The organism is Bradyrhizobium sp. S3.3.6 (assembly GCF_040546905.1).
GTDB lineage: Bacteria > Pseudomonadota > Alphaproteobacteria > Rhizobiales > Xanthobacteraceae > Bradyrhizobium > Bradyrhizobium cytisi.
Genome location: NZ_JBEPOT010000009.1, coordinates 170,718 through 228,100, shown reverse-complemented (window position 1 = coordinate 228,100; position 57,383 = coordinate 170,718). Strand labels below are relative to the sequence as shown.

Here is a 57,383-nt window from a genome sequence, read left to right as displayed (position 1 = left end):
CAGGGCCTCTATAACGGCTTCCTCACCGCCGGCCTGATCTGGGGTCTCGCCCACGGTAACCCGGCCTTCGCGTTCCAGATCAAGGTGTTCTTTCTGCTCTGCGTGATCGTAGCGGGCGCCTATGGTGCGGCGACCGTCAGCACGCGCATTCTGATCGTGCAGGCGCTGCCGGCGGCGATCGCACTGGCTGCATTGTTCTTAGCCTGAATTCCTGGCCTAGATCTTAGCCCGAGGCGCTACGGCGCAGCGCCGCGATCCTTGCGCGGCGCCTGCCCTTCCTCCACACTCTCCGGCAGCGATGGCGACCGTTGCAATCAACGGGAAAAGACCGTCGGCCGGAAAATTCCGTCAGGAGGAACAACCCAAAATGAGCAATCGCAGAGCCTTTATAGCTGCCACGGCGGCGCTCGCCTTCGCGTTCTCCGCCAGCCAAGCCTTCGTGAGCCAAGCCCTCGCCCAGAAGAAATACGACACCGGCGCGAGCGACACCGAGATCAAGATCGGCCAGACCGTGCCGTTCTCCGGCGCCTATTCCGTCTACGCCAATATCGGCAAGACGCAGGCCGCCTACTTCAAGATGATCAACGATCAGGGCGGCATCAACGGCCGCAAGATCAATCTGATCCAGTATGACGACGCCTATTCGCCGCCGAAGACGGTCGAGCAGGTGCGCAAGCTCGTCGAAGGAGACGAGGTGCTGTTCACCTTCCAGATTATAGGTACGGCCGCCAACGCCGCCGTGCAGAAGTATCTCAACGGCAAGAAGATCCCGCAGCTCCTCGCCTCGACTGGCGCAGCGCGGTTCAACGATCCGCAGAACTATCCCTGGACCATCGCCTACAATCCCAACTATCTGTCCGAGGGACGCATCTACGCAAAATACATTCTCAAGGAGCATCCGAACGCCAAGATCGGCGTGCTCTACCAGAACGACGATATGGGCCGCGACTATCTCGCCGGCCTGAAGAGCGGCCTCGGCGACAAGGCCGCCAGTATGATCGTCGGCGAGGTCTCCTACGAGGTCACCGATCCGACAGTGGACTCGCAGGTGGTGAAGCTGAAGTCGATGGGCGTCGACCTGTTCTACGATGCCTCGACGCCGAAATTCGCCGCACAGGCAATCAAGAAGCTGGCCGACCTCGGCTGGACGCCGGTGCATATCCTCGACATCAATGCCAGCCCGATTTCGGCGACGCTGAAGCCGGCCGGCCTCGACATCTCCAAGGGCATCATCTCGACCCAATACGGCAAGGAGCCGGGCGATCCGCAGTGGAAGGACGATCCGGGCGTGAAGGCCTTCTTCGCCTTCATGGATAAATATTTCCCCGAAGGCGACAGGCTCAACACCGTCAACACCTACGCCTATTCGGTGGCCGAGCTGCTGGTCCAGGTGCTGAAGCAATGCGGCGATGACCTGACGCGCGAGAACGTCATGAAGCAGGTCGCCAACGTCAAGGACTTCACCCCGAGCTTCGCGCTGCCCGGCATCAAGATCAACACCGGGCCGAATGATTATCGCGTCAACAAGCAGATGCAGATGATGAAGTTCAACGGCGAGCGCTGGGAGCTGTTCGGCCCGATCATCGAGGACTCGGGCCCGGCGGGTTAGTTCGGGTCGTCTCTTTCCCCCGCGTCGGCGGAAGTGGTGGGTTACGCTTCGCTAACTTACCCTACGAACGCCCACCTTGCGCGGCAACAGCGGCTCCTCCACACTCCCGCGCAGCGATGGCGCCGGACGCGCAGTGCGTCCGGCAGACCATCTGCAATAACAGACTGAGGAAATTGCGAATGAGGGATGGAATTTTGCATCTGGTCACGGCAACGGCCCTGACCATGGCGCTGTCGGTCTCTGCGGCCAATGCCCAGAAGAAATATGATCCGGGCGCCAGCGACACCGAAATCAAGGTCGGACAGACCATGCCGTTTTCGGGACCGGCGTCGGCCTATTCGTCGATCGGCAAGACCCAGGCCGCCTACTTCAAGATGATCAACGATCAGGGCGGCATCAACGGCCGCAAGATCAATTTGATCCAGTATGACGACGCCTATTCGCCACCGAAAGCTGTGGAGCAGATCCGCAAGCTGGTCGAAAGCGACGAGGTGCTGCTGACCTTCCAGATCATCGGCACGCCCGTGAACGCGGCCGTCCAGAAATATCTCAATTCGAAGAAAGTGCCGCAGCTGTTCGCGGCCACCGGCGCCTCGCGGTTCACCGACCCGAAGAACTTCCCGTGGACCATGGGATACAATCCAAATTACTTCGTCGAGGGCCGCATCTACGGCCAGTACATTTTGAAAGAGCATCCGAACGCGAAGATCGGCGTGCTCTATCAGAACGACGACCTCGGCAAGGACTATCTGAACGGCATCAAGGCCGGCCTCGGCGACAAGGCCGCCAAGATGATCGTGACGGAAGCGTCCTACGAGGTGTCCGATCCCACGGTCGATTCGCAGATCCTCAAGATCAAGGATGCCGGCGCAGACCTGTTCTTCAGCGCCACTACGCCGAAGCAGGCCGCGCAGGCGATCAAGAAAATCGCCGAAATGGGCTGGCATCCGGTCCAGATCGTCGACATCAACGCCACCTCGGTCGGGGCGGTGCTGAAGCCCGCTGGCCTCGATGCCGCCAAGGGCCTGATCAGCGTCAACTACGGCAAGGAGCCGCTGGATCCGACCTGGAAGGACGACGCCGGTCTGAAGAAGTATTTCGACTTCATGGCCAAGTACTATCCGGATGGCGACAAGGATTCGAACTTCAACACCTATGGTTACGGCACCGCGCAGCTGCTGGTCCATGTCCTGAAGCAGTGCGGCGACGACCTGACGCGCGAGAACGTCATGAAGCAGGCGGCTTCTTTGAAGGACGTCACCAGCGACGTCGCGCTGCCCGGCATCAAGGCCAACACCTCGCCAACCGACTACCGCGTCAACAAGCAGCTTCAGATGATGAAGTTCAACGGCGAACGCTGGGAGCTGTTCGGCCCGATCCTGGAGGATGCGGGCGCAGCGGGTTAGGCGTTTCCGCTCGTCATTCCGGGATGGCGCGCGAGCGCCAGACCCGGAATCTCGAGATTCTCCGGTGCGGGAGCCCGCACCATAGTTCGATGCTTCGCATCGCCCCGGAATGACAGTAGCTATTTCGGTATCTCGCCAAAGTTCTTCCCCGGCGGCAGCACCGCGTGCCGGATCAGGCGCGAATCCTCCACCGCCGCCTGGCGGTGCTTGACCGCCTCGCGATAGACGGGGTCGCGGATCATCTCGACGAAGGCGGCGACGCTTGGGTATTCGGCAATGAAGCAGTGATCCCAGCGCTCGTCCTGCGGACCGATCAGCATCAGCTCGAACCTGCCCTGCCAGACGATGCGGCCGCCGAGGCGTTCGAACACCGGGCCGCTTTCGCGACCATAGGCCGCATAGGCTTCCGCGCCGCTGGCCTTGCGGCCATCGGGATACGCCGCCTCTCTGCGAAGGCGCACGAGGTTGAGCATGTGAATGGGGCCGGGGCGGTCGTTGTCCCGGAATTGCGCAAAGACGTCCTTGGTCGGATCGATGTGGCCCATGCGAGTTCCCTCTTCGTTATGGCCGCGATCCTAGCTCTGCCGTGGGATGAGCGGAACTGCGGCTTGGGAATGCCGCAGCTCCTAATCAGGCGTTAAGGCCGGGGTAACGGGGCCTTAAACCCCGACCGCTAGCGTGCGGCGGGGCGGGATGACCGGGCGTTTGCGTATGGGGTCGGGAAAGAAAAAGGGTGGGCGGAAGGAGCCGTTGTTCGGCTTGCCCGCGGCGCTCGCCGATCTGCGCCTGACGGCGGCCGATCGCATTCCAGGCGGCGGCAGCGACAAGCCGAAAAAATCCTCCAGCAAGCGCAACAGCGACAAGTCCGACGACGAGCCGCCGCGCGAGCGGAAGGCACAACCGAGCCGCAGCGGCGCCAGGCGCCGGCCGAAATCATCGATCAGCGCGGGCCTCGGCCGCCTCGTCTATTGGGGCGCGGTGCTGAGCCTGTGGGGCGTGATCGCCGTGATCGGCGTTGTGATCTGGGTCGGCGCCCACCTGCCGCCGATCCAATCGCTGGAGATTCCCAAACGTCCGCCGACGATCCAGATCGTCGGCATGGACGGCAGCCTGCTGGCGCAGCGCGGCGAGATGGCCGGCGCCAATGTGTCGCTGAAGGACCTGCCGCCCTATTTGCCCAAGGCCTTCATCGCCATCGAGGACCGCCGCTTCTATTCGCATTTCGGCATCGATCCGATCGGCATCCTGCGCGCGCTCGTCACCAACGTGCTCCATCGCGGCGTGTCGCAGGGCGGCTCGACGCTGACGCAGCAGCTCGCCAAGAACCTGTTCCTGACCCAGGAACGCACCATGGCGCGCAAGCTGCAGGAGGCGGAGCTCGCGATCTGGCTGGAGCGCAAGCATTCCAAGAACGAGATCCTGGAGCTCTATCTCAACCGCGTCTATTTCGGCTCCGGCGCCTACGGCGTCGAAGCCGCCGCGCAAAAATATTTCGGCAAGCCGGCCCGGAGCGTAACGATCGCGGAGGCCGCGATGCTGGCCGGCCTGGTCAAATCGCCCTCGCGCCTCGCGCCGAACCGCAATCCCGAAGGCGCGGAAGCGCGCGCGCAGATCGTGCTGGCGGCGATGGCGGATGCCAAGTTCATCACCGAAGCGCAGGCCCAGGCTTCGATCGGCCACCCCTCCTACAATGTGAAGCCGGTCGGCGCCGGCACCGTGAACTACGTCGCCGATTGGATCGGCGAGGTGCTGGACGACCTCGTCGGCCAGATCGACGACAGCATCAAGGTCGAGACCACGATTGACCCGAAGCTCCAGGCCGCGGCGGAAGCCGCCGTCATCGACGAGCTCGCGGCCAAGAGCGTGAAGTTCAATGTCAGCCAGGGCGCGCTGGTGGCGATGACGCCCGACGGCGCGGTCCGCGCCATGGTCGGTGGCCGGAACTATTCCGACAGCCAGTACAACCGCGCAGTCACCGCAAAACGCCAGCCGGGCTCCTCGTTCAAGCCGTTCGTCTATCTGACCGCGATGGAGCAGGGCCTGACGCCCGATACGGTCCGCCAGGACGCGCCGATCGAGGTCAAGGGCTGGAAGCCCGAGAACTACACCCACGAATATTTCGGCGCGGTGACGCTGACGCAGGCGCTGGCGATGTCGCTCAATACGGTCGCCATCCGCCTCGGCCTCGAGGTCGGGCCGAAGAACGTGGTGCGCACGGCGCACCGGCTCGGAATCTCCTCGAAGCTCGAGCCCAACGCCTCGATCGCGCTCGGCACCTCGGAAGTCTCTGTCGTCGAGCTGGTCGGTGCCTATGCGGCGTTCGCCAATGGCGGCTTCGCAGCCGCGCCGCATGTGGTGACGCGGATCAGGACGCTGGACGGCAAGCTGCTCTACATGCGGCAGCCCGACGAGCACAACCAGGTGATCGAGCCGCGCTATGTCGGCATGATGAACACGATGATGCGGGAGACGCTGATCTCCGGCACGGCCAAGAAGGCCGAGATTCCTGGCTGGCAGGCGGCCGGCAAGACCGGCACCAGCCAGGATTACCGCGACGCCTGGTTCATTGGCTACACGTCGAACCTCGTCACCGGCGTCTGGCTCGGCAATGACGACAATTCGCCGACCAGGAAGGCGACGGGCGGCGGCCTGCCGGTAGAAGTCTGGACCCGCTTCATGCGCACCGCGCACGAGGGCGTGCAGGTGGCGGCCCTGCCGAACCTGCAAAACAATTGGGGGCCGGCGAACCTCGTGCAGATCTCATCGCAGGTGTCACCGCCCACGCAAGCAGTGACCGGCCCCGCATCGACGCCGGTCAACAATGGCGGTTATCGCTCACCACCGCCGGCGCGCGCCAACGCGCGACCGGAGGCAGCGGCCGGGCTCGATGGCTGGCTGATGGACCGGCTGTTCGGCGGCAACAGATAGAGGTCCTTGTTACCTCAAAACAAAAATCGCGAAAACAACCCCATGCACAGTAGGCGGCGCATTCCGGCGTGACGCGCGGTGGATTGGTTGAAGGCGTTGATGTGGTGGGGTGAATCGAGCGTGCCGCGCAATCGTCGCAGCGAGTGGGATCAGTCGAGCGGAACGTGCAGAATGCCGCCTCATTTTCAGCTGTCATTCCCCGCGAAGGCGGGGAATCCAGTACGCCGCGGCCTCTCGGTTTAGCAACAACGGCCTCGGATTACTGGATCGCCCGCCTTCGCGGGCGATGACAGCGGTTGCTGGGCTACCAGCCCGCTCTAATCCTCGACCCCATATCGGTGCAGATCGTTGCCGTACGTGTCGAGCCACTTCTTGGCGCGCTCCATCGACGGGCAGATCTTGCCGCAGACGCGCCAGAAGCGGGCGGAGTGGTTCATCTCGACGAGATGGGCCACTTCATGCGCGGCGAGGTAGTCGAGCACGTAGGGCGGCGCGAGGATCAGGCGCCAGGAGAACGACAGCGAGCCGGCCGAGGTACAGGAGCCCCAGCGGCTGGACTGATCGCGGATCGAGAGCCGCTTCACCTTGACGCCGAGATCGGCGGCATGGGTCTGCGACGAACGCTGCAGATCGCGGCGCGCCTCGCGCTTGAGAAAGTCATGGACGCGACGGTCGGCATGCTCGACGCCGCCGGCGACGCAGACAATGCGTTCACCGCTGTCGCGAATTTCGGTCCACACCGTCCCGCGCGTGCCGGCGCGATGCACGATGCGATGGGGAACGCCGCGAAGCGGTATCACTGTGCCAGGCTGGAACGGTGCAGCTTTCGGCAAACGACCAAGACGCGCGGCGATCCACGCACCGTGACGCTGCGCAAAATCCTTGGCTTCGGCGAGCGTGCCGCGCGGCGGGATCGTGAGGATCGCTTCGCGGTCACTGGGATGAATTCTCAGCGTGTAACGGCGCGCTCGGCGGTGCCTGCGGAGCCGAATCGCAAAGAATTGCGATCCATGAGTGATGACGAGGGTCTTCGGTTCGTGGGGCCGCCGATAAAGGAGCGCGCGAGTGGCCATGTCTGTCAGTCCAGGGAGCAAGAGTTCGCCCGGATTCTGCCATAACCGCCGCCACGGAAAGCGCTCGGCGCAAAAACAAATCATTTGCCCAATATACAGGGGTCTGGCGTCCAGGAGACCCTACAGACTGGGGTTGGAACCCCAATTTTTCGCCCCCGCCGGACGCATGTGGCTCCCCCAAGGGATGAGGGAGGACTCACTCCTATGAAACTACCTAAATACCTCGAATCTGGCAGGAACCAGGCCCTGCCGGCGCCCCCGGCAAGCCCTCAATTTTCGGCGGGAAAGCCGAAATGCGCGCTTATTCGGCTGCAAGCGCCCGCAACGAGCTCGGATTCGCAGCCGAGACCATGAAATCATGAATGCGCGGCACGATTTCCGCCTTGAAGCGCGAGCCGTTGAACACGCCGTAATGTCCGACGCCCTTCTGAACGTAATGAACGCGGCGATGATCCGGAATCGAGCTGCACAAGCCGTGCGTCGCTTCGGTCTGACCGAGACCCGAGATGTCGTCGTTCTCGCCTTCGACCGTCATCAACGCAACGCGCGTCACCTTGGAAGGATCGACGCGAGTTCCACGATGCATCATCTCGCCCTTCGGCAGCGAATGCTTCACGAACACGGTATCGACGGTCTGCAGATAATACTCGGCCGACAGGTCCATGACCGCGAGATATTCATCGTAGAAGTCGCGATGCTTGTCGACGAGGTCGCCGTCGCCCTTCACCAGGTTGGCGAACAGACGCTTGTGAGCGTCCATGTGGCGGTCGAGGTTCATGCTGATGAACCCGTTCAGCTGCAGGAAACCCGGATAGACGTCGCGCATCATGCCCGGATGCGGGAACGGCACCTTGGTGATGACGTGGTTGCGGAACCAGTCGATGCCGCGCTCCTGCGCGAGATCGTTCACCCCGGTCGGGTTGCGGCGAGTGTCGATCGGGCCGCCCATCAGCGTCATCGAGGTCGGCACGAAAGGATCGCGACGCGCTTCCATGATCGAGACGGCAGCGACGACGGGCACGGAGGGCTGGCACACCGCCAGCACATGGGTGTTGCCGCCCAGGACGTGCAGCATCTCGACGACGTAATCGATGTAATCGTCGAGATCGAAGCGGCCGTCGCTCAAGGGCACCATGCGGGCGTCGGCCCAGTCGGTGATGTAGACCTCATGCGCCGGCAGAAAGGCCTCGACCGTGCCACGGAGCAGCGTCGCGTAATGGCCGGACATCGGCGCCACGATCAGCACGCGCGGCTGCGGGCTGCGCAGCGGACGAGCGAACTTGCGATCGAAGTAAAGCAGCTTGCAGAACGGCTTTTCCCAGACCGATCGGACCTCGACGGGGACGCGGATGCCGTTGACCTCGGTGTCGTCGAGGCCCCATTCCGGCTTGCCGTAGCGGCGCGTGGTGCGCTCGAACAATTCGCAGGCCGCAGCCACCGACTTGCCGACCTCGGTGCGCGCCCAGGGATTCAGCGGATTCTGAAACAGCAGCCTGGTCGCGTCGGTGACGGCGCGTGCCGGATTGAGAGAGGCCTGCGCCATCTCGTACATCCAGTACATCGGCGTCGTCAGGACCGGACTGCCTTCGCTCGCCAGAGGCGGTGCGCCGCCAAACTCACCAATAGGCATGGTCAAATCCTTCTTCGCATCGCAACATACTGCCGAATGCGTAATATTGCGTCAATGCATGGTTCCGTACATCTACGTGGCGCAGACGATTAATTCAGCCTGAATCCACGGGAAAGTGAGTTATTCGCCGCCCGCGAGCAGCGAGCCGTGCTTCCTGGCGCTGCGCAAAAGGGCAAGGAATGCCCCAAAAGAAGCCATCAGAAGCATTGCATTGATGGCTAACGCATCCAGCATCAAATCGGCCCGGAACGTTTGCTCGATCAGCAACGCGCGCATCCCCTCGAACACGTAGGTCGGCGGCAGCGACCAGGCGATGGTTTGCAGCCAGGCGGGCAGCACGCTGACCGGATAATAGATGCAGGCGAGCGGCATGATCGCGAACATCAAGGTCCAGACGATGCTCTCGGCGCCAAGGCCGTTCCGCAGCACCAGACCCGAGACAAAGATGCCGACCGACCAGCTCGTGAAGATCAGATTGCAGAAGAAGGCGATCAGCGGCAGGCCGAGGCTGTAGACATTGAAGTGAAAGAACGCAATCGCGAGCAGCGTCATCGGGATGACGCCGATCGCCAGCCGGATCAGGCTCATCACCATCAGCGAGAGCAGAAACTCGATCGGCTTCAACGGGCTCATCATGAGGTTGCCGAGGTTGCGCGCCCACATTTCCTCCAGGAAGGAGATGGAGAAGCCGAGCTGGCCGCGGAACAGGATGTCCCAGAGGATGACGGCGCCGATCAGCGTGCCGCCGGCGCGCGCGAAGAAATTGGCGTTCTGCGCGATATAGAGCTGAAGAAAGCCCCAGGTGATGATCTGCAGCGCCGGCCAGTACAGCAGCTCGAGCAACCGCGGCCAGGACGACATCAACAGATACCAGTAGCGCAGGATCATCGCGCCGATGCGCTGGACGGAAATGCCGCGGTGCAGGGAAAGCTCGCTCATCTTGCCTCCTCCTTCGCCCCATTGGTCCGCCCGCGCGCGACATCCAGGAACACCTCCTCCAGCGTGGTGCGATTGTAGCGGGCCATGATGGCGTCGGGCGTGTCGTCGTCCTCGACGCGGCCACGCTTCATGATGATGACGCGGTCGCAGAGCCGCTCGACCTCGAGCATGTTGTGTGACGCCAGCAGGATGGTGGCGTTGTTTTCGTTGCGATAGCGCTCCAGATGCGCCCGCACCCAGTCGGCCGTGTCAGGGTCGAGCGAGGCGGTCGGCTCGTCCAGCAGCAACAGCTCGGGCTGGTTGATCAGCGCCTTCGCCAGCGCGACGCGGGTCTTCTGCCCGGCCGAGAGCTTGCCGTTGGCGCGGTCGATGAAGTCGTTGAGATCGAGCTCGTCGGCCAGCCTCGCGATTCGGTCGGCGAGGTTTTCGACCGCATAGAGCTTGCCGAAAATAGTGAGGTTCTGCCGCACCGTGAGCCGCATCGGCATGTCGACATAGGGGCTTTCGAAGTTCATCCGCCCAAGCACCTCGGCGCTTTGCTCCGGCATCCGGTGCCCGAGCACGCGGACACGGCCGGAGGTCGGCAGCACCAGCCCCATGATCATCGCGATGGTGGTGGTCTTGCCGGCGCCGTTGCCGCCCAGAAGCCCGGTGATGCTGCCGCGGGGAAGTGTAAAGGAGATGCCGTCCACCGCGCGAGTCTGCTTGTAGAGCTTGACGAGGCGATCGACCTCGATGGCCGCGGACAAAGTGCCATCCGCGACAGTCGGCCGACTTGAAGCCTTCGAGTTCTCAGTCATGCTAAAGGCGTTCTTCCGCCATTGCGCGGTGGAGTGCAAGGCCTGTAACTCCGAAGGCTTGTAGCTCCGAAGGCTTGTAACTCGTTGGAATCAGTGGGCCAGCGTGTTTGTGATCGGACACGCGCACCGCTAGATTGGCCTGTCATGACCGAGACCGCCGCTTCCGACTTCCGCCCTTCGCAACGACACATCCGCCTGGACACCATCCTGCGGCTGCGCTGGCTCGCCGTGCTGGGCCAGCTCGCTGCAATCTTCGTCGTGGCGCAGGGGCTGGAGTTCGATGTCGCCATTGTGCCCTGCGTCAGCATCATCGCCCTGTCGGCTGCGCTCAATCTGGCTCTGCAAACCGTGGCCAACCCGATGCAGCGGCTGAAGCCGCTTCACGCGGCCGGGCTATTGGCATTGAACATCGTGGAACTGGCAGGATTGCTGTTCTTCACCGGCGGATTGCAGAACCCGTTCTCGTTCCTGTTTCTCGCACCGGTCCTGATTTCTGCCACCGCGCTGCCAGCCCGGCTCACTTTCGCTCTCGGCCTGCTGGCCGTGGCGTGTGCCTCGATCCTGTTCTTCTTTCATTTCCCGCTGCCATGGGACTCCGAGGATCCCGTGGTGCTGCCGCCGATCTATCTGTTCGGCGTCTGGCTTTCGATCGTGCTCGCGATCGGCGTCACCAGCCTCTACTCGTTTCAGGTCACCGAGGAGGCGCGCAAGCTCGCCGACGCCCTCGCCGCGACCGAGCTGGTGCTGACGCACGAGCAGCATCTGACCCAGCTCGACGGATTGGCCGCGGCCGCCGCGCACGAGCTCGGCACGCCGCTTGCGACCATCTTCCTGATCTCGCGCGAACTGGAAAAGACCGTGACGGACCCGGTCTTTGCCGCCGATCTGAAAACACTGCGCGAGCAGACGCAACGCTGCCGCGACATTCTGAGCAAAATCACCCAACTCTCGTCCACCGGCGCACCGTTCGACCGCATGAAGCTGTCGGAACTGATCGAAGAGGTGGTGGCACCGCACCGCGATTTCGGCATCGACATCAAGGTGCGGATCGCAGTGGCGGCTGCAGCCGAGCCGGTCGGATCGCGCAATCCGGCGGTGCTCTATGGCGTCGGCAACATCATCGAGAACGCGGTCGATTTCGCCAACTCCACCGTGGAGGTGAACGCGTGGTGGAACAATGAGACCATCGAGATCGTGATCTCCGACGACGGCCCCGGCATTCCGCCCGATCTCATGAACCGGATCGGCGAGCCTTATTTGTCGCGGCGGCGCACCCAGGATGCCGGCGGCGGGCTGGGGCTCGGCGTGTTCATCGCCCGCACGCTGCTTGAGCGCACCGGTGCCAAGGTCTCGTTTACCAATCGGATCTTCCCGGACCACGGTGCAGTGGTGCAGATCGCGTGGCCGCGGGAACGTTTTGAGACTATCGAGAGCTTCGAGGAAACAATAGGATAGGGCGCGACCTTGCGTCGCACGTAAGGGCCGATCGACTATTGGCGGCCTCGTATTGTGGGCCTTGGCACCGCCCGATTGCGAGGCCATATGTAGGTGCGCAGGAGAGAGGACAAAACCTTGAACGCCATCGCCGAACTGAACGAACAGGCCGACCGCTCGCTTCTCATCGTGGAGGACGACAAGCCGTTCCTGGAGCGCCTGTCGCGCGCCATGGAGACACGCGGCTTTGCGGTGACGTCATGCGACACGGTCTCCGATGGTCTCGCGCAGATCGGCAAGTCCGCACCGGCCTTCGCCGTCGTCGATCTTCGCCTCGGTGACGGCAACGGTCTCGACGTCGTCTCCGCGCTGAAGAAGAAGCGCCCCGAAGCCCGCGCCATCGTGCTAACCGGCTATGGCAACATCGCCACCGCCGTCACCGCGGTGAAGATGGGCGCGATCGATTATCTCTCGAAGCCCGCGGATGCCGACGACGTCGCCGCCGCATTGCTCTCGACCAGCACGGACAAATCCGAGTTGCCGGCGAACCCGATGTCGGCCGACCGCGTGCGCTGGGAGCACATCCAGCGCATCTACGAAATGTGCAACCGCAACGTCTCGGAGACGGCGCGGAGGCTCAACATGCACCGGCGGACGCTGCAGCGGATTCTGGCCAAGCGCGCCCCGCGCTGACGTCTCGTAGGGTGGGCAAAGGCGCAAAGCGCCGTGCTCACCATCTCTACTTCAATCTTGATTGGCTTGAATGGTGGGCACGCTTCGCTTTGCCCACCCTACGGCAGTCGTGCCCCGGACGCTGCGCAGCACGAAGTGGTGCGCTGCAGAGCCGGGGCCCATACCTCAGCTTGAACCACATATGGGTCCCGGATCTGCGCCGCAACGCCAAGCGGCGTTGCAGCTTGTCCGGGACACGAGACCATTCTACTCCCAGAAATCCGCATGCCCCTGCGGATCGACCAGGCGGTTGATCCGCAAGCCGGCCGCCATGCCAAACCGCACCGTCATCTGCTTGCGCGTGGCGGCTGCGATCTTGTGCTCGGGCGCTTCGCAATGCATGTGCGCGCCATAGGCGTCGGCGATGATCAGGCCGGTGCCTTCGGGGAAAATCTCGCACGGCAGGTCCTGCGTGAAGGCGAAGAACAGCCGGTCGCAATGGGCGCGGTATTCGTGCCATTTCTGATCGGCACGCAGATCTTCCACCGACGATTTGATCTCGACGATCCAGATCTCGCCGCACTCGTTCAGCGCCACGAGATCAGCGCGCCGGCCCGACGGCAGCGGTAACTCGCTGATGCAAGTGAACCCAAGCGAGCGTAACAGCCGCGCCGTGCCGCGCGCGATCGCGAGCGCCGTCTCGGATTGACGGCGGTCCGGCGGCGGCACGAGGGCGATGTTGCGGGCGTTGTCCATGGGGGGAGTGTAGCCGATTCCATTCTCGGTGTCGTCCCGGCGAAGGCCGGCCTTCGCCGGCACGACACCGAGGCGCGGAACCTCCCCTCCCCCTCGCACTTATCACGCAGCCGCCGACGGTCGCGGGCGGACCGAAGAGGGCTGGCCCGATATGATCGACGATCTCTGGTACAAGAACGCCATCATCTATTGCCTGTCCGTCGGCACCTATATGGATGCCGACGGCGACGGTGTCGGCGATTTCAAGGGGCTGTTACGGCGGCTCGATTATCTGCACGGGCTCGGCATCACCACGATCTGGCTGATGCCGTTCCAGACTTCGCCGGGCCGCGATGACGGTTACGACATCGCCGACTATTACAGCGTCGATTCCCGCTACGGCACGCTCGGCGATTTCGTCGAGTTTGCCCATGGCTGCAAGCAGCGCGGCATCCGAATCATCATCGATCTCGTCGTCAACCACACCTCCGACCAGCATCACTGGTTCAAGGAGGCGCGGCGCGACAAGAGTTCGCCCTATCGCGACTGGTATGTCTGGTCCGACAAGAAGCCGGCCAATGCCAACAAGGGCATGGTGTTTCCCGGCGTTCAGAAATCGACCTGGACGCGCGACAAGGACGCCGGCGCCTGGTTCTTCCACCGCTTCTACGAATTTCAGCCCGATCTCAACACCTCGAACCCGCACGTGCAGGCGGAGATCCTGAAGATCATGGGCTTCTGGATCCAGCTCGGCGTCTCCGGCTTTCGCATGGACGCCGTGCCTTTCGTGATCGCCACCAAGGGCGCGAAGGTGACCAAGCCGGTCGAGCAATATGACATGCTGCGCGCTTACCGCGAATTCCTGCAATGGCGGGAAGGCGACGCCATCATCCTGGCCGAAGCCAATGTGCTGCCGGAAACGGACATGGAGTATTTCGGCAAGGATGCCGACCGCATGCACATGATGTTCAATTTTCACGTCAACCAGCATCTGTTCTATGCGCTAGCTTCCGGCGACTCGCGACCGCTGGCCGAGGCGCTGAAAGCGACGAAGTCGCGGCCGGCTTCGGCGCAATGGGGCCTGTTCCTGCGCAATCACGACGAGCTGGACCTGGGACGGCTGACCAAGGCGCAGCGCGACACCGTGTTCAAATCGTTCGGCCCCGACAAGGACATGCAGCTTTACGATCGCGGCATTCGGCGACGGCTTGCGCCGATGCTGGGCGGCGACCGCAGGCGGCTCGAGCTTGCCTACAGCCTGATGTGTACGATGCCGGGAACTCCCGTGATCCGCTATGGCGACGAGATCGCGATGGGCGACAATCTGGCGCTGCCCGAGCGCAAATGCGCGCGCACGCCGATGCAATGGTCGACCGAGCCGCAGGGCGGCTTCACCAAGAGCGACAAGCCGGCGAACCCCGTCATCGACAAGGGTCCTTACGGCTACGAGCACGTCAACGTCGCCAAACAGCGGCGCGATCCGAATTCGATGCTGAACTGGACCGAGCGCATCGTCCGCATGCGCAAGGAGGTGCCGGAGATCGGTTGGGGCGACTTTGCGATCATCGCGACGCGCGATCCCGCCGTCTTCATCATGCGCTATGACTGGCGCAACAATTCGGTGCTGTTCGTGCATAACCTCGACGAGAAGCCGCGTGAGACGGCGTTTTCGGTAGGGCTGCCTGATGATGCCGGCGAGCACCTGATCAATCTGCTCGCGGAGGACCACAGCCACGCCGACAAGCGCGGCCAGCATCGCGTCGTGCTCGAGCCCTATGGCTATCGCTGGTACCGGGTCGGCGGGCTGGATTATCTGCTGAAGCGGAGTGATATCGACGGGACTACGACACGGGGGAAGAAGCGTGGACGTTAGCCGCCACCACCACGCCCTCATTCCCTCGCAGATCCAGCACGCCTTCCAGCCGCTCCCCCTCGCGATCCAGAAATGTCGAGAGCAATATCTCGCTGCCGAATCGGATCGCGCTGGTGGTGACCGCGATCGGTTCAGGCCCGAGATTCAGCACGACGATGACCGCCCTGCCCTCGGCCCCACGGCGATAGATCAGGAGATCGCCTTGCGCGGCGATCGGATGATAATCGCCTGACACCAGCGGCGGACATGCCTTCCGCAACGCGATCAGGCGCTTGTACAGGCTGAGGATCGAGCGCGTGTCGGCGTCGAGATTGACGACGTTCTCGTGGATATGATCCTCCGGCAGCGGCAGCCACGGCTTGACGTCCGAGAAGCCGCCGAAGCCTGAAGAGTCCCACTGCATCGGCGTGCGGCAGCCGTCGCGGCCCACCCCGATGCCGGGGACGTTCTTCTCGAAGGGATCGCGGACATCCGCAGGCGCGATCGCGAGCTGATGCATGCCGATCTCGTCACCGTAATAGAGCGTCGGCGTGCCGCGCAAGGTCAGGAGCAGCATGGCCGCGACGCGGGCCTGCTCCGGCCCGACCCGGCTGGCGACGCGCGGGCGATCGTGATTGCCGAGCACCCAGTTCGGCCACGCGCCCGTCGGCAGCGCCTTCTCGTAGTCGTCGATGATCTTCTCGATCGAGCGCGCGCTCCAGAAGGTCGAGAGCAGCGCGAAATTGAACGGCATCTGCGCGCCGGTGAGGTCGTTGCCGTAATAGGCCATGAGGCGATGCAGCGGCAGATAGACCTCGCCGATCAGCACGCGGGCCGGATAGGCATCGATGACGCGCCGCATCTCGGCGATGACGTCGAACACCTCCGGCTGGTCGGTGGAATATTGGGTGAGGATACTCTCGTTCGGCGGCCGGCCCTCGACATAATGCGGGTTCGGCGGATTGTCGCGAAACTCGGAATCCTTGATCAGGTGCCAGATCACGTCGACGCGAAAGCCGTCGACGCCCTTCTCCAGCCAGAACCGCATCACGTCGTAGATCGCGGCGCGGACCTCCGGATTGCGCCAGTTGAGGTCCGGCTGCTGGGCGAGGAAGGCATGGTAGTAATATTGACCGGTCGCGGCATCGATTTGCCATGCGCTGCCGCCGAACTCGGACAGCCAGTTGTTCGGCACGCTGCCATCGGGGGCCGGATCACGCCAGATGTACCAGTCTCGCTTCGGGTTGTCGCGCGAGGAGCGGCTTTCGATGAACCAGGGATGCTGGTCGGAGGTGTGGTTCGGCACGAGATCGAGGATCAGCTTCAGGTCATTGTCATGCGCGGCCGCGAGCAGCGCATCGAAATCCGCCATCGTGCCGAACAGCGGATCGATGCCGGTATAGTCGGAGATGTCATAGCCGAAATCGGCCATTGGCGAGGGGAAGATCGGCGACAGCCAGATCGCGTCGACGCCGAGCGATTTCACATAAGGCAGCCGCCGAAAAATGCCGGCGAGATCCCCGACGCCGTCGCTGTCACCGTCCTGAAACGAGCGCGGATAGATCTGATAGAAGATGCCGTCGCGCCACCAGTTCTCGCCGCCCTGCGCCATGTCGGAAAACCCACCCGGAAATCTGTGCCTCGCGCGAGAGAACGCGGAAGCAACGCCCCGGTTCAAACAGCCACGCAAATTGGGACGGCCGTGTGATGGCGGGCGTACCTGTTCCCCGGCGCCGCTCGCGACTATTTTTGCTTGGCGGCGCAGCAAAAATCGGCATTGTGAGCCCCATGACCGAGCAAAATGACACCCAACAATCCAAGGCCGGCGCGATCATCGTCCCGGTGACACTGTTCGAGCAGAACTGCACCATCATCTGGGACGAGCCCGGCAAGAAGGCCGTGGTGATCGACCCCGGCGGCGACGTGCCGAAGATCCTTGAGGCGATCAAGCAGACCGGCGTCACCGTCGAGAAAATCTGGCTGACCCATGGCCATATCGACCATGTCGGCGGCGCGGCCGAGTTACGCGATGCGCTGAAGGTGCCGATCGAGGGCCCGCATGCCGCGGACAAATTTCTGCTCGACAACGTGGTCGAGAGCGGAGCGCGCTTCGGCATGACGGGGGTGCGCAATTTCGAGCCGGACCGCTGGCTCGACGAAGGCGACAACGTATCGATCGGCGGATTGACGTTCGACATTTTCCATTGCCCGGGCCATTCACCCGGCAGCGTGGTGTTCTTCAACGGGAATCTGCGCTTTGCCCATGTCGGCGACGTCCTGTTCGCCGGCTCGGTCGGGCGCACCGACCTGCCCGGCGGCAGTCACGCCACGCTGATCAACTCGATCATGACAAAACTGCTGCCGCTCGGCGACGACGTCGGCTTCATCTGCGGTCACGGCGCCGGCTCGAGCATCGGCCAGGAGCGAATGACCAATCCGTTCATCACCGGCGAGATGTAGGCCTTATTGCTTGCGCATGATCTGATCGGAAAACCGCTTCACACCTGACGTGACGGCAACGCCGATCGAGATGGTCGATCACACGGGGTAGATTGGTCGAGATCGACGCGAGGGCGTCGCCACAAACCCAGCTGTCGTCCCGGACAAGCGTAAGCCCAGATCCGGGACCCATAACCACAGGAAGCCGTGGTTACGGGGACTCGGAGTTGCGACTTCGCGCCCAACTTTGTCCTGTGGTTATGGGTCCCGGATCGGCGCGCGCTTCAGGCGCGCCTGTCCGGGACGACAGTTGGGGTCGGGCCTACTTCATCAGGCCCGCAGCGGTCAGCGCGCGCGTGATGATCTGGCCGAGATCGAAGCCGCGGGATTCCTCGCGCTTCGGCTCGGCCTGTTCGTCGGCGACCGCGGCGCGGATCGAGCGGGCGAGATGCGGAGCGGGTGAGCGCGCGGGCGCTGGCTTTACCTCCGCCGTCTTCCTGGCCGCATCCGGAATCCATCCGGTCAGACCAAAGAACTTCGCGATGTGATAGGACGATGAAATGCCGGCCTCGATCAGGAACGCGCCTTCGACGCCGTAGCGCTGGTCGTTATCGGCGAGCCCCAGCGGGGTGCCGTGGGCCATGCCGGTGATGGCATAGGATTCGACCAGCGTCTCGCCGTCCTTATTCCACCAGGCCTGGCGCGGGTAGCCGTCGACATTGGTCTCGGCCATCGGCGTCATCGGCAGATCGTGCAAATCGAGCCACTGCTTGACGATCTCGTTGGCATTGCCGGGATTGACGGTGCGGTCGGCGCTGCCGTGCCACACCGAAATCTTCGGCCAGGGCCCGCGATGATTGGAAGCCCGCCGCACGAAATCGCCGAGCTCACGCTCGGGCCGCGCCGGGGAATGAAACATGCCGTCCAGCGCCTCGCGCAGATTCGACGCGATGCCGTAGGGAAGGCCTGCGATGATCGCGCCGGCAGAGAACACCTCCGGATAAGTCGCGAGCATCACCGAGGCCATGCCGCCGCCGGCGGACAGGCCGGTGATGAAGACGCGCCTGGGATCGATGCGGTGGGCCTGAACCATATGCGCGATCATCTCGCGGATCGATCGCGCCTCGCCGCTGTCCCGCGCGGTATCTTCGGGATTGAACCAGTTGAAGCAGGTGTTGCCGTTGTTGCTGCGCTGTTGCTCGGGCATCATCAGCGCAAAGCCATAGTGACGTGCGAGCGTCGACCAGCCGGCGCCGAGGTCGTAGCTCGCTGCCGTCTGGCCGCAGCCGTGCAGCACGACGACGAGCGCGCGCGGCTTCTGCAATTGCGCCGGCACGAACGCGAACATGCGAAGACTGCCGGGATTGTCGCCGAAGCCGGTGACTTCCTCCAACGGACTGGAGGCATCGGCGCTCGCGCCAAAGTCGGGCAAGCGCAGACCATCCATCCTTGGCAGATGTCTCAAGAGGTCGACATTACGGGCTAACGACACGGCAAATTCCTGGTGGGCGTCTTTCAACGTTTACCCAGACCAGATAGTTGCTGCAGTGCAAAATGAAAAGACCGTGTGCTGTCGACATCAGGGAAACCACGCGGAATCCCGCAAAAATCCGCAGGAATCCGCACGTATTAACCGCAGTGCCTCAACTTCGTGCAGATGCGCGGCGCATCCACGTCAGGAATGCGGCGCAGATCATGATTAACGCCGCGAACAGCGCGAGTGAGGCGAGAAAACCTGCGCGCGGTGATTGCAACGCCTCGACCGCGAAGAACACTGCGCCGATTGCGGCCACTCCGGCCGCATTTCCGATCTGCGCAATGGTGCCGTACATGCCCGACGCCGCGCCGGCCGCGACGGGTTTGACTGTCGAGAGCACCGCGCCCGAGAGCGGCGCCATCACCAGCCCCTGGCCGTAGCCGAAGACGATCATGATGAGCGCGAGCGCGATCGGTGCCGGCGCGTCGATCAAGCCAGCGAGAGCCGCGAGCGCGGCGAAACCCGCGATCTGCAGTGCGCAGCCTTCGATCAGCACTTTGGTGCCGCGATGCCTTGCGCGCGCGCCGCTGTGGCGCGAGGCCACCACGAAAGCGAGCGCGAGCGGAACGAAGGCAAGGCCGGCGGCGAGCGGCGGAATCTTCAGGCCGCGCTGCATGAACAGCGTCATCACCAGATAGAACGAGAGATTGGCGACGAAGAAAAAGAGGGCCGCACCAAGCCCGCGCAGGAAGGCGGTGTCCGCCAGCAGCGTCAGATCAATCAGCGGCATGCCCGCGCGCGCAACAACGTGCTCGAGCTTGAGGAATCCTGCGAGGATCGCACCGCCGCCCAGCATCACCGCCCACAGCCACGGCGCCCAGCCGACATCGTGACCAAACAGCAGCGGGCCGATCAGGCACAGCAGCCCTGCAAACAGCACCACGCTGCCCTTGATGTCGAGCCTGGTGCCGGCCCGACGCGGCGCCGACGGCATGATGCGCCATGCGGCCGCGGCGATGACGAGGCCGCAGGGCACGTTGACGAAGAACACCGAGCGCCAGCCGGTATGCGCAGGGTCGATCGTGACCAGGAGGCCACCGAGCAAAAAGCCCGCAGCGCCGGCAAGCCCGAGCACGATGCCGTAGATGCCGAAGGCGCGGCTGCGCTGTTCGTCGGTGAAGAGCAGATGCAGCGTCGCCAGTACCTGCGGCACCATCAGTGCGGCGGTCGCGCCTTGCGCCAGCCGGGCGACGATCAGTTCCGTGCCGGAAAGCGCCAGCCCGCACCACAGCGAGGTCGCGGTGAATCCGAGCACGCCGGCCAGGAAGACGTTCTTCGTGCCATGGATGTCGCCGAGGCGGCCGCCGGTGACGACCAGGGTGGCATAGGCGATCAGATAGATCGCGATGACGGATTCGATCTGTGCCGGCGTCGCATGCAGGTCGACCGCAATGGTGGGAATCGCGACGTTCACGATGAAGGCGTCGACGCCGAACATGAACTGCGCGGCGACGACGATCGCCAGCACCCACCAGCGGCGGGTCGAATCGACAGGCTTCGTGACGGCTTGATGCATTTTCGCGCGAGCTTTCGGAGATTTATCTGCGCCCGATGCTCGCAGATCGGCGTCATCCCCGCGATTACCTCAGAGGTAGGACTTCGAGGTGCTCGAACACAGTCGCGGTAGCGACTCAACGCATGCCTGCATTCCGCTGCACGGGACATGGCGCGATTGCGTTCGCGGCATCGCCCACGTAGCCTCACGCCTACCTAACAAACAGAAAATGACAGCCGGAGAGAACGCCATGGCGCGCCTGAAATTCGGAGCCTTTCTTGCCCCGCATCACCCGATCGGCGAGCATCCGATGCTTCAGTTCCGGCGCGATCTCGACCTGGTCGAGCAGTTGGATAGCCTCGGCTATGACGAGTTCTGGTGCGGCGAGCATCACTCCTCCGGCTGGGAGATGATCGCCTCGCCCGAGATGTTTCTGGCCGCCGCCGGCGAACGTACCAAGCGGATCAAGCTCGGCACCGGCGTGGTGTCGCTGCCCTATCACCATCCCTTCAACGTGGCCCAGCGCATGGTGCAGCTCGACCACATGACCGGCGGCCGCGCCATCTTCGGCTCCGGCCCCGGCGCGCTGGCGTCGGACGCGCACACGCTCGGCATCGACCCGATGACGCAGCGCGACCGCCAGGACGAGGCGATCGCCGTGATCCGCCGGCTGTTCAACGGCGAGCGCGTCACCGCCAAGAGCGACTGGTTCACCATGAACGACGCCGCGCTGCAGATCCTGCCGCTGCAGGAGGAGATGCCGTTCGTGGTGGCCTCTCAGATCTCGCCGTCGGGCATGACGCTCGCCGGCAAATACGGCATCGGCATCATCTCGCTGGGCTCGATGACGACGCAGGGCCTGATGTCGCTGCAGCAGCAGTGGCAGTTCGCCGAGGACGCCGCCAGGAAGCACGGCACCACGGTCAACCGCGCCGACTGGCGCGTGCTCCTCACCTTCCACATCGCCGAAAGCCGCGAGCAGGCGCGCAGGGAAGCGGGCGCCGGCCTGATGCGCTGGCACAACGAGTACAATGTCGGCACGCTGCAGCGGCCGGGCCTCACCGCGTTCGCCTCGCCCGACGAGGCCGTGGACAAGACCGCCTTCGTCGAAGGCGCGGCGTCCACCATCGGCACCCCCGACGATCTCGTCAAAACCATCAAGAACGTGATGGAAGTGTCCGGCGGCGTCGGCGCCATCATCGGCTTCGTGCACGACTGGGCCAATCCGGAAGCGACGCGCCGGAGCTGGGATATGGTGGCGCGCTATGTCGTGCCGGAGATCAACGGCTACATCGACGGCCTGCGCAGGTCGCAAAAATTCGTGATCGAGAACCGCGCGATCTTCGAGCGCGCCGGTCAGGCCGTGATGGCCAAGATCATGCAGAACGAGAAAGCCGCCGAGGCGCTGAAGGTGACCGGTCCCGGTCGCGTCGCCATTCCCGCCGTCAACGCGCCGGATCTGCAGAAGGAAGCGGCCAAACGGTAGCTTTCGCCGTTACGCTCGCAACGACGTTCACGAGCAAGACATCCCGGCCTGTGCTATGCTGACCTGGTCGGCTCGGCGCGGGCCGTATGATTGCCGCGGGTCGCGCGATTCCTGTCGGTCAGCCAACCGGAGCATTCGTCATGTCGATGCAGAATGTGGCCTCGCCTGCACTTGGGTACACCGCACCCAGGCGCAACGAGCTGACGCATATCCCCGGCGACGAAGGCTGGCCGATCGTCGGCATGACCTTCAAGGTGCTCGCCGACCCCAAGGGACATATCGAGCGGAACGGCGCCAAATACGGGCTCGTCTATCGCACCCACATTTTCGGCGAAACCAACATCGTGCTGCTCGGCCCGGAAGCGAACGAGCTGGTGCTATTCGACCAGCAGAAGCTGTTTTCGTCGACCCATGGCTGGAGCAAGGTGCTCGGCCTGTTGTTTCCGCGCGGATTGATGCTGCTGGATTTCGACGAGCACCGGCTGCATCGCAAGGCGCTCTCGGTCGCATTCAAGTCCGGGCCGATGAAGTCCTATCTCAGCGATCTCGACCGCGGCATTTCGGCACGGGTGGCGCAGTGGAAGGCAAATCCGGGCGAGATCCGGCTTTATCCGGCGATGAAGCAGCTCACGCTGGATCTGGCCGCGACGTCCTTTCTCGGCGCCGACATCGGGCCCGAGGTCGACGAGATCAACCGCGCCTTCGTCGATATGGTCGCCGCTGCGGTCGCCCCGATCCGCCGTCCCCTGCCCGGCACGCAGATGGCGGCCGGCGTGAGGGGGCGCAAACGTATCATCGCCTATTTCCGCGAGCAGATCCCGCTGCGCCGCGGCAATCACGGCGGCGACGATCTGTTCTCGCAGCTCTGCCGCGCCACCCATGAGGACGGCGCGCTCTTGTCCGACCAGGACGTCATCGACCACATGAGCTTCCTGATGATGGCGGCGCACGACACGCTGACATCCTCGCTAACGTCCTTTATCGGCGAGCTCGCTGCCAATCCGGACTGGCAGAGCAGGCTGCGCGCGGAAGTTCTCGCGCTCGGGCTCTCTCCGGGGGCGCCGAGCAGCTTCGATGATCTCGAAAAGATGCCGTTGACGGAGATGGCCTTCAAGGAAGCGCTGCGGATCAAGCCGCCGGTGCCCTCGATGCCGCGCCGCGCGATGCGCGATTTCACCTTCAAGGGCTACACCATCCCCGCCGGCACCGCGGTCGGCGTCAATCCGCTCTTTACGCACCATATGAAGGACATCTGGCCGGAGCCGGATCGCTTCGATCCCTTGCGCTTCACCGAGGAAGCCCAGCGCAACCGTCACCGCTTCGCCTGGGTGCCGTTCGGCGGCGGCGCACATATGTGCCTCGGCCTGCACTTCGCCTACATGCAGGCGAAATGCTTTGCCCGGCACTTCCTGCAGAACATCGAGGTGTCGCTGGAGCCCGGCTACAAGCCGGACTGGCAGATGTGGCCGATCCCGAAGCCAAAGGATGGGTTAAGGGTACGGGTGAAGGCGGTTTAGCCACGCCCGTCATTGCGAGCGAAGCGAAGCAATCCAAGATCTTTCCGCAGAGGGATTCTGGATTGCTTCGTCGCATCAGCGCAAAATTGCTACGCAATTTTGTCGCGAGCTCCTCGCAATGACGGAAACCCGGTCTCGTAGGGTGGGCAAAGCGTAAGCGTGCCCGCCATACCTCCCCACATTTGAACATCGATGGTGGGCACGGCGCGCGAAGAGAGCGCCTTTGCCCACCCTGCGAAGCGCCTGCATCTGCACTTCGACGGTCACATCCGTCTGGCACAAACGCAGGAAGCGCCGAGCTGCTTCGCCAGCGCCTCGCCTTCCGGTATACGGCGGCCCACGATCACAATTTTGGCACCTTCGGCAACGAAGACTTCCGCGGTACGCAATCCGATCCCGCTCGTCGCACCCGTGATCACCGCAACCTTGCCGTCGAGCCTGCCCATGGAATGTCCCTGTTTTCGAATGATTTGAAGCCAAATGGCGGACACCGATCGATGACGTCACGACGACAATCGGCGCCGCAACAATCACTATTCCTGCCGGCTCCCGACAAGCCAAGCTTTGCTTGCGCATGCGAGATGCGTAACATCATGCCCCGTCTCTCGATTTTCGGACTTCTATCGCAACCGGGCTGCGCATGGGGAAGCTGATCGCCGAATTCCGCAAGGGCTGGCAAGGCGTGGCACCGCCGTCGCTCGGCCTGAGCATTGCGTTCGCGGTGGCCTGCCTGCTGGTTGCGACCTTGGCACGCTGGGGCCTCGCGCATGTCCGACCCGACGTCTACTTCACCCCGTACTTTCCGGCCGTGTTCTTTGCCGCCGCCTTCGGAGGCATTCGGATCGGCGTGGTGACGGCGCTGGTCGGCGGCGTGCTCGGCGTCGTCGTGAATTTCGGCGATGCGTTTGCCGATCGCGCGCGGTTCGCCCTGCTGACACTCTATTGGGGCGTCTCCGCGCTGACCATCTGGGGCGTCGAGCACTATCGCACGATGCTGGCGGAGCAGCGCCGGATCTCCAGGCGCCTGATCGAGGAGGAGGACTATCGCAAGATCCTGGTCGACGAGCTCCAGCACCGGCTGAAGAACAAGCTGTCGACGGTGCACGCCGTGCTGCACCAGGTGCTGCACGACCAGCCGCAGGTCTGGGCCCGGATCGACCCGCGGCTGCGGTCGCTAGCCGCGACCGACGACCTGATCTCGCGGATCGACAAGGCCGGCTGCGACATCCGCGACCTCCTGATTTCCGAGCTCGGCCCTTACGGCCACGTCCGCTTCACGCTCAACGGCGACCGGCTGTTCCTGGCGCCGAAGCTTGCGGTGACGCTGTCACTGATGTTTCACGAACTCGCCACCAACGCCGGAAAATACGGCGCGTTCTCCTCACCACGCGGATTGCTGCAGGTGTCATGGACCGTCAGTGACGATCGCCTGACCGTCACGTGGGACGAAACCGGGGGTCCAAGCATCGACAAAATCTCGGAGCCCGGCTTCGGCACCAACCTCTTGAAGTCAGCGCTCTCCGCCTTCGACGGCAAGACCGAGGTCTCGTACTTGAAGACCGGGCTGCATTGCATCATGCAATGTCGCATTCCCAAGAACGAGTGATGAGGATCACCTCTCCCTACGGCAGAGGTGTCGACGACGGCTTGCATCTGTCCAAACGAAAGAGAACAGCGCGCGACCCTCGCGCTTTCGCAAGCGCCATTGACCTTCTGTTAATGACGATCGGCGGCGCACCTCGCAACGCCACAGGTTTCTCCCAAAACACCCCAGTATTTCTGCGGACCCCTTAACCAAACCTAAGAGGGAACTGCGCATGATCGCGTCCATTGCAAACGCGCGCTGAAACAACAAGATTCATGACTTCTATGAACGACAATGCATATAACGGCGCGAGTGAAGCCGAACTCGGATTTCTCAAGGAAATCGTTAGAATGCTGCCTGCCGGCCTGACCGTGCAGGACGCGCAAGGCAAGCTTCTCCTGGTTAACGATGTCGCGGCCGCCCAGCTCGGCATGGACGGCAGTCGTCCGTCGCCTGATCTCGCACAGCGCCGCGCGGCCTGCGAGCGCGCACTGAGGGCCGGGCAGCCGGTCACCTCCGAAGAAGCGCTCCAGGACGGCGCCGCGCGCCAGGTGCTGCTGACCACCCATCGGCCGGTCCAGCTCGCCGGCCGCGAGCTCTTGATCTCGTCCTCCGCCGACATCACCGAGCAGAAGAATTTCGAGGACCAGCTGTTTCGCTCGGCCTATTTCGACGAGCTGACCGGCCTGCCCTCGCGCCGCGTGATCGAGCATCGTGCCAACAGCCTGCTCGCGCAGGATCGCGCCGGTGAGCGCTTCGCCCTGGCCTTCCTCGACGTCGACAATTTCAAGCACATCAACGACTATTACGGTCACGCCGTTGGCGACGCGCTGCTGGTCGAGCTGTCGAAGCGGCTCGGCCGCGACTTGCGCGAATCCGACGTGCTGTCGCGCATCTCGGGCGACGAATTCCTGCTGCTGCTCTCGCCGATCCAGAGCCAGGACGAAGTCGCCGAATTCCTGAACGCGACATTGGAGCGGCTGACCGCGCCGTTCTTTATCGACAATTCGGAAGTGTTCGTCTCCACCTCCGTCGGCGTCAGCCTCCATCCCGATCATGGCCGCAGCTTCGAAACCCTGCGCCAGAACGCGGACATCGCGATGTACCGCATCAAGAACAACGGCAAGGGATCCGCCGCCTTCTTCGATGCCGGCATGGAGCGCGAGGCCCTGGCGCGGATGAAGATCGAGCAGTCGCTGCGGCTCGCCATTCTCGAAAAGCGCTTCTGCTGCGCGTTCCAGTCCAAGGTCGACATCCGCACGCAAGCGGTGATGGGTATCGAGGCCCTGGTGCGCCTGCGCGACGACGAGGGCGTGATCCAGGCGCCGGGCTCATTCATTAATCTGGCGACCGAGCTCGGGCTGATCGACGAGCTGACTCATCTCGTGCTGGCCGAGATCGTCAAGTCGATCGACCTGATCAACGACATGTTTGGCGCGGAAGCGACCATCAGCATCAACGTCGCCGCCAAGCAGGCCGGTAATCCCGAGTTCATGCGCACCTTCGCGCAGGCGCTGGACGACACCGGTTTTCCCCAACGCTTCATGATCGAGGTGACCGAAGACGCCTTCGTCGCCAAGAGTCATTTCCAGTCCGAAATCCTGCCGATGTTCCGCAAGCTTGGGGTCGGCATCTCCATCGACGATTTCGGCACCGGCTATTCATCGCTGTCGGCGCTGGCCGACATCACCGCCGACGAGATCAAGATCGACCGCTCCTTCATCACCGACATCCATAAGCGCCCGCGCAGCCAGGGCATTCTGCGCGCGATCGAGTCCTTAAGCGAAGCGCTCGGCATGACGGTGATCGCCGAAGGCCTCGAATCCTACGAGGAGCTCGCCTATCTCCAGGCCGCGACCAAGATCCGCTATGCGCAGGGCTATTATTTCGCCCGCCCGATCTTCCTGGAGGAGCTGAAGCTCGCCACGCCCGTCTCGAGCGAATCCCGCGCCAGCATCTCCGCCCGCCCGATGCAGCAGAACCGCCAGGGCTATTCGCGGGCGGGCGGGTACCGGCGGTAAGCCTCGCGCCTTGTGCCACACGAGCCCACCGCAGGCTCCGCCGGAAGGTGGAATTGCAATGTTTGCACATGTGTGCAAATCGCTGTGATCAAGGCAGTTCATTCAGGGAGGACCACCGTGCGTCGATCGCTCATTCTTACAGCAGCCATCATGGGCTTGGCCGCGGCCACCTCCGCACGCGCGGACGACCTCAAAGTCGCGCTGATCTACGGCAAGACCGGCCCACTGGAAGCCTATGCCAAGCAGACCGAGACCGGCCTGCAAATGGGCTTCGAATACGCCACCAAGGGCACCATGATGATCGACGGCCGCAAGATCGTCATCATCACCAAGGACGACCAGGGCAAGCCCGACCTTTCCAAGGCCGCGCTCGCGGAAGCCTATCAGGACGACAAGGCAGACATCGCGATCGGCACGACCTCGTCGGCGGCCGCGCTCGCCATTCTCCCCGTCGCCGAAGAGAACAAGAAGATCTTGATCGTCGAGCCGGCGGTCGCGGACCAGATTACCGGCGAGAAGTGGAATCGCTATATCTTCCGCACGGGGCGCAATTCGTCGCAGGACGCGATCTCGAACGCGGTCGCGATCGGCAAGCAGGGCGTCACCGTTGCCACGCTGGCGCAGGACAACGCCTTCGGCCGCGACGGCGTCGCCGCCTTCAGGGCAGCGCTGGCCAAGACCGGCGCGACACTCGCGACCGAGGAATATGCACCGGCCAACACAACCGACTTCACCGCCATCGCGCAGCGTCTGTTCGACGCGCTGAAGGACAAGCCGGGCCGCAAGATCATCTGGATCATCTGGGCAGGCGCCGGCAATCCGCCCTCCAAACTCCAGGACATGGATCCGAAGCGTTACGGCATCGAGCTCTCGACCGGTGGCAACATCCTGCCGGCGCTTGCGGCCTACAAGGGCATGCCGGGCATGGAAGGCGCGACCTATTACTACTACGACATCCCGAAGAACCCGGTGAACGACTGGCTCGTCGCCGAGCACCAGAAGCGTTTCAACGCGCCGCCGGACTTCTTCACCGCGGGCGGCTTTGCCGCCGCGATGTCCGTCGTCGCCGCCGTCACCAAGGCGAAGTCGACCGACACCGAGAAGCTGATCACCGCGATGGAAGGCCTGGAGTTCGACACGCCGAAAGGCAAGATGGTGTTCCGCAAGGAAGACCATCAGGCGCTACAAAGCATGTATCACTTCAAGGTCAAGGTCGATCCGAACCTCGCCTGGGCCGTGCTCGAGCCGGTGCGCGAGCTGAAGATCGAGGACATGGACGTTCCCGTTAAGAACAAGCGGTAGGTGCTTCTTCACCTCTCCGGCTTGCGGGAGAGGCCGGGAGAGGGCTCTCTCCTCTTGGGGGTTCTCTTGGGGGTTCTCGTCTGCGGAAACACCCTCTCCCCAACCCTCCCCCGCAAGCGGGGGAGGGGGCGCAGCGTGATCGCGGATATATTTTCATTTCATCATTCGCCGGGCTCCCATGACGCTCACCCTCGAGACCCGCGACCTCACCATCCGCTTCGGCGGCCATGTCGCAGTCAACGACGTCACCTGCACGTTCCGCCCGGGCGAGCTCACCGCCATCGTGGGGCCGAACGGCGCCGGCAAGACCACTTATTTCAACCTGATCTCGGGCCAGCTGCGTGCGTCCAGCGGCAGCATCTTGTTCGACGGCTCCGACATCACAGAGCATTCCGCGCCGCTGCGGACCCGTGCGGGTCTCGGACGCGCATTCCAGCTCACCAATCTATTCCCGAACTTGTCAGTGGAAGAAAACGTCCGCCTCGCGGTGCAGGCGGCCAGCGGCACCCATTACGACATGCTGCGACCCTGGATGGTCCGCCGCGATTTGATCGCGCGCGCCGATGCCATCCTCGACCAGGTCGCGCTCGGCAATCGCCGCGGCGTCACCGCAACCGCGCTGTCGCATGGCGACCAGCGCAAGCTCGAGGTGGCGCTGATGATCGCGCTCGAACCAAAAGTCTTCATGTTCGACGAGCCAACCGCCGGCATGAGCATTGACGAGGTGCCGGTCGTGCTGAACCTGATCGCGCAGCTCAAGCGGGACAAGAGCAAGATCATCCTGCTGGTCGAGCACAAGATGGACGTGGTGCGCTCGCTCGCCGACCGCATCATCGTGCTGCATAACGGCCAGCTCGTCGCCGACGGCCCGCCAGCCGAGGTGATCGCCTCGCCGATCGTGCAGGAGGCCTATCTCGGCGTCGCACCCGGGAAAGCTAGTGAGGGTGCGGCATGACCGATCTCTTGAAGCTCTCCGGCGTTCACACCCATATCGGCCGCTATCACATTCTCCAGGGCATCGACCTCGCCGTGCCGCAGGGAGAGGTCACAATGTTGCTCGGCCGCAACGGCGCCGGCAAGACCACCACGCTGCGCACCATCATGGGTCTGTGGCAGGCCTCCAGCGGCGAGATCAGCCTCGCCGGCGAGCGTATCGAAAGCCGCGCCACGCCTGACATCGCCCGGCTCGGCGTCGGCTATGTGCCCGAGAGCATGGCGGTGTTCTCTGACCTCACCGTGAGAGAAAATCTCGTCCTCGCCGCCCGCGACGGGCCGATGGACGACACCCAGCTCGAGTGGATATTTGGCTTCTTCCCGGCGCTGCGAAGGTTCTGGCTGTCGCGCGCGGGCAGCCTCTCGGGCGGGCAGAAGCAGATGCTGTCGATCGCGCGTGCGATCATCGAGCCGCGCCAGCTCCTGCTGGTCGACGAGCCGACCAAGGGGCTGGCGCCCGCCATCGTCATGGCGCTGATCGAGTGCCTGAAGGAGATCAAGCGCAAGGGCGCGACCATTCTCCTCGTCGAGCAGAACTTCTTTGCCGCCCGCGAACTCGGCGACAACGTGCTGGTGATGGACAACGGCACCATTGTCCACCGCGGCGAGATGGCTACGTTGGCCTCTGACGTGCCGCTGCAGGAGCGGCTGCTCGGCCTGAGCCTGGAGACACATCAGTGACCGAACTCGCTGCAACCGATCCGCTGCCGAAGCCGAAGCGCGATATCGCGCCGATCCTGCTGCCCGTCGCGCTCGCGCTGGTCACGATCCCCCTGATCGGCTCGCCCTCAACCTGGCTGACGCTGACCGCGGCGAGCCTCGCCATGGGCATGATGATCTTCATCATGGCCTCGGGGTTGACGCTGGTGTTCGGCCTGATGGACGTGCTGAATTTCGGCCACGGCGCCTTCATCGCTGTCGGCGCCTACATTGCAACGTTGGTGTTCGCGCCGTTCGCAGCCTCCGTGCAGGCGGACTCGCTCTGGGTCAACCTTGCAGTGCTGGCGCCGGCAGCGCTGCTGTCGATGGCGGTATCAGGCGCGCTCGGCCTGGTCGTCGAGCGCGTGCTGATTCTTCCAGTGTACGGCCAGCATCTGAAGCAGATCCTGATGACGACGGGCGGTCTCATTGTTGCAGAACAGACGCTCTATGCGCTGTGGGGTCCGCAGATCATCCCGATGCCGCTGCCGGCCTCGCTGCGCGGCTCCTTCATCCTCGGTGACGTCGCGATTGCCAAATACCGCGTGCTGGCGACGCTGATCGGGCTTGCCGTCTTCGTCGCGATCCAGCTCGTGCTCAATCGTACCAAGCTTGGCCTGCTGATCCGCGCCGGCGTCGAGAACCGCGAGATGGTCGAGGCGCTCGGTTACCGCATCCGCCGGCTATTCCTCGGCGTGTTCATGACGGGCTCGGCGCTGGCCGGCCTCGGCGGCGTGATGTGGGCGCTCTATCGCGAGCAGGTCCACGCCTCCATGAGCGATGAGCTCACCGTCCTGATTTTCGTCGTCGTCATCATCGGCGGACTCGGCTCGATCGGCGGCTGCTTCATCGGCGCGATCCTGGTGGCGATGGTCGCCAATTACGGCGGCTTCCTGGTGCCAAAACTTGCCCTCGTCTCCAACATCCTGCTGATGGTTGCCATTCTGATGTGGCGGCCGCGCGGCCTCTATGCGGTGACCAGCCGATGATGATCCTGTCGGGCGATCCGCCGCGGAGCCGCGCGCTCACGCTTGTTCTCGTCGTCATCATCCTGGCGCTGGCGGCCACGCCGTTCCTGTTCCCCGGTGCGAAAGCGCTGAACGTCGCAGCCAAGATCTGCGTGTTCGCCGCGCTGGTCGCCTCCTACGACCTCCTGCTCGGCTATACCGGCTCGGTGTCGTTCGCCCACACGATGTTCTATGGCATCGGCAGCTACGCGATCGCCATCGCGCTATATGGCATGGGTCCGAACTGGGCCGCGGTCGCCACCGGTATCGTTGTCGGCCTGCCGCTGGCCGCGCTGCTCGCCCTCGCCATCGGGCTGTTCTCGCTGCGGGTCGCCGCGATCTTCTTTGCCATGATCACGCTCGCCGTCGCCTCCGCCTTCCAGGTGCTGGCCTCGCAGCTGTCCTGGCTCACCGGCGGCGAGGACGGACGCAGCTTCCAGCTGCCGGAGCTGCTCCGCCCCGGCACGGTGCTGGTCTCCAAAAGCCTGTTCGGCTTCGAGATCAACGGCCGCATCCTGACCTTCTACCTGGTGTTCGCAGTCTCGGCCCTGATGATCCTCGCGCTGCTGCGCGTGGTGAACTCGCCGTTCGGCCGCGTGCTCCAGGCGATCCGCGAGAACCGTTTTCGCGCCGAGGCGCTCGGCTTCCGCACCGTGTTCCATCTCACTTATGCCAACTGCCTTGCGGCCCTGGTCGCCGCCGGCGCCGGCGTCCTGAACGCGCTGTGGCTGCGCTATGCGGGGCCGGACACCTCGCTGAGCTTCTCCATTATGCTCGACATTCTCTTGATGGTGGTGATCGGCGGCATGGGCACGATCTACGGCGCGATCATCGGTGCCACCATCTTCATCCTCGCGCAGAACTACCTGCAATCGCTGATGGGTGTCGCCTCCAAGGCGGCAAGCGAAGCCGGCCTGCCGCTGCTGCCGGGACTGCTGCATCCGGATCGCTGGCTGCTCTGGCTCGGTCTGCTGTTCATTGCCAGCGTCTATTTCTTCCCGACCGGCGTGGTCGGGCGACTGCGCAATGGCGGCGGCGACAAGAGCGCGGACGCCTCGCATTAAGCTTCGATTAACGATACAGCGCAGCGCGCCGTGGGGGCCACCTACAACCGTGGCGCGACGTCACGCGATTCCCGTGTCGGTGGATATCCGTATTAATCCGCAACCGGTTTAAGCCATGGGTAACCGGCTTTCCTAAGCATTGCGCCATCTGTCCGTAGTATTTCTCTTCCCCCAAGGGAGTGGGATGCGCCGGGTTTTTCGACAGATGGCAGCTGCGATGTTTCTGGCCGCGAAGAGCGGCTGGGACGCTGCCATGCGGCGCGGACCCGTGCTGTGGCTGACTCTCTCGGGCGCGTTGTTGGTCGCCGGCATCTTCGCGGTGACCGCGATGGCCGTCGGCGAGTTTCGCGAGAAGACGCTTACCAACCGCGAGCGCGAGCTGGAAAACACCGTGCAGCTGATCGCACGGCATTTCGACCAGCAGTTTGAAGATTCCGACGTCGTCGCGGCCGACGTGATCGGGCAAATGCGCCTGCCGGAGATCACATCGCCGCAAATGTTCCGCGAGCGCATGTCGGGGCCTGAGGCCCACCGGATGCTCAGGGGCAAGATCGGCGCGGTCTCCTATCTCGGCGACATCGCGATCTATGATGCCGACGGCGAGCTGATCAGCTGGTCGCGAGCCCAGCCGCTCCCCAAGATCAACGTGTCTTCGCGCGCCTACTTCCAGACCTTCAAATCGAATCCGATGTCGGAGCCGGTGCTGCTGGAATCGGTGCGCAGCTTCCTGATCGGCAAATGGACCACGATCGTGGCGCGCCGGCTCGCTCTGCCGGACGGCACTTTCGTCGGCGCGCTGGTCCGGCGGATCGATCCCGACAGCTATCAACGTTATTTCGCCTCGGTCGCGCTCGCCGACGGCGCCGCCATCGCGCTGTTCGACCGCGAAGGCGTGATGCTGGCGCGCTACCCGCATGTCGAATCGATGATCGGGACCAGCTACAAGAGCGCGCCGCTGATGCAGAAGGTGCTGACCCGCAGCGGTCAGCACACGCTTCGCGTCAAGAGCCCGGTCGACGGCGAGGAGAAGCTCGGTTCGGCTGCGTCGCTGACGCATTTCCCGCTGGTCATCGTGGCCACCAATACCATGTCGTCCGCGCTTGCCGACTGGCGGCAGCAGACCGGCTTCATGGTCACCACCGCGACGCTTTCGGCGGCCGTGATCGCGCAGATCCTCTTCATGATCGTCCGCCAGATCAACCGGCAGAACCGCGAGGCCCAGCAGCGGCTGGAGGCGGAGCGACTGCGGCTCGACACCGCCCTCAACAATATGTCCCAGGGGCTTATCCTCTACGACGCCGCCGGATACATCGTCACCTGCAATCGCCGCTATGCCGACATGTTCGGCCTCTCCCACGAGATCATCAAGCCGGGCTGTCACATCACCGAAGCGATGTCCCATCGCAAGGAGCGCAACGCGTTCAGCGGCGACGTCGATGCGTTTTGCGCCGAGGTCATCAGGGACGTCGCCGAAGGCAAGGTCGCCACGAAAACGCATCAATTGCCCAACGGCCGCGCCTTTCAGGTCATCAATACACCGCTGGCGCAGGGCGGATGGGTCGCCACGATCGAGGAGATCACCGAGCGGCTCAACCTGGAGCAGGAGCGCGACCGCAACTACACGTTCCTCCGCGAGATTATCGATCACATCCCGTCGCAGATCACGGTGAAGGACGCCCGGACACGGCAATATCTGCTGATCAACCGCACCGCCGCAGAGCAATTCGGCCAGTCGCGCGAAGCCATCGTCGGCAAGACCCCCTTCGACATCTACCCGGATGAGACCGCCAGGGTCGTCACCGAGGACGACAGCAAGGCGCTGCAGACGACCGAGGGATTGTCCAAGGACGAACATGCCTGGACAAGCCAGACCATGGGTCTGCGCTACATCACCTCGACCCGGATCGGCATCCGCGACTCCTCCGGCGAGCCGCGCTACCTCATCAACGTCGTCGAGGATGTCACCGAGCGGCGGCGCGCCCATGACAAGATCGCGCATATGGCGCATTACGACGCGCTGACCGATCTGCCGAACCGCACACTGTTCCGCGAGCAGATCGAGCGCGAGCTGGAGAAGGCCGCCGGCGGCGAACAGTTCGCGCTGCTCTATATCGACGTCGACGAGTTCAAAGGCATCAACGATTCACTCGGCCACCATGTCGGCGACGAGCTGTTGAAGGCGATCGCCGGGCGCATCCGCGCCTGCCTCAAGCCGGGCGATCTGATCGCGCGGCTCGGCGGCGACGAGTTTGCCGTGATCCAGACCGGGATCGAATCGTCCGCCGACGTGCTGTCGTTCGTGACGCGGATCCATGAAGCAATCCGCCGCCCCTATCACTGCTTCGGCCACCAGCTCTCCACCGACGCCAGCATCGGCATCGCGCTGGCGCCGCAGGACGGCGCCGATCTCGACCAGCTCATCAAGAACGCCGACCTCGCAATGTACGGCGCCAAGGCGGAAGGGCGGCGCACCTACCGCTTCTTCGTGCCGGAGATGGATGCGAGCGCCAAGGCCCGCCTTACCCTGGAGCAGGATCTGCGCCAGGCGTTGATCGACGGCGGCTTCGAGATCCATTACCAGCCGCTGGTCAATCTGGACTCGGGCGAGGTTTCCGGCTGCGAGGCGCTGCTGCGCTGGCGCCATCCCGAGCGCGGCATGGTCTCGCCGGCAGAATTCATTCCGATCGCCGAGGATACCGGCCTGATCAACGAGATCGGCGACTGGGTGCTGCGCACGGCCTGCAACGAGGCCGCGACCTGGCCCGCCCATGTGCGCGTCGCGGTCAACGTCTCGCCGGTGCAGCTCAAATGCGACACGCTGGCGCTGCGGATCGCGGGGGCGCTCGCCGCCTCCGGGCTCGAGCCGCGGCGGCTCGAGCTCGAGATCACCGAGGCCGTGCTGATCCGCGACGACGAGGCAGCGCTCTCGATCCTGCACCAGCTTCGCTCGATCGGCGTGCGCATCGCGCTCGACGATTTCGGTACCGGCTATTCCTCGCTGAGCTATCTGAAGCGCTTCCCGTTCGACAAGATCAAGATCGACCGCTGCTTCGTCGCCGACATCGCCGACGCCGTCGGGTCACCCGTGATCGTGCAGGCAGTGGTGAACATCGCCTCCGCCAGCAACATGACCACGGTCGCCGAAGGCGTCGAGACCGAGGCCCAGCGCGAGATGCTGCGCGCGCTCGGCTGCACGGAGATGCAGGGCTATCTGTTCAGCAGGCCGAAGCCGGCGGCCGAAGTGCGCGAACTGTTCGGTCCGGGCGACGCCATGCCCGTGGCGGCGGTGGCCTGAGATGGCGAAGTCACCCAAGACCGTCGACGTGGCGGATTCCTACGCGGTCCGGCTGATGCAGCACCTGGTGGTGCCGACCTTCGTGATCGATCCGAAGCGCCGTGTCGTGATCTGGAACAGGGCGTGCGAGCGGCTGACCGGCGTTGCCGCCTCCGAGGTGATCGGCACCACGAAGCACTGGCAGGCCTTCTACGAGACCAAGCGCCCCTGCCTCGCCGATCTGGTCGCGCTCGACCGGCCCGAACAGCTGCCGGAGTTCTATTCGGAATATGCCGCGCGCGGCCACAACGGGCTCGGCTTCAGCGCCGAGAACTGGTGCGTGATGCCGAAGCTCGGCAGCCAGCTCTACCTCGCAATCGACGCCGGCCCCATCCATGACGAGGCCGGCAACCTGATTGCCGTGGTGGAGACGCTGCGCGACCTCACCGACCAGAAGCGCGCGGAGATGGCGCTAAAGGAGCTCGCCACCAAGGATGGGCTGACCGGGCTGTCGAACCGCCGCTCGTTCGATCAGGTGCTGATGACCGAATGGGAACGCGCGCAGCGGACGCAGAAGCCGTTGGCGCTGCTGTTCGTCGACGTCGATCATTTCAAGCTGTTCAACGACGAGCACGGCCACCAGTCCGGCGACGAATGCCTGCGCGAGGTCGCGCGCGTCGTCAGCCGCCACGCGGTGCGCCCGCTCGACCTCGCCAGCCGCTATGGCGGCGAGGAATTCGCGCTGATCCTGCCCGACATGAGTTGCGACGATGCCTGCGCCATCGCCGAGGAGATCCGCGGCGCCGTCATGGCGTTGCGGATCGCCCATGGCGCCGATGGGGCCGGCAACCACGTCACCCTCAGTGTCGGCGTCGCCAGTCACATCCCCGGCGAGGCCGACGGCGCCCCCGACCGGCTGCTGGGGGCGGCCGACCAGGCGCTCTATGCCGCCAAGCGGCTCGGCCGCAACCGTGTCGTCTGCTCCGAGCAGATCCTGGCCGAATTCGCAGGCCTCGGCCGGGACAATGTGCCGGTCAGCGGTCCGGTTCCTGGCCTCGCCCCGCGCAAATCGGCCTGAAGCGCGGCGATTGCGAAAACAACCCCATGCACAGTAGACGGCCGCTGTTAAATCAATGGCTTAGCATGAGCGAAAATCCATCCGACGGTAGCCCGGCTGGAACGCAGCGAAATCGGGGATTTTCCCCCCGCGCCGATAGACTATCTGGAATGCGCGTCGCTCGATCCGAATCCCGGACTTCGGAAAATCCGTTGACGCGTCGGGCAAAACACTGGCATGATGGCATCATCGCAATCCAAGGGACCGGTTGCCCGCCCCTCGCCAATCGGCTACATGAGGCCTCGCTGCACCCGTAGCTCAGCTGGATAGAGCGTTGCCCTCCGAAGGCAAAGGTCACACGTTCGAATCGTGTCGGGTGCGCCATTTCCGCACCATTGCGATGCCGCCAATCATCGGCGCGATTGCTGCGCGTCCTGTGGCTTACGGAATCCTTGCCACAACGTCAGGCCGGTTTTGCTCGAGCCAAGCCACGGCGTCGGGTCCATCGACGACGCACTCGAAGGTTTCCCAGGTTGGATCCTCCAGGGATTCCGGCTGCAGTCGCTTCGCCGCATACTCAACGAGGTCGTGCAAGCGTTCATATCCTCGTCGGCGCTCGAGGGAATCCGCAATCGCTGTGCTGACCCATCCTCGTTGGGCCAAATCGATAATGCTCGGAGCGTCAGCCTCGCTGAACCAGGGTATGGCATCGAACTCGATGCAGCGGACATTATCGGCGGTATGGCAAGTAGCATGGATCATTGGATTCCTCCGTTCGCCGGCTGACAATTGGGCATGATCTTTCCGGAAAACCGCTGCGCACTTTTCCGGATCATGCTCGATGTTTCACATCGCTGCCTCGCATGCCCTCAGGCTTTGACCAAATCCCCGAGCAAGTTCGCCGCCACCGTCAGCTTGGCGAGCGTCAGGCCGCTGGCAGCAATCTCCTCGACCGAGCGGCGGATGCGCGTCGCTCCGGGGTGAGCCGCGAGCCAGATCTCGACAGCCTGCTGGCCGGACTGGCCGGTTGCCAGCATGTCCGCGGCCAGTCTTCTTTCGGCGCTGGCGATCTGCTCAACGGCGCGATCGATGGCGATACGTTCGAAATAATCGTTGGCAGGCACGTTGCGCGCGGCCGCGATGATGCGGTCGAGACGGAAATCGGCTTCCGCAGCGTAAAAGGTCGCGGCGGCATCGCCGATCGGGCGGCTGGTGCGCTCAGCAACCGTCACGATATCGGGTGCCGAGACCAGCGCGTCGAGATCGGCGAGCTCGCCGGCAAGGCCGGACGGAACACCGGCGTCCGTCAGCTCCTGCCGCCGCTTGGTGCGCACGGCCTGCAAGTCCGGCGGCAGGGTGGTGTCGAGTGAGGCGGAGATCTCGCGGAGGGCAGGGGCGAACCGGGCAATCATCGCGTTCAGGCCATCCTTGAAATCGCCGTTGCGCACGTACCAGACCATGCGGGAGAGCAGGAGCTCCTGGATCGCCGCGTAGAGGCTGAGCTGCAGCTGCCCGTCGATACGTGTGTCAAGCGCGTCGATCGCGTCATTGAGCCGCCTGAGCTCGTAGATCGCGTCCACCGCGACCTGCGCCATGACGATGGTCGAGATATCGGCGTCGGTCTCGTCGGTCAGGCGCACGATGCAGGCCGGGCCCCCGCGGTTGATCACGGCATTGACGAGACTGGTTGCGATGATCTCGCGTCGGAGGCGATGGAGCTCGACCGCGGTCGGGAACTTGTCGGGAAGCTCGCGCGGAAAGTAAAGGGACAGTCTGCGGGCGAGATAAGGATCGTCCGGCACGCTGGTGAGAAGCAGGTCGTCGTAGAGCGTCAGCTTGGCGTAGGCGAGCAATACGGCGAGTTCTGGCCTTGTCAGGGCTTGGCCGCGCCGTGCTCGCTCGGCGAGCGCTGCGTCATCAGGAAGGAACTCCACCGTGCGACTGAGCAGGCCGCGCTGCTCGAGCGACTGCATCAGGCGGGCGAGGAAGCCCGTCTCGGCGACGCCCTTGCGCTCGGCGAGCGAGAGCGCCAGCGTCTGCAGATAGTTGTTGCGCAGCACCAGCGCGCCGACCTCGTCGGTCATCGCAGCAAGCAGGCTGTTGCGGTCAGCGGGGCCGAGGCGTCCCTCGCGCTCGAGGCGCGCGAGCGCGATCTTGATATTGACCTCGACGTCGGACGTGTTCACGCCGGCCGAATTGTCGATGGCGTCGGTGTTGAGCTTGACGCCTTTTTGCGCCGCTTCGATGCGGCCGCGCTGGGTGACGCCGAGATTGGCGCCTTCGCCGATCACCCGGGCACGCACGTCGCCGCCAGTGATGCGGATCGGATCGTTGGCGCGGTCGCCGGCCTGATCGTCGCTTTCCGCCGCCGCGCGGATATAGGTGCCGATGCCGCCAAACCACAAGAGGTCCACGCGCGCCTTCAGGATCGCCGTCATCACCTCGAAAGGCGTGGCTTGCGGCTTGTCGAGATCGAGCAGGGTGCGCACTTCCGGCGCGAGCGGGATCGCCTTGAGCTGGCGCGAGAACACGCCGCCGCCTTGCGAGATCAGCGACTTGTCGTAGTCCTGCCAGCTCGACCGTGGCAGGTCGAACAGGCGCTTCCGCTCGGCGAGGCTGATCGTGGGATCCGGCGAGGGATCGATGAAGATGTCGCGGTGATCGAAGGCGGCCACAAGCTTTGTCGCCGGCGAGAGCAGCATGCCGTTGCCGAACACGTCGCCGGACATGTCGCCGACGCCGACCACGGTGAACGGCATGGTCTGGATGTCGGTGCCGAGCTCGCGGAAGTGGCGCTTGACCGCCTCCCAGGCGCCGCGCGCCGTGATCCCCATCTTCTTGTGGTCGTAGCCCTGGCTGCCGCCGGAGGCGAAGGCGTCGCCGAGCCAATGGTGCTTCTCGGCGGAGATCGTGTTGGCGATGTCGGAGAAAGTGGCGGTGCCCTTGTCGGCGGCGACGACGAGATAGGGGTCGTCGCCGTCATGCCGCACGGTCGAATCGGGTGGCACGACGATGTCGCCGTCGAGATTGTCGGTGAGTTCGAGCAGCGAGCGAACAAAGATGCGATAGGCTTCGGTGCCTTCCGCCATAAAGTGGTCGCGATTGGACGGCGACGGTAGGCGCTTGGGCACGAAGCCGCCTTTGGCGCCGACTGGTACGATCACGGCATTCTTGACCTGCTGCGCCTTCACGAGGCCCAGGATCTCGGTACGGAAATCCTGCGGCCGATCGGACCAGCGCAGGCCACCGCGCGCAACCTTGCCGAAGCGCAGGTGAATGCCTTCGAGACGAGGTGAATAGACGAAGATCTCGTAGAGAGGTCGTGGAGTTGGCAGGTCGTCGATTCGGCGCGCATCGAACTTGAAGGAGATCACCGGACGCGGATGTCCATCCTCGCCGATCTGCCACAGATTGGTGCGGATGGTCGCCTGCACCAGATTGGTGAAACGGCGCAGGATGCGGTCTTCGTCGAGCGAGGCAACGGATTTAAGCTGCTCCTCGATCTCGGCAAGCAGGGCCGTCTCGCCTGCCGAGCGCTCGGAATCAGTAACGGCGAGACGCGGATCGAGGCGGGTCTGGAACAGCGCGACGAGGCTGGCCGTGATCGCGGCGTTCTTGCGCAAGGTCTCCCACATATAATCCTGGGTGAAGGGAGCGCGGATCTGGTGCAAGTAGCGCGACAGCGCCCGGATGGTCGAGACTTCCCGCCAGCCCAGGGCCGTGCGCAGGATCAAGGCATTATACCCGTCGGATTCGGCGCGATCCGTGACCACCGCCATGATCGAGGCTTCCAGACGATGGCTGAATTCCGGACTGGTGTCGATCGGCCGGCCGTCGCTGGTCTCGATCGTCATATCGTGCAGCCAGACCGGCTCGGGTCTGTTACCGGGCACGATCTGATAAGTGCGTTCGTTGACCACGCGCAGGCCATGATTTTCGATCACCGGCACGCGATAGGACAGCGATAGCGGTGCGGCGTCGGAGAACACCTTCAGGGCAAAGCGCCTGGGATCGTCCTCGCCCTTGTCGCGGTGAACCGAAATCGTCACCGGGCGGGCCGGGGTCAGCCTTTCGATGGTCGCGATATCGGCGATCGCCTGCTCCGCAGTGAAAGCCTCGGTATAGCCGCCGCTAAAGGACTTGGCATAGCGGTTGGCGAGCATGCGCGCCCGCATGCCGTCGGTCGACGCGGCGAGCGCGGCCTTCAGCTTGTCGGCCCAGGTCGCGGCAATAGCGCTGATCCCGGCTTCGAGCGTGGCGCGCTCGACGACTGGCGTTTTGCCTTCATAGCGCCCGATGATGAAGTGGACGCGCGCAAGCGCGCCTTCAGGGAATGATACGTAGGAAGCTGACAGGGTCCCCTTGTAGACCTGCGACAGGAAGGTTCCGACGCGCGTGCGGACGTCGCTATCGTATTTGTCGCGCGGAATGAAGGTGAGGATGGATACGAAGCGATCGAACTTGTCTACCCGCGCCAGCGCCCGGACGCGCGGGCGCTCGTAGAGGAGCAGGACCTCGATGACGAAATTGTAGAGCGTGTCGACGTCGATCTGGAATAGCTCGTCACGCGGATAATCTTCGAGGATATGCATGAGCGCCTTGCCCGAATGGCCGTTCGGGTCGAAGCCGGCGCGCTGCAGCACCCGCGAAACCTTGTGGCGCACATAAGGGATCTGCCGCACCGAGCGGGTATAGGCGCCTGAGGTAAACAGGCCGACGACGCGCAATTCGCCCTCGAGCCGGCCGTCGGGCGCATAGAGCTTGATGCCCACATAATCCATCCGGATGCGGCGATGGACGCGGCTAGAGACATTGGCCTTGAAGACGGTCAGCAGGGTCGGTTCGCGCATGAACTGGCGAATTTCCGATGTCATCACCACCATTTCGTTGCCGCGGCGCAGGACCTTCACGTCCGGATCGCGCAAGATGCCGAGGCCTTCGCCGGTCGTAATGTCGTCCGACCCATCGCTGTCCGGCGAGAAGCGATATTCGCGCACGCCGAGGAAGGTGAAATTGTCCGCGCAGAGCCATTGCAGGAACTGGTTGGCTTCGGCGACCTCGTCGATCGGCAGCGGCGGAGGATTGGAAGAGAAAGTCTTGATCGCTTCCTCGACGCGGTCACGCATGACCCGCCAGTCGGCGACGCAGGCGCGGACGTCGTTCAACGTTCTGGTGAGGCCATCGACCAGCTTCTGGCGATCGGCATCCGCGTCCAGGCGGGTGATGTGGAGGTGAATCAGGCTTTCGCGCGCGCCCTTTACTCCCTCGGGCAGTGCTTCGCCGTAGAAGCGGAGCAGCTTGCCCTCGTCATCGCGCTCCACGGCGATGATCGGGTGAGCGACGAGGGTGACTTCGATGCCCTGCTCGGCGAGCTCCGCCATCGTGGAATCGAACAGGAAGGGCATGTTGTCGTTGAGAATCTCCAGCACGGAAATCTCGCGCCCATTCGGCAACGTCGGATTGGCAACGCGGATATCGGCGCTGCCGGCCGTGCGTCGCTGCACGTGCTCCCAGGCGTGCTCCGCCAGAAGGGCAAGCGAGGCGGCATCGTAATGGGCGAGATCCTCGATATTGCTGTAGCCGAACAAGGGCTCGGCAAAGGCCCGGGGGCTCTTGCCCGGCGGCACGCTGCCCGCTGCATCGCGGATCAGGGTTGCCCGGGCCCTGTCGTCACGCCACGCCATCATGTCCTCCATTTGCCGCGCCGTCCGACCGCAGTCGCGGTCATCAGCCTGATTCTGGAGTGCACTCTTCGAGCGCCGCGATCGAGTGCGTACGTGAAATCTTCGGTCTCGAAGCTTCAACAGTTCGACGACAATACTACGATCCCGGAGCGAAAGGCGCACGCTGTCGTGAGGCGTGCTGAAAATTCCCTACCGCAGCGCGTGAGGCCGACGTCGGCGCCGATGGCCGCCGCATCCCCGGGCGTGAAAAAATCACAAGCAATTTCAACTGTATATGGGTTCGCGGTTTTGTTCTGAATGGTGCGCCACTTCATCCCACCGCAACGTCGACGTTCTGACCGGCATCGCGCGCCGTCGGCGTCGTGACCACCGACATCGCCGGCCCATCGCCCGGCGGGCCGATCAGGCAGGCGAACCGGCCCCGCCAGGTCGGCGATCGCCAGAGATCGCGCCCGAGCGCCGCCCATTCGTGAAACGCGATGACGACCGGATTGTTGGAGCGCAGCGGCTTCACCAGGCCGTAATTGCACGGCAGGTCGTCGCGTTCGGCGACGAAGGTGCCGAACATCCGGTCGAACACGATGAAGATGCCGCCGTAGTTGCGATCGAGATACTCCGCGTTGCAGGCATGGTGCACGCGATGATGCGAGGGCGTGTTGAGCACATATTCCAGCCAGCCGAGTTTCGGGATCCACTCCGCGTGCAGCCAGAACTGGTAGAGCAGATTGACGCCGGCTGCGATGAACACCGGTCCCTGTGCGAAGCCGAGCCAGATCATCGGCACGTAGAAGATTGCGGCACCGGTCAGCCTCCCGGTCCAGCCGAAGCGGTAGGACGCCGCGAGATTGAACTCGTTCGAGGAATGGTGGATCGCATGCGTCGCCCAGAACCAGCGAACCCGGTGGCTGGCGCGATGGAACCAGTAGTAGCTGAAATCCTGGGCGATCACGAGCACGACCACCGACAGCACGCTGTTGAGCGGGATGGTGAACAGCCGGTGGCTCCAGGCCAGATCGACCAGCGGCTGCGCGATGCTGAGCGGCAGCAGCGTGTAGACGAGATATTGCCGGCCGAGCGCATCGACCAGCGAGGCCAGATAGGCGCGCCAATTGTAGTCACGGCGCATCACCAGGGCCAGGACGAGACCCTCCAGCGTCGCGATCACGATCACGGCGGGAAGGGAAAATTGCAGAACGGAAATCAATGGCTTCATGGCAACCTCGCATCCGCAGGCGTCTCGCCTGCAGGGCATGAGTTGCACGGGGGAAGCGCCGCGGCGCGCCGATTCCTGAACGAAGACTGGCCGATTCCTGCAAAGGGCCCGTCAAATCAGGAAACGGCTAGATTTCGGCCCCTGCCACACCGCCGGCACGAGCTCGCCGATATTCGGACGGCGTCAGGCCGGTATGCGCCTTGAAGGCGCGATTGAAGGGCCCGATCGAGCCGAAGCCGGCGTCGAGCGCAATGGTCAGGATAGGCACTGCGGCTTGCGTGGGATCGCTCAGCGCGGCCTCGACCTCAGCCAGACGATAGCCGCTGACGAAGGCGCTGAAATTGCGATGGCCGAGCTGCCGGTTGATCAGATGGCGCAGCCGGTATTCCGGAATCTCGAGCTTCCGTGACAATGTTGCGATGCTCAGGTCCGGCTCGCGAAAGACCTTGTCGTGGTCGAGCAGGCGGCGCAGCGCCGCGAGTTCGGCTGCATCGGGTTCGGTTGCCGGCACTGCTGCCGGTGGATCATGCGAAATCACGGTCGGCTGGCTCGCCAGCGCAGGCGCGGGCACCAGCGGTGGTTCAGTCGAGGCCAGCGTGCCCAGCACGGCGAACAGGAATATCACCGCCGTCAAGCCGGCCGCGTTGGCGAGACTGAGCGATGACACGGACAGGCCGCCGGGCCAGAGCCAGTCCGATGCAATAATGAACAGGGCATAGAGCACGGTGACGACGGCATACCAGACGCGCAGCCGTCGCCGCTTCTCCACCAGATCGGCCGCGCGCCCAGACAGCACATGCCAGATGCCCAGCAGCAGAAGCGACACGGACAGAGCGGTGCGCGCTACATCGACGGACATCGGATGCCTGGACATGTCGATCCACGCGAGGCCCATCAATGCGAGCGCGCCGAGCGAATGGTACCAGCGCAGGCGAAATTCATCGACGAAGATGGCGCTCACTGCAATCCAGAATGCGGCCGGCATGCCGCCGCTGACGAGATGCACCGGAATGCGCAGAAGCAGAGGCAGCGCACCGAAGCCGGATGCCGATTCGACGACATAGGCCGCGATGCTCAAATTCAGCAGTGCGGAATAGCGGCTGACGGGATTGCGCGGTGCATCGCGCGCGGCAATCGCCACGCGAAAAAGAAGAATGACGACCGCTCCTCCTCGCAATGCGGCTTCCAGGGTCGACATGCGATTCAGCGGTCCGAATGAGAGCGTCTTTGGGAAAAGGACAGGAAGAGTATCGTATCAAACTCATCTATCTTGTTTCCAAATATTTCCAATCGTTCAACGGAAACATTGAGCAACCGGCGGATCGCGGCTCCAACGGCTCCGCGCCAGCTCCCGTGTCTACCACCGCCCGACCGGGCAAATCCAACCGCCAAGGTGAACCTGCGAACCCAGGACTGGATGCGACTTGGGCAATATCGACCCGAGTCCACCAAAAGCACGGATAGCAACCATGACCTCGATTTCGGCGCTCTCCACACATCACCACCAACACACATCGCCCCTGCAGCGACTGCAAGACGAGCTGCAATCGGAAGTCAGTTCCGGCACGATCAGTGCATCCGATCAGTCGGCGCTGTCCTCCGCGCTCGACGATATTGACTCTTCGCTGCAATCAGACGGGACAAGCAATCAATCCAGCGGCAGCGGACCTGACGGCATCAAGTCGAAGATCGATGATCTGATCCGGCAGGAGGTGTCGTCCGGCAAGCTCACCGACCAGCAGGCCACCGAGCTGCAAGGTATCTTCAAGTCTGCGTTCGCGCACGGACCAGGTGGAGCGGGCGGACCGCCGCCGTTCAACGCGCCGCCTCCTGTCAGCGGCACCGACAGCTCGTCCAGCGGCACGAACAGTTCGTCGAGTGGCAATTCGACGGCGGATCTGCTCGAGAAATTCCTGGATTCGCTGAAAGCCTCGCTCGCGGATTCGACCTACAGCGGGACGGGATCGAACGGCACGTCCAATCCCTCCGACCCCTCGCTGTCCAATGTCCTTCTCAACGACCGGATCTGATATCGGCGACGCACCACGCGTCTGATCCGGCCATCCTTCAGCATCCCAAAGGGTGGCTCAGCTGCGATCCGGACGGGGGCCATACGCGGCCCTCGTCCTCGCGGTCTCAGTGCCTGACATGCTCGAACACCACGATCACGCCGGTCGGCTCGGGCTCGTGCGCCATCAGGCGCGTCAAGTCCGCATCGCTCCAGTCGGCGAGGCTGACGACTTCACCGGTTTCGCGCTCCGCGCCGAGCGATGGCGTCGGCTCGAGGACTTTCAATCCCATCTCGTCGACGAAGAAGGTATGTTCCCCGAACATGCTGTTCAGCTGGGGCATGGCGGGATGCTCGTCGGGCAGCACCTGGGCGCCGAGCTGGTTGACGGTCTGCTTCACCTGGTCGGATGTGAGCTTCATGAGCTGCTCCGTTTCTGTCATGTCGGGTTTCATGGCTTGAACCAAGGTTTGGCCGGAGCGCGTGTTCCCTGCGCCTGTGTCGCCTGGCTCAAACTCCGAACGGGTGCTGCTCACAAATGTTCCAGCGAAATGAATTTCGTGATCGCATGTTGCATCTGCCGCGCCGACGGCGCGAGATCGCCACACGATGTCCACGATCTGATCGATGAGCGCTAGTGCTCGCTCCGGTTTTCGCCGACCGAGAGCGCGCAGATGCGTGACAGATGTATGTAGGGCAGCCCCGTCTCCTCCGCCCAGGCGTTGAACTGCGCCTGCACCTTGGCGAGATCGCCCTTCGACTTGACCTCTTCGGCGATGTCGAGGCCGGCATCGCGCAGGCAGGCGACGACATCCTTCGAGGTGACGAATCCGTCCCAGCCGACGAAGCGCAGCAGCATCTGGCCGGTGTTGCCGCCGAGCCTCGAGCCGCGCTTGGTCAGGAGATCGAGCAGGCCGATCTCGTTGGACGGCGGCCATTTCGCCAGAAACTTGCCGAAGCTGCCATGCTCCTTCGCGATCTCCTGCACGAAGGCGGCGTTGTCGCGCACCGACATGATCTTGGTGCCATTGCGCACGATCCGCGCATCGCGCAGCAGCGCTTCCCAGTAATCTTCGGGCTGGAAGCTGAGCTTGGCCGGCTGGAAGCGCAGGAAGGCATCTTCAAAGCCGCCCCACTTCGCGTCGATCACGCTCCAGGCGAAGCCCGCGCAAAACACCCGCCTGGTCATCTCCGCGAGGATGCGATCGTCGCCAAGTTTTGCGAGCCCCTTCAGGTCGGGCTTGTCAGGCATCAGACTGTCGAGCGCCTTGGGCCCGCCTTTGCGCTTCTCGGCACGGGCACGAATGGTCTTGAAGGAGGTCATGCGATCACTCGCGTTGAAGGCGCGCCACGACACCAGAATTCGACGATCCGGTCCAGTCCTGCGACGCACCGGCACTTGCGCGCTCCCGCGCGTCACAGCATGCTTCCTTCCTGCCAGATTGGCAGAACCAGGCGGCCGTGCTGGTCCGCTTCTTGCTTTATAACAGTTTGGAATTCGCAGACATTTTCACACTCTCTCCGACGGATTCTCAATGCGCTGCCTGGTCGTGGCCGACCTGCACTACTCGTTGCCGCAGCTCGATTGGCTCGTCAGCGCGGCGCCGCAATTCGACCTTGTGATCTTCGCTGGCGACGCGCTGGACATCGGATCGACGGTGGATTTCCGCGCCCAGATCGTGGTGGTGAAGAAGTACCTTGCGCTGATCGCGGCGCAGACCAGGGTGATTCTCTGCTCCGGCAATCACGACCTCGACGAACGCAACGCCGAGGGCGAGAAGATCTCGCGCTGGATCTCGGAGGTGCGCGAGCTGGGTATCGCTTGCGACGGCGACAATCTCGCCATCGGCGACACGCTGTTCACAGTGTGCCCGTGGTGGGACGGACCGCTGGTCAAGCAGCGCATCGTCGACCAGCTGCGCGCCGCCTCGCTCAACCGTCCGCGGCGGTGGATCTGGGCGCATCACGCGCCGCCGGCCAATTCGCCGACCAGTTGGGGCGGCAAGCGGTTCTTCGGCGACGTCGAGCTGGTGCAGTGGGCCATGCAGTATCAGCCGTCGATGGTGATCTCGGGCCATGTGCATCAATCCCCCTTCATCACGGACGGCTCGTGGTTCGACCGGCTGGGCCAGACGTGGGTGTTCAATGCCGGCCTGCAACCGGGGCGACCGCCGACGTATATCGTGCTGAACCTGGATGAGAACAAGGCGTTCTGGCTGGCGGCGGGCGAGGCGCAGTGGATTGATCTCAGCGCGCCGTTAAAGCGACCGGCCGCCACGATCGAGAATCCACCTGACTGGCTTACATCCTTGGGTCGGATTGCCGATCCGAGCCTGGCGAGACCTCGAGCGGCGGCAGGTTGATCATGCTCTGCAGCACCTCGCCGACCATGGCGAGATGCGTTCCGTGACCGGCATATTGCCGCTTGAGATCGGCGAGATAGGTGTTGGCGGCATTGAGCCGCTGCGCCAGCATGCGCGCGATCAACAGCGTGACCTCCGGCTCCCGCTTGAGGAGCGAGGCAGCGTCCTCGAACTCGTAGACGACGGTGTCGGCGCAAGCCCGCACAGTCGCCGTGTGCGGCAGCCCCAGCAACACGGACATCTCGCCCAGCACCGCACCGGGCTCGGCAATGGTGGCGACCACCATCTCGCCCTTGAGCACCTCGAGCTTGCCGCTCATCAGCACATAGAGATGGCCGGAGGCGCCGCCTTCGGTCACCAGATGCGTGCCGGCCGCAATCTGCCGCTCAGTTCCCCCGGTGCAATAATCCAGAACCGCGCGCATCGCCGCAAACTCCCGTCCTCAGAGACAGTAGAGCACGATCCGCGGGGAGATGCAGCGGTTTTTGAGCGTGCCGCGCGTCACGCCCGCGAGAGTGAAGGCACCTCCTCCGGCATAATGGCCTGGAGGCCGCCGAAGCGACGCTCGCGGCCATGGAAGGAGGCGAGCGCCGCGGCAAGATCGCCTGCATCGAATTCCGGCCACATCCGCTCGGTGAAATGCAGCTCGGCATAGGCGCCTTCCCAGAGCAGGAAGTCCGACAGGCGCTTTTCACCCGACGTGCGGATGATGAGATCGACGTCGCGCAAGCCGGCCTCGCCGGTCACTAGTTGCGAGAAGGCTTCGCGGGTGAGGCTGGTCAGCGCGGCCGCCTTCGCCGCAGCGTTCAGGATGGCGTCGCGCGCGGAATAGTCGACGGCGATGCGCAGATGCAGCGTGGTGCCATGGGCAGTGGCGGCCTCCGCGCGCGCGATGGCGGTGGCGATGCCGTCCGGCAATCGGTCGCGACGGCCGATCACGTTGAGCCGCACGCCGTTCTTCACCAGGCTCTGCACCTCATTGGCGAGATAGAAGCGCAGCAGCGTCATCAGCGCGGCGACCTCGGCCTTCGGCCGGCGCCAATTGTCGGTCGAGAACGCATACAGCGTCAGCGTGCCGATGCCCTGCTTCGGCGCGGCCTCGACGATGCGGCGGATCGTCTCGACGCCGGCCTCGTGACCGCGCATGCGCGACAGGCCGCGCCGCGTCGCCCATCGTCCGTTGCCATCCATGATGATGCCGACATGAAGCTTCTCGTTAGGGGGCGTGACGTCACTTTGCATCGCAAAGCCTCCAGTCAAAAAAGGGGGCGATCAGGTCGGAAGAATGCCGAGGCGGCCAAGCGGCGGTGCCTCGCGGCCGGCGGCCCTGGCGGCATCGCGCACCAGCCGCTCGAGCACGGCGAGATAGTCGAGGAAGCGGCGGCGGCCGGTCCTGGTCAGACGGCAGGTGGTGTGCGGGCGATTGCCCTCATAGCCCTTGGTCACCTCGACCAGACCGGCCTCCTGGAGCACGGCGAGGTGCCGGCTGAGATTGCCGTCGGTGAGGCCGCAGAGCTGCTTGAGATCGGCGAAGGCAAGCCCCTTCGGGTACGCCATCAGCGAGGTCAGAAGCCCGAGCCTCGCCTTCTCGTGGATCACACGGTCGAGCCCTTCATAGGAGAACGGCGCGCTGTCAGTCTTCGACATCATTCTCTCCGGACGCGACATACAGAATGGCCGCCATCACCGACTGGCCGATCACGAAAGGCAGTCCCATGGTCCATGGCGACAGCATGTGGGTCCGGCTCGCCAGCACCACCACCGCAAAGCCCGAGATGAAGTACCAGGCCCCGGCGAACGCCACGCTGCGCGGCAGCGAGCGGATGGAGGCGAAAATGCCGAGCGAGACCAGGATCTGCCACAGTCCCGGCAGGAGCCACAGCGTCTCGGCTGCGAACTTCCACATCACCACCGCGAGCAGGACGCCGGCGACGGCCGCGGGCAAGAACTGCTCGACCGCCTGGTGGATCATGGCGTCGGCAAGGCCCGAATGATGACGCTGCGAGCGCGCGCGCATCTCGATCCAGATCATCGCCCCCGACAGCATAGCCGCAACAAACCAGCCGAGAAAGAAGCCGAGCGGCTCGCCGGTGGGATCGCCGAGCAGCCAGAATTGCAGGATCGCGGTGACAAGCGCGATCGCGCCGGTCGCAGCCATCGTCGCCGGACCATAACCGCGGAACGCCGTCCCAGCCGCAATTTGGCTGCGGATCGCCACGATGTCCGCCAGCGCCTTGTCGAGATCGCGCATCGGCAACGCCAAAACTCCGCTCCACCCCTTGCGGCCGGAATCGCCCCGGTCACTTTGTATTGCAAAGTATACCGCGCTACAAAGCAAAGGCAAGCCGGAATGTCGCAAACAGGAGGCATGGACCGGCCGGACAACTGCCGGTTGCGCAACGCCTGCCCGCGCGGATAAGATGGACCCAAATGCCGTCCCGGGGGAAGTTATGTTGCTTAGGTCGTTTGTCGTTACCTCTCTTTTGCAGCTGAGCCTTGCCGGAGCAGCAAATGCGGCCGGACCGTTCGGCTCGGTCAATGTCGGCAACTGGATCGGCGGTGCCTTCAGCAACGATCAAACGGGCGCCTTCTCCCATTGTGCGGCGACAACGCCTTATGCGAGCGGCGTCATCCTCGTCGTGAGCCAAAATGCCGCCGGCACATGGTCGCTCGCCTTTGCGAGTCCCGGCTACCGCTTCAACAAGGGCGAGAACGCCGCGATCGACGTGACATTTGATGGGCAGGAGCAAGCCAGGCTGTTCGCCACGGCGTATCAGCCCAACATGCTCACGGCCATCATGCCGCTCAATGTTGTGCGTACGTTTCAGAAGGCGAGCCTGATGGTGGCGACAGCCGGCCGCTCCGTTCTGAATTTCGATCTGACCTCGACCGGACCGGTGATCGCCGCATTGGCTAATTGCGTGACCAAGGTGAAAGCCGACGGGCTCGACAAGGCCGGCGATTTCACCAAGGGTGCCGCGAAGCCGGCAGCCGCGGCGGACAAGCAAGGCGCACCGCCTGCCAGCAAGCCCGGCAAAGGAGCCAAGAGTAGCTCCGGCTTTGGCACCGGCTTCGTGGTCAGCGCCAGCGGGCATATCGTCACCAACAACCACGTGATCGACGGTTGCAGCGAACTCAAGGGGAATCTCACTGGCGAACCCGCGATGGTGTTGCGAGTCGTGTCGAGCGATGCGAACAACGATCTGGCTTTGTTGCAGCCGTCATCGGCCGTGGCATTCAAGGACTTCGCCCGGATCCGCGATCGCTCGTTCCACTCCGGCGATTCCGTCGTCGCGATCGGCTTTCCCTATCATGGCTTGCTCACGTCGGACTTCACCGTGACGACCGGGATCGTGAGCTCGCTCAGCGGCATGCTCAACGACACGCGATTCCTGCAAATTAGCGCACCGGTGCAGCCCGGCAATAGCGGCGGCCCGCTGTTCGACAATAGCGGTCAGATTGTGGGCGTGGTCACGGGAAAGCTTCCCGGCTTGCGCATAGCCGCGGCCACCGGCAACATTCCCGAGAACATCAACTTCGCCATCAAGACCGGCGCGTTGCGCGACTTCCTCGACAATTCGGTTGTACCGTACCAGACGGCCGAGCCGAAGGGCGAGCTCAAGACCACCGACATCGCCGGCAACGCCCGCGCCTACACGATGCTGATCTCGTGTAAAGGGACCGAGCAGGCCGACGCGAAGAAGTAAGAAGCGGATCAAAGGCAAGTTGCCACCTTACCCACCGCTGTCGTTCCCCGCGAAGGCGGGGAATCCAGTACCCCGCGACCTACCGATTCAAGCACTCCCGTTTCGGACTACTGGATCGCCCGGTCAAGCCGGGCGATGACGCCGTTGATGCGTGCACAACGTGCCCATCAAATCACCCGTGGCAGCACGCGCCCTTCGCCTGCGGCTCGTACTGGTCGTGCAGGCGGACCCAGTCCATCGGATAGGGCAGACCCTCCTCGTGACGGCCGAGCGGGGTGAGGTCGAGATATTGATAGGCCGCGTTCATCATGTCGAGGCCGCGGGCGAAACAGGAATAGGTGTGAAAGATCTCGCCGGCCTCATTGCGATAGAACACGCTGATGCCGGGCAGCTCGGGCCCATAGAACGGCGTGGTGCCAAAATTGTATTTCGGGGCGCCCTGGTCGATCTGCTCGCGCGTGAACGAGACCTCGTAATCATAGTTAAAGTCGTTGTGGCCTGAGGACACCCACTCAAAGCTCCAGCCCATGCGCTTCTTGAACGCCTCGAGCTTTTCGACTGACGCCAGCGAGATCGCGACCATGGTGGTGTCGCGCGCCGCCAGATGCGGCACCATGCGCTCGAAACCATCGGCCCAGAACGAGCAGCTCTTGCAGGCGGCCTCCCAGTCGGGCGCGAACATCACGTGCTGCACCACGAGCTGCGGGCGGCCCTTGAAGAGATCGCCGAGCGTGACCTTGCCGTTCGGACCATCGAATACATAGCCCTTGTCGACCTTTACCCAGGGCAATGCGCGGCGCTCCTCGGCAAGGCGTTCGCGGGCCTTGCTCAACTCCTTCTCATGGGCCAGATGGGCTTTGCGGGCGGCGACCCATTGCTCGCGCGAGACGATCTGATGTTGCTGCATGATGTCCTCCTTGCGGTCAGGCGACGAAGGTGTCGAGCTTGTCGAAGAACGAGTTCCAGCCACGCTGGTGATTGTCGCGCGCGGTTTCGTCGAAGAACTGGGCGTGATGAAAAATCATCAGCGTCCCGGCACTGTCCGGCTTCAGCGTGATCGTCACCAGCGATTCGCGTTCCGGCGTCGAATGCCAGGCCCAGGTGAAGACCAGCCGCTCGTTCGGCACAACCTCGCGATAGAGGCCGCCCGCCTCGAAATATTCGCCGTCCTCGCGGGTAAAGGAGATGCGGTAGCGGCCACCGGAGCGGACATCGAGCTCGGCATTCAGCGTCGCCGGCTTCATGTTCGGCGGCCCGAACCATTGCACTAGCTGCTCGGCTTGCGTCCAGGCTGCGAAGACCTTTTCCGGCCGCGCGCGGAGCCGGCGCGTGAGCGTGAGGCTTGGACCTTCGGTTGCGCGTTCGGCGGCGTTGGCGGCTGCACTGACCATGGTTTGTCCTCCACAAATGCGGCAAGGCGGTCGAAGCTCTCGGACCAGAATTGCGCGTAGCGATTGAGCCAGTTCATCGCCTGCTCCATCGGCTGCGCGGTAAGCCGGCAGGAGACCGTGCGTCCGGCCTTCTCGCGCACGATCAGGCCCGCATCCGTAAGCACGTCGAGATGCTTCATGATCGCCGGGAGCGAGATCGAGAACGGCGCCGCCAGCTCGCTCACCGACAGGCTGTCCTTTTCGCCGAGACGCGTGAGCAGCGCGCGCCGTGTCGGATCGGACAGCGCCGCAAAGGTACGATCGAGCCTCTCGTCTTTATACTTAACCATAAGGTTTAGTATAGACGCAATAGCCACCCCGTCAAGCGGGAACCACGCAGCAAAAAAGCCCCGCCTTGCGGCGGGGCTTCATGTCCGGTTATTCACGCGATCGCTACTCGACCTTGAGGCCGGCGAACTCGACGACCTTCTTCCACTTCGCGGTCTCGGCCTCGATCTCCTGGCCGAACGCCTCCGGCGACAGCACCAGCGGATCGCCGCCGAGTTCGACCAGCCGCTTGGTCATGTCGGGCTCTTTCATGAGCGTGTTGATCTCGTTGTTGAGCTTGGCGATCATGTCCTTCGGCATGTTCTTCGGCGCACCCATGCCGAACAACGCGCTCGCCTCGTAGTCCTTCACGGTCTCGCCGATCGCGGGCACGTCCGGCAACTGCGGCGAGCGCTGCGCCGTGGTGACGCCGAGCGCGCGAAGCGAGCCGGAGCGGATGTGCTGGATGATCGAGGGCATGTTGTCGAAGATCACCTGCACCTGGCCGCCGAGCATGTCGGTGATCGCGGGCGCAGCGCCGCGATAGGGCACGTGCTGCATCTTGCAGCCGGTCATCGCCATGAACATTTCGCCGGACAGATGCACGGAGGTGCCGTTGCCGGAGGAGGCCATGTTCACCTTGCCGGGGTTGGCCTTCACATACTCGATGAACTCGGCGACGGTCGTGGCCGGCACGTCCTTGTTGACGGTCATCACGTTCGGCACGCGCTGGAACGCGGTGATCGGCGCGACGTCGCGGACGAAGTTGAACTTGAGATTGGCGTAGAGCGTGGCGTTGATGTAGTTCGCCGGATTGACCAGCAAGACGGTGTAGCCGTCGGGCTCGGCGTTCACGACCGATTCGGTGCCGATATTGTTGCCGGCGCCCGGCTTGTTCTCGATCACGAATTGCTGGCCGAGCCGCTCCGAGAGCCGCTGGCCGATCAAGCGCGCCAGGATGTCGGTGGCGCCGCCCGGCGGATAGCCGACCACGAACTTCACCGGCCGGGACGGATAATCCGCGGCGAAGGCCTTCGATAGCGGGCTGGCTGCAAGCGGGGTGGCGGCGAGCAGGCCGAGCGCGGAACGGCGAGTGATCATCTCAAGGGTTCTCCCAGTGTTGTTCTTGATCGTGGCGTCAGCGGCGTTGTAACAAAGCCCGCCACGCGCGGAAAGTGCGCAACGTTCATGGCGACGAAAGGATAAGGCATGCCGATCAAGGTCGAAGCCCTCGATCATCTCGTGATCAACGTCGCCGACGTCGCAATTACCACCGAGTGGTATCGCAAGATTCTCGGCATGGAAGTCAAGGTGTTCGACCCCGGCGGCGGCAAAGCGCCGCGGACCTCGCTTCAATTTGGTCAACAGAAGATCAACGTCCGGCCGCGCGACGCCGACAAGGTGGAGTGGTTCACCGCCGACCACCAGACCGCCGGCAGCGAGGATCTGTGCTTCCTCACCTCGGCGACGCCCGACGAGGTGGTAGCGCATTTGCAGGCGCATGGCGTCGCGATCGAGCAAGGCCCGGGCCCGAGGCAAGGCGCCCGCGGCACGCTGCGCTCGGTCTATTGCCGAGATCCGGATGGCAGCCTGATCGAGATTTCATCCTACGAGGACTAGCACGGCGTCGGATCAGAACGACCCCAGCGCCACGGGGCGGAACGCCTGCAGCAGCTGCTGGTCGAGCTTGCCGCCCATGCCTTCCATCATCGTGAACGCACGCGAGTGGGTGAAGGGCATGCGGTAGGCCCGCTTCTCCACCAGGGCTGCATAGATGTCGACGATGGTCGTCAGCCGCACGATGTCGCTGATCTGGTTCGACGATAGGGCGTTTGGATAGCCGCTGCCATCGAGGAATTCGTGGTGATGCAGCACGACATCCAGCATCTCCGGCGGGAAGCCGCCCTGGGCTGCGAGCGCGTCATAGCCGCGGCGCGGATGCTGGCGGACCTCGGCCATCTCCTCGTCGGTGAGCTTGCCGGGCTTGTCGAGCAGTTGGGAGGGAACGAAGGCCTTGCCGACATCGTGCAGCAGGGCGGCACGGGTCAGCCGGCGCTGGTCGTCCTCGCGCATGCCGAGATGCTGCGCGAAGGAAACCGCAAAGCCGGTGACGAACAGGCAGTGGCGATAGCTGCCGACATGATGGCAGCCGACGGTGGTGAGCCATTCGCGCAGCGAGGAATGCTTGATCGCCTTCAGGATCTTGCTCTCGGCCGCGATGATGTCGTCGAACGTCAGGGGAATCCCGAGCGGCAGCTTCTCGAACATCTTCTTCAGCACCGCATGCGCCGCCTCGACGCCGCGGTTGAGCGTCTTGCCGCGATCGGTCGCGTCATAGGTCGCGGTGTCGGGAAACGCGGCGCGGATGCGCTGCAAAATGTCCTCGGGCTGAAGCGGACGCGAGATGGTGTCGGTGGCGCCCAGCGCCCAGGCCTGCATGGTGCCGTGATGAAGCGCGTCAGCCAGCACGAACAGCCGCGGCATCGCGCGGTAGGCATCGCCGCGCAGCTTGTTGCGCACCCGCTGCACGCTCTCGGGCGCGCGCAGGTTGATATCGACCACGAGGCCGGCGAGATCGCGCGACGGCTGTTCAGGGATGTCCTGCGTCGTCACCGTCGAGACATCGCCGACCGCCTTCAAGATGCTGGCGAGCTCGGTGCTCGCATCGCTCCGGTCGGAGGCGAGCAGAAGCCGGCGTTTGGCGGCGGATTTGGCTGGCGCGTTCATGGCTTCCCCAAAGGCACGGGAGTGTATTTGGCGTCAGCCTAGGCCGGATCAGGTTCTCCGGCCCTTAAGAGGCGTGCTCAACGGAACCTGCAGGAATTGCGCGCAATTTTACGGGTTTCGGGTTCCGCGGCGGCCCAACAAAAACCGCGAAAACAACCCCATGCACAGTAGACACTCGAGCCATTCTCATCGAAAGATGACGAGAATAGTTGGACTACTATGACGAGAAAGACCCTATATTCTCATCATTGGGTGCTGAGAATATGGTCTATATCCACGACAGAGCCGACTGGCCGGCGTTTCAGTGGAGCGCAGACCGGCTGGCGGCGCGGCTGGCCCAGGTACGTCACAAGCAGGGCCGCCTGCTTGGCCGGATGGACAGTCTCGGCTTCACCTTGAAGGCAGAAGCCTCGCTCCAGACACTCACTGAAGATGTCGTCAAATCAAGCGAGATCGAAGGTGAGATTCTCGATCGCAATCAGGTCCGGTCGTCGATCGCCCGCCGGCTCGGCATCGATATTGGCGCGCTCACGCCTGTCGAGCGAAACGTCGAGGGCGTCGTCGATATGACGCTCGACGCCACCCAGAAATTCGATCAGCCCATCACCGCCGAACGGTTATTCGGCTGGCACGCCGCCCTGTTCCCGACGGGTCGAAGCGGGATGTTGAAAATTGTCGTTGGCGGGTGGCGTGCCGAACAGTCAGGCGCCATGCAGGTCGTCTCCGGGCCAGTCGGCCACGAGCACGTTCATTTCGAAGCACCCGCTGCCAACCGGCTCGAGAATGAAATGAGCACATTCCTCGATTGGTTCAACGCCGACCGGGACTCAGATCCTGTCATCAAGGCCGCGGCTGCGCATCTCTGGTTTGTGACCGTTCACCCGTTCGAGGAAGGCAACGGCCGCATTGCGCGCGTGATAACCGATCTCGTCCTCGCGCGTTCGGAACAGAGTGCGCAGCGCTTCTACAGCATGTCGTCTCAAATCCGCAAAGAGCGCAACGCCTACTACGACATCCTCGAAAGAACCCAGCGAGGAACGCTCGACATCACCAATTGGCTACAATGGTTCCTCGACTGTCTCGATCGCGCTTTCGACGGCGCCGAGACCATCATCGGAAACGTGCTGCACAAGGCAAGATTCTGGGAGCGCCATCGCGCGCGTTGCCTCAATGATCGCCAGCGGCTGATGTTGAACCGCCTGCTCGATGGGTTTGAGGGCAAACTCACCTCTTCGAAATGGGCTCGAATCGTCAAAGTCTCGCAAGCGACCGCTGCCCGCGACATCGAAGACCTGATCGAGAAGGGCATCCTTCAAAGGGACGCCGCCGGTGGCCGCAGCACGAGCTATTCGCTGGTGCCGTAGAGCGCAGTGCTTCCACATCGTCATGGCCGGGCTTGTCCCGGCCATCCACGTTCTTGGCCCGGGCAT

At 63.7% G+C, this 57,383-nt stretch carries 48 protein-coding genes, 1 tRNA gene and 1 pseudogene (1 of these 50 only partly in view); 25 read left to right on the top strand and 25 right to left on the bottom strand.

The features are described 5' to 3' along the window. The 3 genes from ABID59_RS25195 to ABID59_RS25185 form a co-directional block, all read left to right on the top strand. Positions 1-207 carry the 3' portion of a DUF1304 domain-containing protein gene (locus ABID59_RS25195; RefSeq protein WP_354085206.1) on the top strand. 201 nt of this gene lie to the left of the window's left edge, so the window shows 207 of its 408 coding nt (coding positions 202-408); the start codon falls outside the window, past its left edge; the stop codon is at positions 205-207. Between the two features lie 160 nt (positions 208-367). Continuing rightward, positions 368-1,609 carry an ABC transporter substrate-binding protein gene (locus ABID59_RS25190; RefSeq protein ID WP_354085163.1) on the top strand — a complete coding sequence of 414 codons (1,242 nt, stop codon included), beginning with the start codon at positions 368-370 and terminating at the stop codon, positions 1,607-1,609. A 179-nt stretch (positions 1,610-1,788) separates the two neighbouring features. Further along, positions 1,789-3,015 carry an ABC transporter substrate-binding protein gene (locus ABID59_RS25185; RefSeq protein WP_187435206.1) on the top strand — a complete coding sequence of 409 codons (1,227 nt, stop codon included), beginning with the start codon at positions 1,789-1,791 and terminating at the stop codon, positions 3,013-3,015. A 119-nt stretch (positions 3,016-3,134) separates the two neighbouring features. On the opposite strand, the gene ABID59_RS25180 is transcribed toward ABID59_RS25185, so the two are convergent. Next, on the bottom strand, positions 3,135-3,560 hold the full coding sequence (locus ABID59_RS25180; RefSeq protein WP_354085162.1) for a DUF1330 domain-containing protein: 426 nt from the start codon (positions 3,558-3,560) through the stop codon (positions 3,135-3,137). A gap of 166 nt (positions 3,561-3,726) precedes the next feature. Here ABID59_RS25180 and ABID59_RS25175 point away from each other — a divergent pair, with 166 nt between their 5' ends. Continuing rightward, positions 3,727-5,943, top strand: a complete 2,217-nt coding sequence (locus ABID59_RS25175) for a transglycosylase domain-containing protein (RefSeq protein ID WP_354085205.1) — start codon at positions 3,727-3,729, stop codon at positions 5,941-5,943. 317 nt (positions 5,944-6,260) lie between these two features. Here ABID59_RS25175 and ABID59_RS25170 read toward each other — a convergent pair whose 3' ends face one another. From ABID59_RS25170 to ABID59_RS25155, 4 genes are all read right to left on the bottom strand, one after another. Beyond that, positions 6,261-7,100 carry a M48 family metallopeptidase gene (locus ABID59_RS25170; protein WP_354031387.1) on the bottom strand — a complete coding sequence of 280 codons (840 nt, stop codon included), beginning with the start codon at positions 7,098-7,100 and terminating at the stop codon, positions 6,261-6,263. Positions 7,101-7,317: 217 nt separating this feature from the next. After that, on the bottom strand, positions 7,318-8,646 hold the full coding sequence (locus ABID59_RS25165; protein WP_148754303.1) for a polyhydroxyalkanoate depolymerase: 1,329 nt from the start codon (positions 8,644-8,646) through the stop codon (positions 7,318-7,320). 120 nt (positions 8,647-8,766) lie between these two features. Next, positions 8,767-9,585, bottom strand: coding sequence for an ABC transporter permease (locus ABID59_RS25160; protein ID WP_354031386.1), 819 nt, complete (start codon positions 9,583-9,585; stop codon positions 8,767-8,769). Further along, positions 9,582-10,385 carry an ABC transporter ATP-binding protein gene (locus ABID59_RS25155; protein WP_354031385.1) on the bottom strand — a complete coding sequence of 268 codons (804 nt, stop codon included), beginning with the start codon at positions 10,383-10,385 and terminating at the stop codon, positions 9,582-9,584. The genes ABID59_RS25160 and ABID59_RS25155 overlap by 4 nt, the downstream gene beginning before the upstream one ends. A 144-nt stretch (positions 10,386-10,529) precedes the next feature. On the opposite strand from ABID59_RS25155, the gene ABID59_RS25150 reads away from it, so the two are divergent. Continuing rightward, entirely contained in the window at positions 10,530-11,840 is a 1,311-nt protein-coding gene (locus tag ABID59_RS25150; RefSeq protein WP_148754300.1) for an ActS/PrrB/RegB family redox-sensitive histidine kinase, read from the top strand. 117 nt (positions 11,841-11,957) lie between these two features. Next, positions 11,958-12,512 carry an ActR/PrrA/RegA family redox response regulator transcription factor gene (locus ABID59_RS25145; protein ID WP_354031384.1) on the top strand — a complete coding sequence of 185 codons (555 nt, stop codon included), beginning with the start codon at positions 11,958-11,960 and terminating at the stop codon, positions 12,510-12,512. Positions 12,513-12,758: 246 nt separating this feature from the next. Here the strand turns inward: ABID59_RS25145 and ABID59_RS25140 are convergent, their stop codons facing one another. Continuing rightward, a complete protein-coding gene (locus tag ABID59_RS25140) occupies positions 12,759-13,247 on the bottom strand; it encodes an MmcB family DNA repair protein (protein ID WP_354085161.1) in 489 nt (162 codons plus the stop codon). 151 nt (positions 13,248-13,398) lie between these two features. Between ABID59_RS25140 and ABID59_RS25135 the strand changes: the two genes are divergently transcribed. Further along, positions 13,399-15,099, top strand: coding sequence for an alpha-amylase family protein (locus ABID59_RS25135; RefSeq protein ID WP_354085160.1), 1,701 nt, complete (start codon positions 13,399-13,401; stop codon positions 15,097-15,099). Here ABID59_RS25135 and ABID59_RS25130 read toward each other — a convergent pair. Then, positions 15,068-16,690 (bottom strand): alpha-amylase family glycosyl hydrolase, encoded by a 1,623-nt coding sequence (locus tag ABID59_RS25130; RefSeq protein ID WP_354085159.1) that lies wholly within the window; start codon positions 16,688-16,690, stop codon positions 15,068-15,070. The two genes, ABID59_RS25135 and ABID59_RS25130, sit on opposite strands and share 32 nt — an antisense overlap. A gap of 176 nt (positions 16,691-16,866) precedes the next feature. Here ABID59_RS25130 and ABID59_RS25125 point away from each other — a divergent pair, with 176 nt between their 5' ends. Then, a complete protein-coding gene (locus ABID59_RS25125) occupies positions 16,867-17,538 on the top strand; it encodes an MBL fold metallo-hydrolase (protein WP_354085158.1) in 672 nt (223 codons plus the stop codon). 301 nt (positions 17,539-17,839) lie between these two features. On the opposite strand, the gene ABID59_RS25120 is transcribed toward ABID59_RS25125, so the two are convergent. Together ABID59_RS25120 and ABID59_RS25115 are read right to left on the bottom strand one after the other, a co-directional pair. Continuing rightward, complete coding sequence (locus tag ABID59_RS25120) at positions 17,840-19,009, bottom strand: extracellular catalytic domain type 1 short-chain-length polyhydroxyalkanoate depolymerase (RefSeq protein ID WP_354085157.1); 1,170 nt, start codon at positions 19,007-19,009, stop codon at positions 17,840-17,842. Between the two features lie 151 nt (positions 19,010-19,160). Further along, positions 19,161-20,570, bottom strand: coding sequence for an MFS transporter (locus ABID59_RS25115; protein ID WP_354085156.1), 1,410 nt, complete (start codon positions 20,568-20,570; stop codon positions 19,161-19,163). Positions 20,571-20,799: 229 nt separating this feature from the next. On the opposite strand from ABID59_RS25115, the gene ABID59_RS25110 reads away from it, so the two are divergent. Together ABID59_RS25110 and ABID59_RS25105 are read left to right on the top strand one after the other, a co-directional pair. Further along, positions 20,800-22,035: an LLM class flavin-dependent oxidoreductase gene (locus tag ABID59_RS25110; RefSeq protein WP_354085155.1), complete on the top strand. Its 1,236-nt coding sequence runs from the start codon at positions 20,800-20,802 to the stop codon at positions 22,033-22,035. Between the two features lie 140 nt (positions 22,036-22,175). After that, a complete protein-coding gene (locus tag ABID59_RS25105; RefSeq protein WP_354085154.1) occupies positions 22,176-23,552 on the top strand; it encodes a cytochrome P450 in 1,377 nt (458 codons plus the stop codon). A 237-nt stretch (positions 23,553-23,789) separates the two neighbouring features. On the opposite strand, the pseudogene ABID59_RS25100 reads toward ABID59_RS25105, so the two are convergent. Next, positions 23,790-23,998, bottom strand: a pseudogene (locus ABID59_RS25100) (SDR family NAD(P)-dependent oxidoreductase); the annotation flags it as partial. A gap of 194 nt (positions 23,999-24,192) precedes the next feature. On the opposite strand from ABID59_RS25100, the gene ABID59_RS25095 reads away from it, so the two are divergent. The 10 genes from ABID59_RS25095 (at position 24,193) to ABID59_RS25050 (ending at position 36,938) form a co-directional block, all read left to right on the top strand. Continuing rightward, the gene (locus tag ABID59_RS25095) at positions 24,193-25,158 is read left to right on the top strand and encodes a sensor histidine kinase (RefSeq protein ID WP_148754290.1); all 966 of its coding nucleotides are present in this window, start codon (positions 24,193-24,195) and stop codon (positions 25,156-25,158) included. Positions 25,159-25,421: 263 nt separating this feature from the next. Further along, entirely contained in the window at positions 25,422-27,158 is a 1,737-nt protein-coding gene (locus tag ABID59_RS25090; RefSeq protein ID WP_354031376.1) for a putative bifunctional diguanylate cyclase/phosphodiesterase, read from the top strand. 117 nt (positions 27,159-27,275) lie between these two features. Beyond that, positions 27,276-28,460: a substrate-binding domain-containing protein gene (locus ABID59_RS25085; protein WP_354085153.1), complete on the top strand. Its 1,185-nt coding sequence runs from the start codon at positions 27,276-27,278 to the stop codon at positions 28,458-28,460. A gap of 178 nt (positions 28,461-28,638) precedes the next feature. Then, positions 28,639-29,415: an ABC transporter ATP-binding protein gene (locus tag ABID59_RS25080; protein WP_354085152.1), complete on the top strand. Its 777-nt coding sequence runs from the start codon at positions 28,639-28,641 to the stop codon at positions 29,413-29,415. Beyond that, on the top strand, positions 29,412-30,134 hold the full coding sequence (locus ABID59_RS25075; RefSeq protein WP_354085151.1) for a branched-chain amino acid ABC transporter ATP-binding protein: 723 nt from the start codon (positions 29,412-29,414) through the stop codon (positions 30,132-30,134). The genes ABID59_RS25080 and ABID59_RS25075 overlap by 4 nt, the downstream gene beginning before the upstream one ends. Beyond that, the gene (locus tag ABID59_RS25070; RefSeq protein ID WP_354085150.1) at positions 30,131-31,141 is read left to right on the top strand and encodes a branched-chain amino acid ABC transporter permease; all 1,011 of its coding nucleotides are present in this window, start codon (positions 30,131-30,133) and stop codon (positions 31,139-31,141) included. The genes ABID59_RS25075 and ABID59_RS25070 overlap by 4 nt, the downstream gene beginning before the upstream one ends. Beyond that, on the top strand, positions 31,138-32,223 hold the full coding sequence (locus ABID59_RS25065; protein ID WP_187435204.1) for a branched-chain amino acid ABC transporter permease: 1,086 nt from the start codon (positions 31,138-31,140) through the stop codon (positions 32,221-32,223). Before ABID59_RS25070 ends, ABID59_RS25065 begins: the two co-directional genes overlap by 4 nt. A 205-nt stretch (positions 32,224-32,428) precedes the next feature. Then, the gene (locus tag ABID59_RS25060) at positions 32,429-35,518 is read left to right on the top strand and encodes a bifunctional diguanylate cyclase/phosphodiesterase (RefSeq protein WP_502916828.1); all 3,090 of its coding nucleotides are present in this window, start codon (positions 32,429-32,431) and stop codon (positions 35,516-35,518) included. Between the two features lies 1 nt (position 35,519). Then, entirely contained in the window at positions 35,520-36,575 is a 1,056-nt protein-coding gene (locus tag ABID59_RS25055; RefSeq protein ID WP_354085148.1) for a sensor domain-containing diguanylate cyclase, read from the top strand. 286 nt (positions 36,576-36,861) lie between these two features. Continuing rightward, positions 36,862-36,938 (top strand) — tRNA-Arg (locus tag ABID59_RS25050). Between the two features lie 57 nt (positions 36,939-36,995). On the opposite strand, the gene ABID59_RS25045 is transcribed toward ABID59_RS25050, so the two are convergent. The 4 genes from ABID59_RS25045 to ABID59_RS25030 all read right to left on the bottom strand — a co-directional run bounded on the left by ABID59_RS25045 (position 36,996) and on the right by ABID59_RS25030 (position 44,649). After that, positions 36,996-37,316 (bottom strand): hypothetical protein, encoded by a 321-nt coding sequence (locus ABID59_RS25045; protein WP_354085147.1) that lies wholly within the window; start codon positions 37,314-37,316, stop codon positions 36,996-36,998. 107 nt (positions 37,317-37,423) lie between these two features. Beyond that, on the bottom strand, positions 37,424-42,250 hold the full coding sequence (locus tag ABID59_RS25040) for an NAD-glutamate dehydrogenase (protein ID WP_148754280.1): 4,827 nt from the start codon (positions 42,248-42,250) through the stop codon (positions 37,424-37,426). A 298-nt stretch (positions 42,251-42,548) separates the two neighbouring features. After that, positions 42,549-43,451 (bottom strand): sterol desaturase family protein, encoded by a 903-nt coding sequence (locus ABID59_RS25035; RefSeq protein WP_148754279.1) that lies wholly within the window; start codon positions 43,449-43,451, stop codon positions 42,549-42,551. 127 nt (positions 43,452-43,578) lie between these two features. Then, positions 43,579-44,649, bottom strand: a complete 1,071-nt coding sequence (locus ABID59_RS25030; protein WP_148754278.1) for an AraC family transcriptional regulator — start codon at positions 44,647-44,649, stop codon at positions 43,579-43,581. A 271-nt stretch (positions 44,650-44,920) separates the two neighbouring features. On the opposite strand from ABID59_RS25030, the gene ABID59_RS25025 reads away from it, so the two are divergent. Continuing rightward, positions 44,921-45,481, top strand: coding sequence for a hypothetical protein (locus tag ABID59_RS25025; protein ID WP_148754359.1), 561 nt, complete (start codon positions 44,921-44,923; stop codon positions 45,479-45,481). Positions 45,482-45,587: 106 nt separating this feature from the next. Here the strand turns inward: ABID59_RS25025 and ABID59_RS25020 are convergent, their stop codons facing one another. Together ABID59_RS25020 and ABID59_RS25015 are read right to left on the bottom strand one after the other, a co-directional pair. Continuing rightward, a complete protein-coding gene (locus ABID59_RS25020) occupies positions 45,588-45,881 on the bottom strand; it encodes a hypothetical protein (RefSeq protein ID WP_148754277.1) in 294 nt (97 codons plus the stop codon). Positions 45,882-46,093: 212 nt separating this feature from the next. Beyond that, positions 46,094-46,783, bottom strand: a complete 690-nt coding sequence (locus tag ABID59_RS25015) for a DNA-3-methyladenine glycosylase I (protein WP_354085146.1) — start codon at positions 46,781-46,783, stop codon at positions 46,094-46,096. 211 nt (positions 46,784-46,994) lie between these two features. Between ABID59_RS25015 and ABID59_RS25010 the strand changes: the two genes are divergently transcribed. Then, positions 46,995-47,822, top strand: a complete 828-nt coding sequence (locus tag ABID59_RS25010; protein WP_354085145.1) for a metallophosphoesterase family protein — start codon at positions 46,995-46,997, stop codon at positions 47,820-47,822. Here ABID59_RS25010 and ABID59_RS25005 read toward each other — a convergent pair. The 4 genes from ABID59_RS25005 to ABID59_RS24990 form a co-directional block, all read right to left on the bottom strand. After that, a complete protein-coding gene (locus ABID59_RS25005; protein ID WP_148754274.1) occupies positions 47,761-48,246 on the bottom strand; it encodes a Crp/Fnr family transcriptional regulator in 486 nt (161 codons plus the stop codon). The two genes, ABID59_RS25010 and ABID59_RS25005, sit on opposite strands and share 62 nt — an antisense overlap. Positions 48,247-48,323: 77 nt before the next feature. Further along, positions 48,324-49,064, bottom strand: coding sequence for a di-trans,poly-cis-decaprenylcistransferase (locus tag ABID59_RS25000; RefSeq protein ID WP_148754273.1), 741 nt, complete (start codon positions 49,062-49,064; stop codon positions 48,324-48,326). 30 nt (positions 49,065-49,094) lie between these two features. After that, positions 49,095-49,469 carry a transcriptional regulator gene (locus tag ABID59_RS24995; protein WP_187435214.1) on the bottom strand — a complete coding sequence of 125 codons (375 nt, stop codon included), beginning with the start codon at positions 49,467-49,469 and terminating at the stop codon, positions 49,095-49,097. Beyond that, complete coding sequence (locus ABID59_RS24990; protein WP_148754271.1) at positions 49,456-50,073, bottom strand: hypothetical protein; 618 nt, start codon at positions 50,071-50,073, stop codon at positions 49,456-49,458. The genes ABID59_RS24995 and ABID59_RS24990 overlap by 14 nt, the downstream gene beginning before the upstream one ends. A gap of 199 nt (positions 50,074-50,272) precedes the next feature. On the opposite strand from ABID59_RS24990, the gene ABID59_RS24985 reads away from it, so the two are divergent. Continuing rightward, positions 50,273-51,529, top strand: a complete 1,257-nt coding sequence (locus ABID59_RS24985) for a S1C family serine protease (protein WP_354031362.1) — start codon at positions 50,273-50,275, stop codon at positions 51,527-51,529. A gap of 172 nt (positions 51,530-51,701) precedes the next feature. On the opposite strand, the gene ABID59_RS24980 is transcribed toward ABID59_RS24985, so the two are convergent. From ABID59_RS24980 to ABID59_RS24965, 4 genes are all read right to left on the bottom strand, one after another. Beyond that, entirely contained in the window at positions 51,702-52,436 is a 735-nt protein-coding gene (locus ABID59_RS24980) for a DUF899 domain-containing protein (RefSeq protein ID WP_354085144.1), read from the bottom strand. 16 nt (positions 52,437-52,452) lie between these two features. Further along, complete coding sequence (locus tag ABID59_RS24975; protein WP_354031360.1) at positions 52,453-52,797, bottom strand: SRPBCC family protein; 345 nt, start codon at positions 52,795-52,797, stop codon at positions 52,453-52,455. After that, entirely contained in the window at positions 52,797-53,249 is a 453-nt protein-coding gene (locus tag ABID59_RS24970) for an ArsR/SmtB family transcription factor (RefSeq protein ID WP_354085143.1), read from the bottom strand. The genes ABID59_RS24975 and ABID59_RS24970 overlap by 1 nt, the downstream gene beginning before the upstream one ends. Positions 53,250-53,352: 103 nt before the next feature. Then, entirely contained in the window at positions 53,353-54,327 is a 975-nt protein-coding gene (locus ABID59_RS24965; RefSeq protein ID WP_354085142.1) for a Bug family tripartite tricarboxylate transporter substrate binding protein, read from the bottom strand. Between the two features lie 108 nt (positions 54,328-54,435). Here ABID59_RS24965 and ABID59_RS24960 point away from each other — a divergent pair, with 108 nt between their 5' ends. Continuing rightward, on the top strand, positions 54,436-54,846 hold the full coding sequence (locus ABID59_RS24960) for a VOC family protein (protein WP_354085141.1): 411 nt from the start codon (positions 54,436-54,438) through the stop codon (positions 54,844-54,846). Between the two features lie 12 nt (positions 54,847-54,858). On the opposite strand, the gene ABID59_RS24955 is transcribed toward ABID59_RS24960, so the two are convergent. Further along, entirely contained in the window at positions 54,859-55,953 is a 1,095-nt protein-coding gene (locus ABID59_RS24955; RefSeq protein WP_354085140.1) for an HD-GYP domain-containing protein, read from the bottom strand. A 263-nt stretch (positions 55,954-56,216) separates the two neighbouring features. Here ABID59_RS24955 and ABID59_RS24950 point away from each other — a divergent pair, with 263 nt between their 5' ends. Then, complete coding sequence (locus tag ABID59_RS24950; protein ID WP_354085204.1) at positions 56,217-57,317, top strand: Fic family protein; 1,101 nt, start codon at positions 56,217-56,219, stop codon at positions 57,315-57,317. The last annotated feature ends 66 nt before the right edge of the window (positions 57,318-57,383 follow it).

Coding starts and splice junctions, on each gene's coding strand:
- ABID59_RS25020 (WP_148754277.1), bottom strand. CDS start 45,881: ATGAAGCTCACATCCGACCAGGTGAAGCAGACCGTCAACCAGCTCGGC.
- ABID59_RS25130 (WP_354085159.1), bottom strand. CDS start 16,690: ATGGCGCAGGGCGGCGAGAACTGGTGGCGCGACGGCATCTTCTATCAG.
- ABID59_RS25190 (WP_354085163.1), top strand. CDS start 368: ATGAGCAATCGCAGAGCCTTTATAGCTGCCACGGCGGCGCTCGCCTTC.
- ABID59_RS24955 (WP_354085140.1), bottom strand. CDS start 55,953: ATGAACGCGCCAGCCAAATCCGCCGCCAAACGCCGGCTTCTGCTCGCC.
- ABID59_RS25005 (WP_148754274.1), bottom strand. CDS start 48,246: ATGCGCGCGGTTCTGGATTATTGCACCGGGGGAACTGAGCGGCAGATT.
- ABID59_RS25065 (WP_187435204.1), top strand. CDS start 31,138: ATGATGATCCTGTCGGGCGATCCGCCGCGGAGCCGCGCGCTCACGCTT.
- ABID59_RS25160 (WP_354031386.1), bottom strand. CDS start 9,585: ATGAGCGAGCTTTCCCTGCACCGCGGCATTTCCGTCCAGCGCATCGGC.
- ABID59_RS25105 (WP_354085154.1), top strand. CDS start 22,176: ATGTCGATGCAGAATGTGGCCTCGCCTGCACTTGGGTACACCGCACCC.
- ABID59_RS25080 (WP_354085152.1), top strand. CDS start 28,639: ATGACGCTCACCCTCGAGACCCGCGACCTCACCATCCGCTTCGGCGGC.
- ABID59_RS25055 (WP_354085148.1), top strand. CDS start 35,520: ATGGCGAAGTCACCCAAGACCGTCGACGTGGCGGATTCCTACGCGGTC.
- ABID59_RS25110 (WP_354085155.1), top strand. CDS start 20,800: ATGGCGCGCCTGAAATTCGGAGCCTTTCTTGCCCCGCATCACCCGATC.
- ABID59_RS25000 (WP_148754273.1), bottom strand. CDS start 49,064: ATGCAAAGTGACGTCACGCCCCCTAACGAGAAGCTTCATGTCGGCATC.
- ABID59_RS25140 (WP_354085161.1), bottom strand. CDS start 13,247: ATGGACAACGCCCGCAACATCGCCCTCGTGCCGCCGCCGGACCGCCGT.
- ABID59_RS25040 (WP_148754280.1), bottom strand. CDS start 42,250: ATGGAGGACATGATGGCGTGGCGTGACGACAGGGCCCGGGCAACCCTG.
- ABID59_RS25090 (WP_354031376.1), top strand. CDS start 25,422: ATGAACGACAATGCATATAACGGCGCGAGTGAAGCCGAACTCGGATTT.
- ABID59_RS25185 (WP_187435206.1), top strand. CDS start 1,789: ATGAGGGATGGAATTTTGCATCTGGTCACGGCAACGGCCCTGACCATG.
- ABID59_RS24965 (WP_354085142.1), bottom strand. CDS start 54,327: ATGATCACTCGCCGTTCCGCGCTCGGCCTGCTCGCCGCCACCCCGCTT.
- ABID59_RS25150 (WP_148754300.1), top strand. CDS start 10,530: ATGACCGAGACCGCCGCTTCCGACTTCCGCCCTTCGCAACGACACATC.
- ABID59_RS25025 (WP_148754359.1), top strand. CDS start 44,921: ATGACCTCGATTTCGGCGCTCTCCACACATCACCACCAACACACATCG.
- ABID59_RS25030 (WP_148754278.1), bottom strand. CDS start 44,649: ATGTCGACCCTGGAAGCCGCATTGCGAGGAGGAGCGGTCGTCATTCTT.
- ABID59_RS25010 (WP_354085145.1), top strand. CDS start 46,995: ATGCGCTGCCTGGTCGTGGCCGACCTGCACTACTCGTTGCCGCAGCTC.
- ABID59_RS24990 (WP_148754271.1), bottom strand. CDS start 50,073: ATGCGCGATCTCGACAAGGCGCTGGCGGACATCGTGGCGATCCGCAGC.
- ABID59_RS25170 (WP_354031387.1), bottom strand. CDS start 7,100: ATGATTTGTTTTTGCGCCGAGCGCTTTCCGTGGCGGCGGTTATGGCAG.
- ABID59_RS25035 (WP_148754279.1), bottom strand. CDS start 43,451: ATGAAGCCATTGATTTCCGTTCTGCAATTTTCCCTTCCCGCCGTGATC.
- ABID59_RS25015 (WP_354085146.1), bottom strand. CDS start 46,783: ATGACCTCCTTCAAGACCATTCGTGCCCGTGCCGAGAAGCGCAAAGGC.
- ABID59_RS24980 (WP_354085144.1), bottom strand. CDS start 52,436: ATGCAGCAACATCAGATCGTCTCGCGCGAGCAATGGGTCGCCGCCCGC.
- ABID59_RS25125 (WP_354085158.1), top strand. CDS start 16,867: ATGACCGAGCAAAATGACACCCAACAATCCAAGGCCGGCGCGATCATC.
- ABID59_RS25175 (WP_354085205.1), top strand. CDS start 3,727: ATGGGGTCGGGAAAGAAAAAGGGTGGGCGGAAGGAGCCGTTGTTCGGC.
- ABID59_RS24995 (WP_187435214.1), bottom strand. CDS start 49,469: ATGTCGAAGACTGACAGCGCGCCGTTCTCCTATGAAGGGCTCGACCGT.
- ABID59_RS25165 (WP_148754303.1), bottom strand. CDS start 8,646: ATGCCTATTGGTGAGTTTGGCGGCGCACCGCCTCTGGCGAGCGAAGGC.
- ABID59_RS24960 (WP_354085141.1), top strand. CDS start 54,436: ATGCCGATCAAGGTCGAAGCCCTCGATCATCTCGTGATCAACGTCGCC.
- ABID59_RS25180 (WP_354085162.1), bottom strand. CDS start 3,560: ATGGGCCACATCGATCCGACCAAGGACGTCTTTGCGCAATTCCGGGAC.
- ABID59_RS25045 (WP_354085147.1), bottom strand. CDS start 37,316: ATGATCCATGCTACTTGCCATACCGCCGATAATGTCCGCTGCATCGAG.
- ABID59_RS24985 (WP_354031362.1), top strand. CDS start 50,273: ATGTTGCTTAGGTCGTTTGTCGTTACCTCTCTTTTGCAGCTGAGCCTT.
- ABID59_RS25155 (WP_354031385.1), bottom strand. CDS start 10,385: ATGACTGAGAACTCGAAGGCTTCAAGTCGGCCGACTGTCGCGGATGGC.
- ABID59_RS24970 (WP_354085143.1), bottom strand. CDS start 53,249: ATGGTTAAGTATAAAGACGAGAGGCTCGATCGTACCTTTGCGGCGCTG.
- ABID59_RS25060 (WP_502916828.1), top strand. CDS start 32,429: ATGGCAGCTGCGATGTTTCTGGCCGCGAAGAGCGGCTGGGACGCTGCC.
- ABID59_RS24950 (WP_354085204.1), top strand. CDS start 56,217: ATGGTCTATATCCACGACAGAGCCGACTGGCCGGCGTTTCAGTGGAGC.
- ABID59_RS25135 (WP_354085160.1), top strand. CDS start 13,399: ATGATCGACGATCTCTGGTACAAGAACGCCATCATCTATTGCCTGTCC.
- ABID59_RS25075 (WP_354085151.1), top strand. CDS start 29,412: ATGACCGATCTCTTGAAGCTCTCCGGCGTTCACACCCATATCGGCCGC.
- ABID59_RS25095 (WP_148754290.1), top strand. CDS start 24,193: ATGGGGAAGCTGATCGCCGAATTCCGCAAGGGCTGGCAAGGCGTGGCA.
- ABID59_RS25115 (WP_354085156.1), bottom strand. CDS start 20,570: ATGCATCAAGCCGTCACGAAGCCTGTCGATTCGACCCGCCGCTGGTGG.